The 57671-nt window shown below is 65.9% G+C and carries 48 protein-coding genes, 2 tRNA genes and 1 pseudogene (2 of these 51 only partly in view); 44 read left to right on the forward strand and 7 right to left on the reverse strand.

The window, feature by feature from the left end; translation table 11 throughout:
* Positions 1-818: the start of a dihydroxy-acid dehydratase gene (ilvD, locus tag DXV50_RS02905; protein WP_117204713.1), read on the reverse strand. The gene continues 847 nt to the left of window position 1, outside the view; 818 of the gene's 1665 nt are visible here — the first part of the coding sequence; it begins with the start codon at positions 816-818; the stop codon falls past the left edge of the window.
* A 453-nt stretch (positions 819-1271) separates the two neighbouring features.
* Complete coding sequence (ilvA, locus tag DXV50_RS02910) at positions 1272-2492, reverse strand: threonine ammonia-lyase (RefSeq protein ID WP_117204714.1); 1221 nt, start codon at positions 2490-2492, stop codon at positions 1272-1274.
* A 119-nt stretch (positions 2493-2611) separates the two neighbouring features.
* Between ilvA and DXV50_RS02915 the strand changes: the two genes are divergently transcribed.
* Both DXV50_RS02915 and DXV50_RS02920 read left to right on the forward strand, forming a co-directional pair.
* Positions 2612-3445 carry an ABC transporter ATP-binding protein gene (locus tag DXV50_RS02915; RefSeq protein ID WP_232817430.1) on the forward strand — a complete coding sequence of 278 codons (834 nt, stop codon included), beginning with the start codon at positions 2612-2614 and terminating at the stop codon, positions 3443-3445.
* Positions 3446-3501: 56 nt separating this feature from the next.
* Positions 3502-3577, forward strand: a tRNA-Ala gene (locus tag DXV50_RS02920).
* A gap of 109 nt (positions 3578-3686) precedes the next feature.
* On the opposite strand, the gene DXV50_RS02925 is transcribed toward DXV50_RS02920, so the two are convergent.
* Complete coding sequence (locus DXV50_RS02925) at positions 3687-4445, reverse strand: transposase (protein ID WP_117204715.1); 759 nt, start codon at positions 4443-4445, stop codon at positions 3687-3689.
* 523 nt (positions 4446-4968) lie between these two features.
* Here DXV50_RS02925 and DXV50_RS02930 point away from each other — a divergent pair.
* The 15 genes and pseudogenes from DXV50_RS02930 (at position 4969) to DXV50_RS09520 (ending at position 22092) form a co-directional block, all read left to right on the forward strand.
* The gene (locus tag DXV50_RS02930) at positions 4969-6168 is read left to right on the forward strand and encodes a glycosyltransferase family 4 protein (protein WP_117204716.1); all 1200 of its coding nucleotides are present in this window, start codon (positions 4969-4971) and stop codon (positions 6166-6168) included.
* Between the two features lie 80 nt (positions 6169-6248).
* Positions 6249-7187 (forward strand): radical SAM protein, encoded by a 939-nt coding sequence (locus DXV50_RS02935; protein WP_117204717.1) that lies wholly within the window; start codon positions 6249-6251, stop codon positions 7185-7187.
* A 70-nt stretch (positions 7188-7257) separates the two neighbouring features.
* Positions 7258-7581, forward strand: coding sequence for a hypothetical protein (locus tag DXV50_RS02940; protein WP_117204718.1), 324 nt, complete (start codon positions 7258-7260; stop codon positions 7579-7581).
* Positions 7582-7584: 3 nt separating this feature from the next.
* Entirely contained in the window at positions 7585-9072 is a 1488-nt protein-coding gene (locus DXV50_RS02945; protein WP_117204719.1) for a nicotinate phosphoribosyltransferase, read from the forward strand.
* Positions 9073-9119: 47 nt separating this feature from the next.
* Positions 9120-10964, forward strand: coding sequence for an arginine--tRNA ligase (locus DXV50_RS02950; RefSeq protein ID WP_117204720.1), 1845 nt, complete (start codon positions 9120-9122; stop codon positions 10962-10964).
* 145 nt (positions 10965-11109) lie between these two features.
* Positions 11110-11781 carry a MarR family transcriptional regulator gene (locus DXV50_RS02955; RefSeq protein ID WP_117204721.1) on the forward strand — a complete coding sequence of 224 codons (672 nt, stop codon included), beginning with the start codon at positions 11110-11112 and terminating at the stop codon, positions 11779-11781.
* 242 nt (positions 11782-12023) lie between these two features.
* Positions 12024-14282: a transcription termination factor Rho gene (gene rho / locus DXV50_RS02960; RefSeq protein WP_232817431.1), complete on the forward strand. Its 2259-nt coding sequence runs from the start codon at positions 12024-12026 to the stop codon at positions 14280-14282.
* 506 nt (positions 14283-14788) lie between these two features.
* Entirely contained in the window at positions 14789-16009 is a 1221-nt protein-coding gene (locus DXV50_RS02965; protein ID WP_117204722.1) for a hypothetical protein, read from the forward strand.
* Complete coding sequence (locus DXV50_RS02970) at positions 16009-16494, forward strand: VanZ family protein (protein WP_117204723.1); 486 nt, start codon at positions 16009-16011, stop codon at positions 16492-16494. Before DXV50_RS02965 ends, DXV50_RS02970 begins: the two co-directional genes overlap by 1 nt.
* 45 nt (positions 16495-16539) lie before the next feature.
* A complete protein-coding gene (locus DXV50_RS02975) occupies positions 16540-17136 on the forward strand; it encodes an ABC transporter substrate-binding protein (protein ID WP_117204724.1) in 597 nt (198 codons plus the stop codon).
* A gap of 123 nt (positions 17137-17259) precedes the next feature.
* Complete coding sequence (locus DXV50_RS02980; RefSeq protein WP_117205964.1) at positions 17260-18135, forward strand: branched-chain amino acid ABC transporter permease; 876 nt, start codon at positions 17260-17262, stop codon at positions 18133-18135.
* 10 nt (positions 18136-18145) lie between these two features.
* Entirely contained in the window at positions 18146-19123 is a 978-nt protein-coding gene (locus DXV50_RS02985) for a branched-chain amino acid ABC transporter permease (protein WP_232817433.1), read from the forward strand.
* Entirely contained in the window at positions 19116-19967 is an 852-nt protein-coding gene (locus DXV50_RS02990; protein ID WP_117204725.1) for an ABC transporter ATP-binding protein, read from the forward strand. The genes DXV50_RS02985 and DXV50_RS02990 overlap by 8 nt, the downstream gene beginning before the upstream one ends.
* 13 nt (positions 19968-19980) lie before the next feature.
* Positions 19981-20681, forward strand: a pseudogene (locus DXV50_RS02995) (ABC transporter ATP-binding protein).
* 376 nt (positions 20682-21057) lie between these two features.
* On the forward strand, positions 21058-22092 hold the full coding sequence (locus tag DXV50_RS09520) for a hypothetical protein (RefSeq protein WP_147556671.1): 1035 nt from the start codon (positions 21058-21060) through the stop codon (positions 22090-22092).
* A gap of 200 nt (positions 22093-22292) precedes the next feature.
* On the opposite strand, the gene thrB is transcribed toward DXV50_RS09520, so the two are convergent.
* Together thrB and thrC are read right to left on the reverse strand one after the other, a co-directional pair.
* Positions 22293-23201: a homoserine kinase gene (gene thrB / locus DXV50_RS03005; RefSeq protein ID WP_232817434.1), complete on the reverse strand. Its 909-nt coding sequence runs from the start codon at positions 23199-23201 to the stop codon at positions 22293-22295.
* Positions 23198-24682, reverse strand: coding sequence for a threonine synthase (gene thrC / locus DXV50_RS03010; protein ID WP_117204727.1), 1485 nt, complete (start codon positions 24680-24682; stop codon positions 23198-23200). The genes thrB and thrC overlap by 4 nt, the downstream gene beginning before the upstream one ends.
* An 89-nt stretch (positions 24683-24771) precedes the next feature.
* Here thrC and DXV50_RS03015 point away from each other — a divergent pair, with 89 nt between their 5' ends.
* The 3 genes from DXV50_RS03015 (at position 24772) to DXV50_RS03025 (ending at position 28364) form a co-directional block, all read left to right on the forward strand.
* Complete coding sequence (locus DXV50_RS03015) at positions 24772-25914, forward strand: homoserine dehydrogenase (protein WP_232817435.1); 1143 nt, start codon at positions 24772-24774, stop codon at positions 25912-25914.
* Positions 25915-25931: 17 nt separating this feature from the next.
* Positions 25932-27278 carry an aspartate kinase gene (locus DXV50_RS03020; protein WP_117204729.1) on the forward strand — a complete coding sequence of 449 codons (1347 nt, stop codon included), beginning with the start codon at positions 25932-25934 and terminating at the stop codon, positions 27276-27278.
* A gap of 75 nt (positions 27279-27353) precedes the next feature.
* On the forward strand, positions 27354-28364 hold the full coding sequence (locus DXV50_RS03025; RefSeq protein WP_117204730.1) for an aspartate-semialdehyde dehydrogenase: 1011 nt from the start codon (positions 27354-27356) through the stop codon (positions 28362-28364).
* 178 nt (positions 28365-28542) lie between these two features.
* On the opposite strand, the gene DXV50_RS03030 is transcribed toward DXV50_RS03025, so the two are convergent.
* Positions 28543-29379 (reverse strand): alpha/beta fold hydrolase, encoded by an 837-nt coding sequence (locus DXV50_RS03030; RefSeq protein ID WP_117204731.1) that lies wholly within the window; start codon positions 29377-29379, stop codon positions 28543-28545.
* A 68-nt stretch (positions 29380-29447) separates the two neighbouring features.
* Here DXV50_RS03030 and DXV50_RS03035 point away from each other — a divergent pair, with 68 nt between their 5' ends.
* The 7 genes from DXV50_RS03035 (at position 29448) to leuS (ending at position 39265) form a co-directional block, all read left to right on the forward strand.
* Positions 29448-30920 (forward strand): alpha/beta fold hydrolase, encoded by a 1473-nt coding sequence (locus tag DXV50_RS03035; RefSeq protein ID WP_117204732.1) that lies wholly within the window; start codon positions 29448-29450, stop codon positions 30918-30920.
* A 534-nt stretch (positions 30921-31454) separates the two neighbouring features.
* Positions 31455-32435, forward strand: coding sequence for an RluA family pseudouridine synthase (locus DXV50_RS03040; RefSeq protein WP_408634267.1), 981 nt, complete (start codon positions 31455-31457; stop codon positions 32433-32435).
* 43 nt (positions 32436-32478) lie between these two features.
* Positions 32479-33777 carry a glycosyltransferase family 2 protein gene (locus tag DXV50_RS03045; protein ID WP_117204734.1) on the forward strand — a complete coding sequence of 433 codons (1299 nt, stop codon included), beginning with the start codon at positions 32479-32481 and terminating at the stop codon, positions 33775-33777.
* A gap of 305 nt (positions 33778-34082) precedes the next feature.
* Positions 34083-35594, forward strand: a complete 1512-nt coding sequence (locus DXV50_RS03050; protein WP_117204735.1) for an IMP dehydrogenase — start codon at positions 34083-34085, stop codon at positions 35592-35594.
* Between the two features lie 94 nt (positions 35595-35688).
* A complete protein-coding gene (locus DXV50_RS03055) occupies positions 35689-36432 on the forward strand; it encodes a glycoside hydrolase family 3 N-terminal domain-containing protein (protein WP_117204736.1) in 744 nt (247 codons plus the stop codon).
* 21 nt (positions 36433-36453) lie between these two features.
* Positions 36454-36579 carry a hypothetical protein gene (locus DXV50_RS09945; RefSeq protein WP_269801598.1) on the forward strand — a complete coding sequence of 42 codons (126 nt, stop codon included), beginning with the start codon at positions 36454-36456 and terminating at the stop codon, positions 36577-36579.
* A gap of 124 nt (positions 36580-36703) precedes the next feature.
* Positions 36704-39265, forward strand: coding sequence for a leucine--tRNA ligase (leuS, locus tag DXV50_RS03060; RefSeq protein WP_117204737.1), 2562 nt, complete (start codon positions 36704-36706; stop codon positions 39263-39265).
* A 205-nt stretch (positions 39266-39470) separates the two neighbouring features.
* Here leuS and DXV50_RS03065 read toward each other — a convergent pair whose 3' ends face one another.
* Positions 39471-40496 carry a P1 family peptidase gene (locus DXV50_RS03065; protein ID WP_117204738.1) on the reverse strand — a complete coding sequence of 342 codons (1026 nt, stop codon included), beginning with the start codon at positions 40494-40496 and terminating at the stop codon, positions 39471-39473.
* A gap of 1043 nt (positions 40497-41539) precedes the next feature.
* On the opposite strand from DXV50_RS03065, the gene DXV50_RS09950 reads away from it, so the two are divergent.
* From DXV50_RS09950 to DXV50_RS03145, 17 genes are all read left to right on the forward strand, one after another.
* The gene (locus tag DXV50_RS09950; RefSeq protein WP_269801599.1) at positions 41540-41662 is read left to right on the forward strand and encodes a hypothetical protein; all 123 of its coding nucleotides are present in this window, start codon (positions 41540-41542) and stop codon (positions 41660-41662) included.
* A gap of 176 nt (positions 41663-41838) precedes the next feature.
* The gene (locus DXV50_RS03070) at positions 41839-42324 is read left to right on the forward strand and encodes a ribosome maturation factor RimP (RefSeq protein ID WP_117204739.1); all 486 of its coding nucleotides are present in this window, start codon (positions 41839-41841) and stop codon (positions 42322-42324) included.
* An 18-nt stretch (positions 42325-42342) separates the two neighbouring features.
* Positions 42343-43584, forward strand: coding sequence for a transcription termination factor NusA (gene nusA / locus DXV50_RS03075; RefSeq protein ID WP_117204740.1), 1242 nt, complete (start codon positions 42343-42345; stop codon positions 43582-43584).
* Between the two features lie 63 nt (positions 43585-43647).
* Positions 43648-46299 carry a translation initiation factor IF-2 gene (gene infB, locus DXV50_RS03080; protein WP_117204741.1) on the forward strand — a complete coding sequence of 884 codons (2652 nt, stop codon included), beginning with the start codon at positions 43648-43650 and terminating at the stop codon, positions 46297-46299.
* A gap of 2 nt (positions 46300-46301) precedes the next feature.
* Positions 46302-46724 carry a 30S ribosome-binding factor RbfA gene (rbfA, locus tag DXV50_RS03085; protein ID WP_117204742.1) on the forward strand — a complete coding sequence of 141 codons (423 nt, stop codon included), beginning with the start codon at positions 46302-46304 and terminating at the stop codon, positions 46722-46724.
* A 16-nt stretch (positions 46725-46740) separates the two neighbouring features.
* Positions 46741-47754, forward strand: a complete 1014-nt coding sequence (locus tag DXV50_RS03090; protein WP_117204743.1) for a DHH family phosphoesterase — start codon at positions 46741-46743, stop codon at positions 47752-47754.
* On the forward strand, positions 47751-48698 hold the full coding sequence (gene truB, locus DXV50_RS03095; protein ID WP_117204744.1) for a tRNA pseudouridine(55) synthase TruB: 948 nt from the start codon (positions 47751-47753) through the stop codon (positions 48696-48698). Before DXV50_RS03090 ends, truB begins: the two co-directional genes overlap by 4 nt.
* On the forward strand, positions 48698-49825 hold the full coding sequence (locus DXV50_RS03100; RefSeq protein WP_117204745.1) for a riboflavin kinase: 1128 nt from the start codon (positions 48698-48700) through the stop codon (positions 49823-49825). The genes truB and DXV50_RS03100 overlap by 1 nt, the downstream gene beginning before the upstream one ends.
* Positions 49822-51837, forward strand: coding sequence for a DNA primase (gene dnaG / locus DXV50_RS03105; protein WP_117204746.1), 2016 nt, complete (start codon positions 49822-49824; stop codon positions 51835-51837). The genes DXV50_RS03100 and dnaG overlap by 4 nt, the downstream gene beginning before the upstream one ends.
* A 47-nt stretch (positions 51838-51884) precedes the next feature.
* Positions 51885-53252, forward strand: a complete 1368-nt coding sequence (gene rpoD / locus DXV50_RS03110; RefSeq protein ID WP_117204747.1) for an RNA polymerase sigma factor RpoD — start codon at positions 51885-51887, stop codon at positions 53250-53252.
* A gap of 116 nt (positions 53253-53368) precedes the next feature.
* Positions 53369-53926 (forward strand): hypothetical protein, encoded by a 558-nt coding sequence (locus DXV50_RS03115; protein ID WP_117204748.1) that lies wholly within the window; start codon positions 53369-53371, stop codon positions 53924-53926.
* A 22-nt stretch (positions 53927-53948) separates the two neighbouring features.
* On the forward strand, positions 53949-54482 hold the full coding sequence (locus tag DXV50_RS03120) for a hypothetical protein (RefSeq protein WP_147556674.1): 534 nt from the start codon (positions 53949-53951) through the stop codon (positions 54480-54482).
* Positions 54483-54595: 113 nt separating this feature from the next.
* Positions 54596-54670: transfer RNA gene (locus DXV50_RS03125), tRNA-Asn, on the forward strand.
* 154 nt (positions 54671-54824) lie between these two features.
* On the forward strand, positions 54825-55652 hold the full coding sequence (locus DXV50_RS03130; RefSeq protein WP_232817436.1) for an ABC transporter permease: 828 nt from the start codon (positions 54825-54827) through the stop codon (positions 55650-55652).
* Between the two features lie 18 nt (positions 55653-55670).
* Complete coding sequence (locus DXV50_RS03135) at positions 55671-56441, forward strand: ABC transporter ATP-binding protein (RefSeq protein WP_117204750.1); 771 nt, start codon at positions 55671-55673, stop codon at positions 56439-56441.
* Positions 56442-56674: 233 nt separating this feature from the next.
* Complete coding sequence (pyrR, locus tag DXV50_RS03140) at positions 56675-57247, forward strand: bifunctional pyr operon transcriptional regulator/uracil phosphoribosyltransferase PyrR (RefSeq protein ID WP_117204751.1); 573 nt, start codon at positions 56675-56677, stop codon at positions 57245-57247.
* Positions 57248-57671: the start of an aspartate carbamoyltransferase catalytic subunit gene (locus DXV50_RS03145; RefSeq protein ID WP_117204752.1), read on the forward strand. Its footprint extends 512 nt past the window's final position; only the first 424 of its 936 coding nucleotides appear in the window; its start codon is at positions 57248-57250; its stop codon lies off the right edge, out of view.

Genomic DNA, 57671 nt, shown 5'->3' on the forward strand with positions numbered 1-57671 from the left:
GTGTTGGTGGAGCCGCCGAAGGCCATGTCGAGGGCCATGCCGTTCCTGATGCTCTTCTCGTTGATGATGTCGAGCGCGGTGGTGCCGTCGCGCAGGAGCTCCATGACCTTCATGCCGGCGTGCTTGGCCAGGCGGATGCGCTCGGAGTAGACGGCCGGGATGGTGCCGTTGCCCGGCAGCGCGATGCCCAGGGCCTCGGAGAGGCAACAGATGGAGTTGGCGGTGAACATTCCGGAGCAGCTGCCGCAGGTGGGGCAGGCCGTGCCCTCGAGCCAGTGGCACTCCTCCTCGGTCATGGTGCCGGCGGTGACCTGCCCCACGGCGTCAAAGAGGGAGTTGAGGTCGGTCTGCTCGCCGTGGCGGCCGCGGCCGGCCAGCATGGGGCCGCCGGAGACCAGCACGGTGGGGATGTTCAGGCGGCACGCGGCAATGAGCATGCCGGGGACGATCTTGTCGCAGCTGGGGATGAGGACCATGGCGTCGAACTGGTGGCCCTGGATGGCGCACTCCACGGAGTCGGCGATGACCTCGCGGCTGGTGAGGGAGTACTTCATGCCCTCGTGGTTCATGGCGATGCCGTCGCACACGCCGATGGTGTTGACCTGCAGCGGGGTGCCACCGGCCATGCGAACGCCCGCCTTGACGGCGTCGGCGATCTGCTGGAGGTGGAGGTGACCCGGGATGACCTCATTCTGGGCGGAGACCACGGCCACGAGCGGGCGGTCGAGCTCCTCGTCGGTGAGGCCATCGGCCTTCAGGAGGCTTCTGTGGGGCGCGCGGGCCAGGCCCCGCTTTATGGCATCGCTTCGCAGCTGCATGTTCTTCTTGGCCTTTCTCTTGCGTTGGCGCGGTGCGCGTGTGGCGTGAGAAATGCGAGAAGGGCGCGGGTGCGCGCTGCTCGATGCCCAAGACGGTGGGTGCCGGCCCGAGGTACTGGCTCGTGCTTGAGACGGGGGTGGCCGCTTTTACACGGGCTTTCTCGCGAGCTGCTCGAGGGCGTGTTCGGGGCCGTCCGACGCGGGTTCTCATGGTGCCCGCTTGCTGTGGGACGGGTGCGGCCCGTACTTTCCCTGTCATCGCATTTGCTCAGTGGGTTGTAGGTTAACGGCGGGACTGTTTCGAACGGGTTGCCGCGGGCAAACGGTTTTGTTGCGCGGGTGAGCGGCAGGGGAGAGGGGCGGGCATGCCATTGGGGACGGGGGCGAATGGCACACGCTCAGGGCGTGCCATTCGCCCCCGTCCCCAATGGCATGCCCTGAGGGAGGCGCGTCTTAGAGCGAGGTCTGTACGGTTTCCGGCTTGAAGCCCGCGGCGTCCAGGGCGCCCACGATCTGGGCCTTGTGGCTCTCGCCGTAGGCCTCGATGGTCACGCGAAGCTCCACCGCGGCCTGGCGGTTGGTGCTCACGAACTGGTTGTGCTCGAGCTTGATGACGTTGCCGTTCTGCTCGGCGATGACGTTTGCCACGCGCACGAGCATGCCCGGGCGGTCGGGGAGAAGCACGCTCACGGTGAAGATGCGGCCGCGCTGGATGAGGCCGTTCTGCACGACGGAGCTCATGGTGATGACGTCCATGTTGCCGCCGGAGAGGATGGAGACGACGCGCTTGCCCTCTGCCGGCAGGTGCTTGGCCGCGGCCACGGTGAGAAGGCCGGAGTTCTCCACGACCATCTTGTGGTTCTCGACCATGTCCAGGAAGCAGGCCACGAGCTCGTCGTCATCCACAGTGATGACGTCGTCGAGGTTCTGCTGCAGGTAGGGGAAGACCTTGTCGCCGGGCTCCAGGACCGCGGTGCCGTCCGCGATGGTGTTGGCGCTGGGGAGCTTGACCACATGGCCGGCGTCCAGCGAGGCGCGCAGGCAGGCCGCGCCGGAGGGCTCCACGCCGATGACGCGGATCTTGGGGTTGTGCAGCTTGGCGAAGGTTGAGACGCCGCAGGACAGGCCGCCGCCGCCCACCGGGACGAGGATGGTGTCCACCAGCGGCAGCTCCTGGACGATCTCCATGGCGATTGTGCCCTGGCCGGTTGCCACGGTGAGGTCGTTGAAGGGCGGGATGTAGGTCAGCCCCTCCTGCTCGGCAAGTTCCACGGCGCGGTTCTTGGCGTCGTCGAAGACGTCTCCGTGGAGGATGACCTCGGCGCCGTAGCCCTTGGTGCGCTCCACCTTGATGAGGGGCGTGGTGGTGGGCATGACCACCACGGAGCGGGCGCCGGCGTGGGTGGCAGCGTAGGCCACGCCCTGGGCGTGGTTGCCGGCCGATGCCGTGATGACGCCGCGGTCGAGCTCCTCTTGGCTGAGCTTTGAGATCTTGTAGTAGGCACCGCGCAGCTTGTAGGCGCCGGTGCGCTGCATGTTCTCGGGCTTGAGCCACATGCGGTTGCCGGTCTGGGCGCTGAGGTAGGGGCTCTCGATGAGCTTGGTCTCCTGGGTGACTTCCTTGACCTTGAGGGAGGCCTCCTCAAAGGCCTCGAGCGTGAGCATCTCTGCCATGGGCATCCTTTGTTTCTGCGCAGGGTCTCTGCGGGCCTGTGGTGCGTGGTTTGCCTATAGTAGAACAACGCGCGCTCCCGACTGGACGCGCTTCTCGCCTTTTTTGAGAGGAGAAACCCTTGCAGCCTGAGACTCCCGCGGGCGCGACGTCGGACGTGACGCCGGGCGCGACGCCGCTCTTCCAGATTCACGACGCCGACGTGGTGCGCGGCGACAGGACCATCCTGCACGTCGACGACTTCCGGCTTGCCGAGGGCGAGCACGTGGCGCTGCTGGGCCCCAACGGCGCCGGCAAGTCCACGTTCATCCAGCTGCTCACGCGCGAGGTGTTTCCCGTGTGGCGTCCCGAGGCGCCGGTGCGCTTCCGCGGCCAGGAGCGGCCGCTGCTCTCCGACATCAAGGGCGCACTGGGCATAGTGAGCTCCACCATGCACGACCAGGTGCGCGTTCACCTCCCGGCGGTGGAGGTCGTCATCGGTGGGCTCTACGGCACGCTGGGCCTGCCCCTGCGCACGGAGCTGAGTGAGGCGGACCGCGCCGCGGCCATGGACGCCCTGGACCGCCTGGGCATCGCGGGCATTGCCGGGCGGGACATCATGACGCTCTCCACCGGCCAGGCGCGCCGCGTGCTGGTTGCCCGCGAGCTCGTGCGCGACCCGCAGGTCCTTGTCTACGACGAGCCGTGCACCGGGCTTGACCCCGAGGGCATGTACCACGTGCGCAAGACCATGAGCGTGCTTGCCGCCGAGGGGCGCTCGGTCATCCTGGTGACGCACTACCCGGAGGACATCATCCCCGAGATCGGCCGTGTGCTGCTGATCAAGGACTCCGCCATCTTTGCCGACGGCCCCAAGGAGGAGCTACTGCGCGACGAGGTCCTCTCCGACCTCTTTGACGTGCCCCTGGCCGTCGACGAGCACGAAGGCTGGTACTCCCTCCGCGCCCGCTACTAGTTTTTGGTTGACAGCGCAGCGCGGTCTTGGCAAAATATCTTCTGCGCTGAACGCATGGGGATATAGCTCAGCTGGGAGAGCGCTGCCTTCGCAAGGCAGAGGCCGAGGGTTCGAATCCCTTTATCTCCACCATGAAATTGCAGCCCGGAGGCATTCGTCTCCGGGCTTTTTCGTGTCCTGGCATGCTATTGGGGACGGTGGTAATTTGCAGGTAAAAGGGACAGGTTGTCCCTTCCGATGGCTATCCCAGCGCACGTTCGATTGACCACCTGCCAATTCCCGTCACGCGCTCTATCTGCCTCACGCTCAGGCCGATGCTGTATAGCGCCCTAAGCGGCTCGGCCCGCTGGCTTTTGCTTAGTGTCTTAATTGAGTTGAGAACCTCTCCGCCCAGGGACTTCAGGGCAAGTTCCTGTGCCTCCTGGTCGTTCAGGCGCTGCCTGTTCCCAAACCGATAGGAGTCAGCTTTGACCGCCTCGCTGTGGAACTTGGCAAAGGCATCCGTTCCGCCCATCATCCCCAAAACCGGGCTGGTGTCTGTAACATGAATCTCGGATGACCCCAGGCTCAAGTACTCCGCGTAGCTGCTCCATGGGTAGTCTTCCGCGGCCGCAATTCCCGCCTTTTCCGGATTGCGGTGCACGTAGCGAACCGCCTGGAGAAGATATCCGTCTGTCTCGATTGGCTTGCTCTTAAATCGGTCTTGGAACACATGCCCAACGTGTGCGGTTCGCGAGTTGAAGTACATGGCATAGTGACCGGCAATTGCCTTGAGACAAGGGCTTAGGTCATCTTGCCTATCGGAGAGCACGAGATGAATGTGGTTGTCCATGAGGCACCAGGCCAGAACGGAAACTCTGTACTTCTCGGTGTTTGAGGAGAGGATCTCAAGAAACTTGATGCGATCGGCGTCATCTTCAAAAAGGCACTGCTTTCCGCAGCCTCTCAGCATCACGTGGTATATGCCAGATTCCGATTTCTGCCTTGCTGTCCGTGCCATCCTGCCCCCTCACTCCGTTGGTGAAGGTATCGGATACCCATCGCGGGGAGGGGGACATGACGCTCCATGGGGAGTGGTGGCAAATTGTCGGCGAGCGGGCTGATGGCAGAGAGGCGATTGGTTAGACCTGTCCCTTTTACCTGCAAATCACCGTCCCCAATGGCGGGGATGGTGGGAGCGGCACAAAAAAGACGCCCCCTGCGGATGCGATTATGAACCCACCTTCCAAAAGGTGGGTGTCCTCACCGCGCGTTCCGGCTTCCTCAGCAACGGAGGATCCCCGTACTGAACACGAGATGTTGGACTCCCAAGTAACGCTTGTCGGTTCACCCAGTTTGCACCGCAGGGGGACGACACCTCAAATATACGTCCCAGCCAATCCAAATCCAGTCTTGACTTATGCCGCGTGGCTCTGTGACTTGTGGACACTTGGCCCCAACAGCCGCCTTTCAGGTCAATCCTGTATCATGTCGCCCATATGTATTCGGCGAGAAGAGCGGCGAGAGGAGCGAACGTGCCTGGCATGGTCCCGGACTGGATACCCTTCGCCTGCCTGTTTGTGGCGGCGCTGGCCACCGCGCTCATAGCGACGCCCCTGGCGCGCCGCCTGGCCGTCCGCCTGGGCGCCGTCGACAAGCCCAACCCCCGCCGCATCAACAAGACGCCCGTCCCGCGCATGGGCGGCATCGCCATCTTCGCGGGCATTGCCGCCGCGTTTCTCGTCCAGTATGCCGGCACCATGTTCTTGGGCTGGCCCGTGGTGCTTGTCCCCTCGCCGCGCATGCAGGTCAACTACTGGATGCTTGTGGCCGCCTTCTGCGTGATCTTTGCCACGGGCCTGCTTGACGACAAGTTCTCGTTGAAGCCCATGCAGAAGCTCGCCGGGCAGGTCCTGGCGGCCGTCATCGCCGTCGCCGGCGGCCTGGTCATCGGCGACATCTCCAATCCGCTTGCCCCTGGCTTCATCCACCTGGGGTGGGTTGCCTACCCGCTCACTGTGGTCTACCTGGTTGCCTACGTCAACATCATCAACCTCATCGACGGCCTGGACGGCCTTGCGGCCGGCATCTCGGCCATCGCGAGCATGACCATGTTTGTGCTCTCGGTCTGGGCCGGCAGGCTCGACTCGGCCGCGCTCTCCATCGCCGTCGTGGGCTCCTCGCTGGGCTTCCTCCGCTACAACTTCCACCCGGCGTCCATCTTCATGGGAGACTCCGGCTCCCTCACGCTGGGCTTTGCGCTCGGGGTGTCCTCGCTTCTCTCTGTCACGCGCTTTGCCGGCCTCACCACCATCGCCGTGCCGCTCGTGATCTCCGCGGTGCCCATCCTGGACACGTTTTCGGCCATCGTGCGCCGCACGCGCGCCCACGTGAGCGTCGGCCACGCCGACCGCGGCCACATCCACCACCGTCTCATGGACGAGGGCTACGACCAGCGCCAGTCCGTGCTTCTCATGTATGGCTGGACGGCGCTTCTGTGCGTGGGCTCCATCCTCATGACCCAGGTGGAGACCATCCCGCGCATCCTCATCTTCTGCGGCCTCCTGGCCCTCTCCATGCTCTTCGCGCGGCGCCTGCACCTCTTTGAGCCGGTGCTGCTCCACCACTACGACCCAAAGACCGGCGAGGACGAGCTGGTGAGCCCCGCGGACTCCGCCTTCGAGGAGGAGGCCCGCGCGCAGGAGGCCCACCACCATGGCCGTCACGGGCGCAGGGCGCGCTAGGCCGCGCTGCCTCCGCACGCGCCTCCCGCCGGCAGGGCGCACCATCGCAGGACGCATCACCGAAAGGCAAGGCAACATTCATGGACGCTGACTCCTACCAGGCGTGCGAGCTCTGCCCGCGCCGCTGCAAGGCGAGAAGGGCCTCCGGTCGCGCGGGCTTCTGCGGCATGACCTCCGAGCTGCGCGTGGCCAGAAGCGCCCTGCACTTCTGGGAGGAGCCGCCCATCTCGGGCGAGGCCGGCAGCGGGGCCATCTTCTTCTCGGGCTGCCCGCTGCGCTGCGTCTTCTGCCAGAACCACGAGATCTCCGGTGAGGGCTTCGGCCTGCCGGTCACGCGCTCGCGCCTCTCCGAGATGATGCTCGAGCTTGAGGCCCTGGGCGCCCTCAACATCAACCTGGTGACGGCCCTGCACTACGCCCCCGACGTGCGCCAGGCGGTTCTGGACGCGCGTGCGGCCGGGCTCACGCTGCCCATAGTCTGCAACACCAGCGGCTACGAGAACCCCGAGGTCATCCGTGCCATGGCAGACGTCGTGGACGTCTGGCTGCCCGACTTCAAGTACGCTGATCCCGCGCTGGCCGGCAGCCTCTCCGCCGCGCCCGACTACCCGGACGTGGCCGCCGCGGCCCTCGGCGCCATGGTGGCTGACCTCAGGGAGAAGGGCGGCCGCAAGGAGGGGCCCGACGGCTGCCTTAAGCGGGGCATCGTCGTACGTCACCTGGTGCTTCCCGGCCACGCGGACGACTCCTGCCGCGTGCTGGACCGCGTCTGGCAGATCTGCGGCAACGACGCCGACCTCTCGGTCATGAACCAGTACACGCCCAACGAGGCCTGCCGGGCCGCCGGCGGCGCGCTCTCGCACGGCGTCTCGGAGGAGGAGTACGAGATCGTGCTCTGCCACGCCGACGACCTGGGCTTCGAGCGCATCTGGTGGCAGGAGGGCGGCACGGTCTCCGAGAGCTTTGTGCCCGCCTTCGACGCCACGGGCGTCGAGGGGCCCGAGCTGCCGCGTGCCTGACGCGCCGCAGGCCATAGGGGTATCATTGACCACATATGTGAAATCACCTTCCCTTCGAGACGGAGGAAGCATGGCAGACAACGACGGCCTCACCGAGGCCGAGCGAGCGGAGCTCGAGCAGCTCCGGGCCGAGAAGGCCGCCCGCGAGGAGGCAAGCCGCCAGGCCGCGGAGCGTGCCGAGCTGGAGCGCCTGCGCGCCGAGAAGTCCAAGTCCGCCCGCGAGGCGGCCGAGGACGCAAGCATCGCCGAGGCGCGCGCACGCGGCCGCAAGCTCATGGAGCCCGACGAGGACGACGAGGACCTCAAGATGCCCGCCGGCCAGAAGATGGTCCTGGGCATCATCGCCCTCGTCGTCGTGGTGATGCTGCTCATGCAGTTCCTCGACGGAAGGTAGGCCATGTCGCTCACCGACTCCACGCGTCCCACCGACGTCTGCCTCAACACGGACCTCTACGAGCTCACTATGGCCCAGGGCTTCTGGGAGTCCGGCCTCGTTGACTCCCGGGCCTGCTTCAACGCCTTCTTCCGCGAGAACCCCTTCGACGGTGGCTACGCCGTGGCCTGCGGCATGGGCCAAATCGCCGACCTCGTGGAGAACTTCGTCTTCACCGACGAGGACGTGGAGTACCTCGCGGGCCTCGAGGCCCCCGGTGGCGGCCCCATGTTCAAGCCCGCCTTCCTGGAGTACCTGCGCAACCACCGCCTCGACCTCACCATCGACGCCGTGCCGGAGGGCGAGCTCGTCTTCCCGCGCGAGCCCATGGTCCGCGTCATGGGCCCGGTCATTGACTGCCAGCTCATAGAGACCGCCCTTCTCAACCTGGTGAACTTCCAGACGCTGGTTGCCACCAAGTGCGCCCGCGTGGTCCGCGCGGCCGAGGGCCACCCGGTCTCCGACTTCGGCCTGAGGCGCGCTCAGGGCCCCGACGGCGGCCTGGCCGTAGCCCGCGCGTCCTACATCGCCGGCGCCGCCTCCACGTCAAACGTCCTTGCCGGCAAGATCTACGGCATTCCCGTCTTTGGCACCCACGCGCACTCCTGGGTCATGGCCTTCCCGTCCGAGCTCGACGCATTCCGCGCCTTTGCCAAGTCAAGCCCCAAGAACTGTGTGCTGCTCCTTGACACCTACGACGTGAGGCAGGGCATCAAGAACGCAATTACCGTGGCCAAGGAGATGGAGCAGGCCGGCGAGCGCCTGGCCGCCATCCGCATTGACTCCGGAGACCTCGCGCGCCTCTCCAAGCAGACCCGCGCGGCCTTCGACGAGGCGGGCCTTCCCTACGTCAAGATCTCCGTCTCAAACGACCTTGACGAGTACACCATCCAGTCGCTCTTTGCGCAGGGCGCGCCCATCGACTCCTTTGGCGTGGGCACCAAGCTCGCCACCTGCGACCCGCAGCCGTCCCTGGGCGGCGTCTACAAGCTCTCCGCCATCCGCGGGGGCTCGACCGAGCCCTGGACCCCCGTCATCAAGCTCTCGGAGCAGGCCTACAAGCGCACCATCCCCGGCGTGCAGCGCGTCCTTCGCTACTACGACGACGCCGGCTGCCCCACGGCCGACATGATCTGCCTCGAGGGCCAGCCCGTGGCGGACGCCTCCCGCATGACCGACATCCTCGACCCGTTTGCGTCCTATGAGCTCTCCGGCATCCCGGTGGAGCTCCTGGAGCGCGTGGTCGAGCACGGACGCCGCGCCAAGGAGCCGGACGGCATCGAGGCCGCCCGCGACCGCTGCAAGGGCGCCCTCATGCGGCTCAACCCGGCCGTGGCCCGCTTCCTCAACCCGCAGGCCTACCCCGTCGGCCTGGAGGGCGGCCTGGCGCAGCTGCGCCACGACCTCGCCCACGAGGAGCGCGCCGGCTCTTCTCGCCCCACCGTCGGCTAGGCGAGAAGCCCCATCCACCAAGAAGACCCCCCCATTAAGGAGACAACATGCCCGAGAAGCTCGAGGAACTCGTCCGCGCCGCCCTTCAGTCCGCCCAGGAGGCCGGGGAGCTTCCCTCCTTCGACGTGACGGAGTTTGGCTTCGAGCGCCCGGCGGACTCCGCCAACGGCGACTGGTCCTCCACCGTCGCCATGCGCTCCGCGCGCCTTGCCCACTGCGCCCCGGCCAAGATCGCCGGCGCCATCGTGGCCCACATGCCCGCCAGCGACGCCGTGGCCAAGGTCGAGGTGGCCGGCCCCGGCTTCATCAACTTCTACCTCAACGCCGCCTCCAGCAACGAGGTCTTCCGCACCATCCGCGAGCAGGGCGAGGACTACGGCCGCTCCGACCTCGGCCACGGCACCAAGGTCCAGGTGGAGTTTGTCTCCGCCAACCCCGTGGGGCCGCTTCACATCGGCCATGGCCGCTGGGCCGCCCTGGGCGACTCGCTTTCCCGCATCCTGGAGCACGCCGGCTACGACGTGGAGCGCGAGTACTACATCAACGACCACGGCAGTCAGATGGACGTCTTCGGCCACTCTGTCTCCAAGCGCTACCTGCAGCTCGTTGAGGTCATGGAGAAGGATGGGTGCGATCTTGCGGCCGCCCGCGAGGCCCTCCTGGCCGACCGCGAGGCCTTTGTCGCCGACGAGGCCGACGAGCATCCCGAGACCCACCCCTACACCGACGCCTTCAACGCCGATCTGGGCGGCAACGCCTACGGCGGCGACTACATCGTCGACCTGGCCGTCCGCTTCCACGAGCTCGACGGCCTCAAGTGGGTCGACTCCACCGAGGACGAGCGCATGGCCGACTTCCGCGAGCGCGGCTACCAGATGATGCTGGAGTCCATCCGCCAGACCTGCCACGAGGCCCGCTGCGACTTTGACGTCTGGTTCAGCGAGCGCAGCCTCTACGTCAAGGACGAGACCGGCTCCTCCGCCGTCGACCGCGCCCTGGCCAAGCTCGACGAGCTCGGCTACCTCTACAAGGACGAGGCCGGCGCCCTGTGGTTCCGCTCCACCGACTTCGGCGACGACAAGGACCGCGTCCTCATCAAGACCAACGGCGAGTACACCTACTTTGCCTCCGACGTCGCCTACCACTGGAACAAGTTCCAGCGCGTGGACCACGTCATCGACATCTGGGGCGCAGACCACCACGGCTACATCCAGCGCGTCAAGTCCGCCTGCACGGCCCTGGGGTATCCCACGCAGTTCGAGGTGCTTCTCGGCCAGCTGGTCAACCTGCTGCGCAACGGCCAGCCGGTGCGCATGTCCAAGCGCAAGGGCACCATGGTGACCTTCGACGAGCTCCTGGAGGAGGTCGGCGCCGACGCAACCCGCTACACGCTGGTGGCAAAGTCCAACAACCAGATGATCGACTTCGACATCGAGCTCGCCAAGAAGCAGGACAACACCAACCCGGTCTACTACGTGCAGTACGCGCATGCTCGTACCTGCTCCATCCTGCGCAAGGCCGCCGGCGTCTCCAAGGAGGAGGCGGCCGAGCTCGGCATGGACGAGGTGGCCAGCCGCGCCATCGGCGCCGAGTACGACCTCGGCCTCCTGACCGACCCGACCGAGGCAGCGCTCGCTCGCAAGCTCTCCGAGTTCGGCGGGCTCATCGAGAGCTGCGCCCGCGACCGCGCCCCGTTCCGCCTCACCCACTACGCCGAGGAGCTGGCGGCGGCCTTCCACTCGTTCTACGCGGCCTGCCAGGTGCTTCCGAGCGAGGGCCGTCCGGTGGAGGAGGGACTGTCCCGCGCCCGCCTCGCGGCCGTCGACGCAACGCGCAGGGTGCTTGCGCTCTCCCTCACCATGGTTGGCGTGGCAGCATTACAGACCATGTAGTTTGTTATCTACCAAATTTATGGCAAAAAAGTTGTGCAACAAGGCGTTGAGCGTTGCTTTTGTGTACAATCACTGAACAAGGATATACACTCTGTTTTTAGGAGAGTGAAAAGCAGCCCATCCGCTACGTCAAAGGCAGAGCAAGATGGATCTTAAAGAGTTCATGTCAGTGAGGCGCGCGTACAACGCCGTCAGGCAATCCGTTCCCTCCGAGGGCCGTCTGACCTTCGAGGAGTTTGCCATCTTGTGCCGCCTGGACTTTACCGGCGCGCCCATGAAGACCTCGGACATCGCCGAGTACCAGGGCGCCCTGCGTCCCACCATGACGCACCGCACCAACCACCTTGCCGGTCTCGGCCTCATCGACCGCTCCGAGGGCGAGAATGACCGCAGGAACGTGGTCTGCTCCATCTCGGAGGAGGGCCGCCAGTACGCGGAGGAGCTGGCCGACATGACCCGCGCCAAGATCGGCGCCGGCCGTGCCCTCTCGCGCACGTCTGCGGACCGCATCAAGAAGTACGTGGACGCCATGGGTGCCTACTTCTGCAAGGCCGGTGACCTCGTCCTGCTCGGCATCTACGCCGCCGACGAGGAGGGCCTGACCATCATGCAGATCGTCGAGGCGCTCGGGCTTCTCCAGCCCACGGTCTCCATGTCGGTCTCCGCGCTGGTAGAGGACGGCATGGTCGAGCGCGAGCGCAGGGGAGCTGGCGTCAGCGCAACCACGGTCTCCCTCACCGAGAAGGGCGAGGAGCGCGCCCGCGAGCTTGCCGGCAACATCACCAAGCTCGTCGTCAGGCGCAAGGCCAGGGGATAAACGCTTGAATTCAAGAAGGGCGCCTGCGGGCGCCCTTTTTTATGTCTGTATATCTATATATCACTGTATTATTGCACCAAAAATGCTATATTTCACTCGTTAGCGCTCGTTGCGCGCCCTTCCGGCCGGCACATACACCACAGCACATATCCTGCACCGTGCCTCGGCCGCATGAAGGCCCCCATTTGAATGCATTTCTCCGCTGGCGCTGGCGTGCCGCGGGTGAGCAAGAGAGGTAATACATGTCAGAAGAGTCCTCCGCATCTGGTGTCGAGGCGTCGGCCGTCCCCATGACGCAGGAGCCCGCCGCGCCGGCGGCCGAGTCTGCAGAGAAGCCCAAGCGTCGCCGCCGCCGCACCAAGGCCGAGATGGAGGCCGCCCGAGCCGCCGAGGCCGAGGCCAAGGCCCAGAAGGCCGCCGCGGCCGGCGCCGATCCCGCGGACGCCGCTGCCGCAGAGAAGCCCAAGCGCACGCGCGCCCGCAGGACCATGGCCAAGGCTGACGAGGCCGCCGAGGGCCAGATGGAGCTTCCGGGTGCCGTCGAGGCCGCGCCTGCGGAGACCGCCGATGCCGCTGCCGTAGAGAAGCCCAAGCGCCGCCGCGGCCGTCCGCGCAAGGTGGACGCCGAGGCTGCGGCCGCCGCTGAGGCCGCTGCCGCTGAGGCTCAGGGCTCGGCTGCCCCGTCAGACTCCGTCGCCGGCGAGGTTCCGGCCGCAGAGTCTGACGTGAGGCCGGGCCGCGGGCGCCGCACGCGCGCCCGCAAGGCCGCGGCTCCTGACGGGGGAGAGGCTGCCGCCCAGGACGTCAAGGCCATGAACGAGGTGGTCTCCGAGGCCACCAAGGCCACGTCCGAGCCTGTGGCCGGACCTGCCGCCACGCTCTCCGAGGCCGACGCCGCTGCCCTGGTGGAGAGGCTCAAGGCCGAGTCCGTCTCGCCTGACGGCTCCGCTGCCTCCGAGGCCCCCGCATCTGATGGCGAGAAGCCCGAGGGCGAGCAGGGCGAGTCTGCTGAGGGCGGGCGCGGACGGCGCCGCAACCGCCGCGGGCGCGACCGCTTTGACGGCGACGGCCAGGGTCAGGGGCGCGACCGCCGCGACGGCCATGGTGACCGCGGCGACCGTGATGACCGCCAGGGTCGCAACGACCGCTACGACCGCAACGACCGCTTTGACCGCAACAACCGCCGCCGCAACCGCAAGGGCAGCCAGCAGAACGTGCAGGCCGAGCCCTCCCTCACCCGCGAGGCCCTTCAGGAGCTCAAGGTCGCCGAGCTTCGCTCCAAGGCGGCCGAGCTCGGGGTCGAGTACGTCGGCGTGAGAAAGCCCGAGCTCATCGAGGCCGTCTACCTTGCGGCCGCCGCAGCGGAGGGCTTCCGCTCCGTCGAGGGCATCCTCGAGATCGGCAACGAGGGCTACGGCTGGATCCGCACCGGCAACTACATGGAGGGCGACGGCGACGCCTTCGTCCACCAGCAGATGATCCGCAGCCTGGGCCTGCGCCCGGGCGACCGCGTTGCCGGCACCGTCGGGCCTGGCCGCAACAACAGCAAGTACCCGCCGCTACAGAGCGTGGCCTCCGTCAACGGCCGTCCCGTCGAGGGGCTCAAGAGCCGTCCGCGCTTCCGCGACCTCACGCCCATCTTCCCCAACGAGCGCCTGGTCATGGAGCATGGCCGCGATTCCGTGACCGGTCGCGCCATCGACCTCGTGTCTCCCATCGGCAAGGGCCAGCGCGGCCTTATCGTCAGCCCTCCCAAGGCCGGCAAGACAACCGTCCTGAAGAAGATCTGCCAGTCTATTGCCGCAAACAACCCCGAGGTGCACCTCTTCTGCCTGCTGGTGGACGAGCGCCCCGAGGAGGTCACGGACATGGAGCGCTCCATCAAGGGCGAGGTCGTGGCCTCGACCTTTGACATGCCCGCCGACAACCACACCCACGTGTCCGAGCTGGTCATCGAACACGCCAAGCGCCTGGTCGAGCTTGGCGAGGACGTCGTGGTGGTTCTTGACTCCATAACGCGCCTTGCCCGCGCCTACAACCTCGCGCAGCCCGCTAGCGGCCGCATTCTCTCTGGTGGCGTCGACTCGGCGGCCCTCTATCCGCCCAAGAAGTTCCTGGGCGCGGCCCGCAACATCGAGGGTGGGGGCTCGCTCACAATCATTGCCTCCGCGCTCGTTGACACCGGCTCCAAGATGGACGAGGTCATCTTCGAGGAGTTCAAGGGCACCGGCAACATGGAGCTCAAGCTCGACCGCGACCTCGCCGACCGCCGCATCTTCCCGGCCATCGACCCCATCAGCTCCGGAACGCGCAACGAGGATCTGCTCATCGACCCCATGTACCAGCCGCTGGTCTGGGGCATTCGTCGCGTCCTCGCCAACATGAACAACACCGAGCGCGCCGCAAACGCCCTGGTCAAGGGTCTCAAGGGAACCGAGACCAACGAGGAGTTCCTCATCAGGAGCGCCAAGAAGGCCCAGCAGAGCGAGTACGTCTCGTAGACCTGGCCAGCGGCCTTCGAAGCAGCCATTTGAGCCCCGGACCCAGACGCTTGCACGTTTTGGGTTCGGGGTTCTCGCGTTTATGCCGCTACGGTTAGCTGCCAACTGGGCAAACGCTGCCTTTGTTCCCGAATGCCCTCTCGGCCCGAACCCAAATCGCATATGGAATTTGGTTCGGGCCTGAGGCGCTTTGGCGCTGTGCGATGACGTTTGCCCAGTTGAGCGGGTGTCGACAGAGTGATTCTGTTCAAAGCGCGAACCCAAAACGTGTTATGGGGCCCTGTCTGCGTTAACGATGCAAAACCTGTCGACAATCTGCCTTGAAAACGGCTGTTTCGCAGGTATAGTTGAGAAAGGAAGTTCACATAGAGCGTCTCTGCGGCACACGAAGATAAAACGAAGCCAAAAACCGCGGATTCCAGTTGGCCTGGCATGTCCAGGTCGCTAGCCGTTGCCATAGCTTCACTCTTCTTCCGCAGCTCGCCAGAGCCTGGGAGGGGTCAAGCATGCAGGTGAAGAGGAATCCGGCCGTCCTTGCCGGACTGATGGGCACGGTGGCGCTGGCTGCGCCGCAGACGGCCCACGCCCTCTCGCTGCAACAAGCCTCCGACTTCGTGCTTGCCAGCCCCGAGCGCGCCTTTGCCCTCGGCGTGGCCAGCGGCGCGCTTGCCGTGGGCGTCGCCTGCGGTGTGCTCTGCGCCGTGCGCGCCCGTTCCCGCCGCAACGAGGAGCAGGTCGCGGCTGGCTTTGCCCCCGTCACCGGCACCAGCGAGTTTCCCTCCACCGATCTTGACGAGAAGTTCGCGGCTGACGCCCCCAGGCCTCGCCACATGCGCGTCGTCCAGGCTGCCCCGGGGCCCGAGGCCGAGACCGCAGTCTCGGCCGCAGCCCAGGTTCCCGTTGTCCCCTCGCACGCCACCGACGACTACGGCCAGATCGCCGAGAACTACGTCAACCGCATCACGTTCCGCGAGCGCATGGCCCGTCGCGCCGAGGGCGTCGCCGCGGCGCTCTCCGGCCGCATCGGTTCCGGCATGATGGACGGCCTGCCCGTCATCGAGCGCGCCGACGGCTCCGTGGGCGACGTGGGAACCTCCTGGTGGACCACCGAGGTCGGCCGGGAGCGCATCGATGCCAACGCCGGCTTTGCCGCCGACGAGGTGGCGCAGATCTCCATCCCGTCGTCCTTCTCGGCTGACGCGGCGCGAACGGCTCTTGATGCCGTGCGCGAGCAGCAGTCCCGCTCCCGCATGGACATTGCCTCCCGTCTGGCCTTCATTGACGAGGGCGTCTTTCCCGAGCACCGCAGCGTGGCCGAGGCTGCCACGGACGACTGGGAGCAGGCCCTTCGCTCCATGGAGGAGAACCTCGCCGCGGACCCGGAGACGCCCAACCAAGATCCCATCGAGTTCATCGACGCCGTCGGAAACTCCGAGACGCTTGACGAGCCGGACAACATGGAGCCCGACACCTCCTTCATCCCGTTCCGCACGCCGGCGGGCCACCCGGAGGTCGTGGACACCGAGAGCTACGTCGACTACCTCATTGAAGACGAGTTCGGGCGCAACTCCTCCAAGGCCGCGCGTCGCACCTCCAGGCGCTACCTGCGCATCCTTGAGGGCGGCACCTCGGCCACCAGCACGGGCATGCGCCACCTCTCCGGCTCCACCAACGTGCGCACGCGCTCCGGCAAGCACTTCGCGCCCGCCCAGGCAGCTGAGGCCTGATGGGCCTCGCGCGCAACCTCTCTCGCCGCACCCTCGCCTGGGGCGCGGCGCTTCTGCTGTGGGTCGGCTTTGTCTGGGGCCACTCGCTGGTGGGCGGTGCGGCTTCCTCGGCCGAGAGCGGCCGCGTCGTGGCCCTGCTGCACCCGCTCTTCGAGGCGACGGGCGTGACCGACCTAGACCTCATGACCTTCGTCGTGCGCAAGTGCGCGCACTTCTCGGAGTACGCGGTGCTGGGCGGCATTGCGCGGACGTTCTGGACGCGCGTGTCCCGCGAGCTTGGCTCCCGCGCATCCTCGTCGCGCCGCCGGGCCCTTCTCGCCGGGCTCGTCCTCACCACACTGGTGCCCTGCCTTGACGAGACGATTCAGCTCTTTGTGCCCGGACGCAGCGGCTCTCCGCGCGACGTGGCCATTGACCTTGCCGGAGCGGCGATGGGCGCTCTCCTAACGTGGCTCTTCCACCGGGCAAGAACCCGCGAGCGGTAGGTATGGCGTCGTAGCCGCCTTCCTTTGTTGCGGCACCGTTATGAAATGTTGCGGGGGATTAAACCCTTCCTTCCAGGCCGATTCCTTTGGGGCGTCGGTGGCGGTTCCGGCTCTTCTAGCTCCGACTCCATCAAGGTCGGCATCATGGGCCCATTCTCCGGCGACGTCGCCCAGTACGGCATTGCCTGTCGCAACGGTGCCCAGCTCTACTTCAAGCAGCTCAACGAGAAGGTCGGCGTCAACGGCAAGCAGATCAACATGGACGTCCAGGACGAGAAGGGCGACGCCACCGAGGCCGTCTCCGTCTATAACAAGCTCGTCCAGGACGGCGTGACCGCCATCGTCGGCGACGTCACCTCCACGCCGACTATCGCCGTCGCCCAGGCCTCAGTGACCGACAACACGCCGTGCGTCACCGCCGCCGCCATCACGGCCGCCGGCCTTGAGGCTGCCGAGAAGACCGGCGAGGTCGCGGGCTCCGATGCCTACAAGCAGGCCGTCATCGACGGGATCGCCTCCGCCAAGGTCTCCGGCGTCACCGGCGAGATCTCCTACTCTGGTACCGGCGACCCGGTGAAGTCCACCCTGATCATCACCTTCAAGGATGGCAAGGAGGAGATCTTCGACACCATCGACGCCTAGTCTGATGGAGCTTTGGGTCTCATCGCGGGCACCGAGGGCCTCCTGCCCCCGGTGCCCCTCGCATAACCGCTGTGTCTGGGCAATGCGAGCCGGGCAAACCGAGTGTGAAGGGAAGTGTTTGCCGTGACGTTCATCACGCAGGTCCTAAACGGCCTCCAGCTGGGTAGCATCTACGCGCTCGTCGCGTTGGGCTACACCATGGTGTATGGCATCATCCTGCTGCTCAACTTCGCGCATGGTGACATCATCATGGTCGGCGCATACATCTCCTGGCTCGTCATGAGCAAGCTGGGGCTCAATCCGGCCATCGCCGTCGTGCTCTCCATCGTGGAATGCATGCTCCTCGGCGTCCTTATCGACAAGGTGGCCTACGCGCCGCTGCGCGACGCACCCAGGCTCTCCATTCTCATCACGGCCATCGGCGTCTCGTACTTCCTCGAGAATGGCTCCCAGCTGCTCTTTGGAGCGGACGCCAAGGTGGTGCCGGCCTACACCAGCGTGAGCAACATCCAGGTCGGGGACCTCACGCTCTCCTTCTCGGCCATCGTGACCGTCGTGGTCACGGCGGTTGCCACGGTGGTCCTGACCTTCCTGGTGCAGAAGACCAAGCTCGGCAAGGCCATGCGCGCCGTGTCCGAGGACATGGGCGCCGCGCGCCTCATGGGCATCAACGTCAACACCACCATCTCGTTCACGTTTGCCGTGGGCTCGGCACTTGCCGGCATCGGTGCCGTCCTCTACTGCATGGCCTATACGCAGGCAAGCCCCACCATGGGAATCATGCTGGGCACCAAGGCCTTCGTGGCCGCGGTCCTGGGCGGCATCGGGTCCATCCCGGGCGCCGTCATCGGCGGCCTTCTGGTCGGGTTCGCCGAGGTCTTCGTCTCTGCCATCGGTCTTTCCGTCTGGCAGGACGCTGTCGTGTTCCTGCTGCTCATCGTCGTGCTCATCGTCAAGCCGACGGGCCTTCTGGGCCGTCCGATGACGGAGAAGGTCTAGGGGTGGCAGCATGACAACCAAGAACCCCATGGGCGAGGAGAAGCCCGTCATCACCACCGGCATCGGCCGGGCCAAGGGCGCCTACCGCACCCTGCCCACGCCCGTGCGCTATGCCATCAACTTCGCGCTCGTTGCCGTCTTCATCATGCGCATGATGCCCGTCATGGGCGTCTCCGCCACCGAAATGGCCTCCGGCAGCCCCGCCGCGGTCCTTCTCTTCGTGTTTGGCCTGCTCTTCGGCGGCGTCTGCGCCGCCGTCTGCGGCCTCGTCATCGGCATCCCCGCACTGCGCCTCAAGGGCGACTACCTGGCCATCATCACCCTCGGCTTCGCCGAGATCATCCGCGTGGTCATGCTCAACATCGACAACGTCCTGGGCTTTGACCTCACCGGCGGCGCCAAGGGCCTCACGGGCATCCCCAAGTACACGAGCTTCCTTGACACCTTCGTGGTCGTGGCCATCGTGATCTTCCTCATCCACACGTTCATGAAGAGCCGCCACGGCCGCGCCGTCCTGGCCATCCGCGACAACGAGATCGCGGCCGAGGCCTCCGGCGTCAACACCACCTACTACAAGACGCTGGCCTTCGTGGTCTCCGCGTTCTTTGCCGGCATCGGCGGCGGCCTGTACGCCGGCTGCATCGGCGTCATGGCGCCGGCCAAGTTCGGCTTCGTGAAGTCCGTCGAGATCCTGGTCATGGTGGTCCTGGGCGGCATGGGCTCCATGCTTGGCTCGGTGGTCTCCGCCACGGTCCTGACCATCCTGCCCGAGGCGTTGCGTGCCTTCTCCGACTACCGCATGCTGGCCTACTCCATCGTCCTCATCCTGGTCATGATTTTCCGTCCGCAGGGCCTCTTCGGCTCCTACGACTTCTCGCTCTCCCGCGTGATCGAGCGCGTCATGAACGGGGACCTTCCCTGGAAGAAGGGCGCCCAGCCCGCATCCGAGCCCGGCGAGAACACCAAGGAGGTGGGCACCGATGAGTAGCGCAAACGCCAAGCGAGACGTGCTCGTCCAGCTCGAGACCCCCAATCTCATCCCCGAGCGCGACCTGGGGCAGATTCCGGTCCTGCAGGCCCAGCACCTGGGCATCGACTTCGGCGGCCTCACTGCCGTGGACGACTTCAACATCGCCATGGGCCGCACTGAGATCTCTGGCCTCATAGGCCCCAACGGCGCCGGCAAGACCACCATCTTCAACCTGCTGACCAACGTGTACCAGCCCACCCGCGGCACCGTCCTTCTTGACGGCTACGACACCGCCGGCAAGAGCGTCACCGAGGTTAACCACATGGGCATCGCCCGCACCTTCCAGAACATCCGCCTCTTTAGCCAGATGACGGTAGAGGAGAACGTCCTGGTGGGCTTTGGCCACTCCATGAAGTCCAACCTGCTGACCGACGTCTTCCGCCTTCCGGGCCACTGGAAGCAGGAGGCGGAGTTCCACGACAAGGCGCTCGAGCTTCTCGACATCTTTGACATGCGCAAGTACGCGGACGCCAAGGCCGGAAACCTGCCCTACGGCGCCCAGAGGCGCCTGGAGATTCTGCGCGCACTGGCCACCGGCCCCAAGGTGCTGCTGCTCGACGAACCTGCGGCCGGCATGAACCCGGCCGAGACCGAGGAGCTCATGGAGAACATCCGCCGCATCCGCGACGAGTTCAGAATCGCCATCCTGCTCATCGAGCACGACATGGGCTTGGTCATGGGCGTGTGCGAGGTCGTGGGTGTGCTCGACTACGGCCGCATCATCGCCAAGGGAACGCCCGAGGAGATTCAGAACGATCCCAAGGTCATCGAGGCCTACCTGGGCAAGCAGGGGGTGAACTAACGTGGCAGAGACCATGCTCTCCGTTCATGACCTGCACGTCAGCTACGAGGCCATCAAGGCCGTTCGCGGCATCTCCTTTGACATCAAGCAGGGAGAGATCGTCACGCTCATCGGCGCCAACGGCGCTGGCAAGTCCACGACGCTCAACACTGTGGCGGGCCTCATCAGGCCCGACTCCGGCTCCATAGAGTTCAAGGGGCAGAGCATCGTGGGCGTGAAGTCCCACAAGGTCGTGGAGCGCGGCATGGCGCTGTGCCCCGAGGGGCGCCGCGTCTTCTCGCAGATGAGCGTCTCCGAGAACCTGGACATGGGCGGCTACACCCGCTCCGAAGCCGAGAACCGCGAGACCCTACAGCGCGTCTCGAGCGCTTCCCGCGCCTTAAGGAGCGCGTGGGCCAGATGGCGGGCACGCTTTCCGGCGGCGAACAGCAGATGCTGACCATGGGCCGCGCCCTCATGAGCAAGCCTGACCTGCTCATGCTTGACGAGCCCTCCATGGGCCTGGCCCCCATCCTGGTGCAGGAGATCTTCGACATCATCAAGGAGCTCAACGCGGCCGGGACCACGATCCTGCTGGTAGAGCAGAACGCCAACATGGCGCTCTCCATTGCCGACCGCGCCTACGTGCTTGAGATCGGCACCATCAAGAAGACCGGCACCGGCGCCGACCTCCTCCAGGACGACGATGTCCGCAAGGCCTACCTCGGCGGCTAGCGAAGAAGAGCGTTGCCCTGCGTTTGTGTCTGGCCTACGTGTATTAAGAGTTTGATACACAATGCCTCCCTTGGCACATACAGCCCGTGCATGCACGGCCGTTATGTGCCAAGGGAGGCTTCCTGTATCAAATTCTAAATGCACGTTCTTTTTTTGCTCTGGTGGGCAGCGTCTGTGGGTTTTGTGACGCGTGCAAGCGTACGCTGCCAACTGGGCGTGCAGGTACATAAGGCCGTTAACTGACTGCATTGCTCTTTCAGCGGATTTCCGCCTGCGGTGCATTTGCTACCGTCTGCGGGCTCCGCCATCTGTGCGTCACGCTTCCAACTTCTTGGGTATTCTCGCCTGACTGTTGCGGTCGGAGGGAGAGAAGACCATGGGCGTTGACATCTGCCTGGGAGGTACGTCGGCTATCAGGGCGTGGCGAGAAGCGCGGGCACGCGTCTCTCTGGGCAACCAGATGGATGCGGATGACCCAAAGTTTCGGCCGCTGCTCTCACGCCTGATTCGCGGTGAGGGCCCATGCCTGAATCTAGTTGACCTTCCAGCCGAATCCTCATTGCAAGAGCTGCCTGCAATGGTGTGCTCGTCCAGCCTGGGCGTTCTCGGTCCAGACAATGAGAGGGTTGAAGTCCTGCTCGGAGCGGCCAGTGGCCGCCGCTACTTCAAAGGTCTTGCTTGCTCGGTGTTTGGGGCGCCTCTACCCAATGGGTCGCTCAGAGTTTTGCGAGAGGGGCTTCTCGTCCCGTCTCCCGAGATGCTGGTTGTCCTGGCGGCACACGTCTTTAGCCAGCTGGAATTGACCCTGCTCGTTTGCGAGCTCTGTGGCTTTTATGTCCAGGCTCCGGGTTCCGATGCGGGCTTCCTCGCTTCTCCGCCGGTGATGACTCTGAGCGGACTCTCTACGTATGTCACTGATCTTGAGCACCTGTGCAAGGAGGGAAACCATAGGGTTCCCAATGGCCTTGGAAAGGCCAGGTTCGCATGCGCCCATGCGGTCGAGCGCTCCGCCTCGCCAGCCGAGACCGTTTGCGCGCTTCTGCTTTGCCTGCAGCGTCGGTATGGCGGCTATGGTCTTCCCAAGACCTCTCTGAACGGGTTGGTGGATGCCGACAACACCTCGTTTGCCTGCGATTTGCTTTGGAAGCCCCAGGGAGTCGTGGCCGAGTACCAAGGAGCGTGTCATGACGCTGCGTCCTCTGCCTCGCAGGACCGAAGAAAGGCGGTCTTGCTTGCTGCGGAAGGGTTCAAGGTTATCCAAATCGGCAAGGAGGACGTCAGGGTGCTCTCTCGCCTTGACGCCGTTGCCAAGGCGATTTCTGCGGCTCTAGGCGTTGCCTGGCGGCCGCCTACCGAATCCTTTAGGGCGGCGCAGACCGAACTGCGCCGGGTTCTTCTCGCCGGGTGGTGAGGCTGCCTTGGAAGACGGATTTGCGTGTATTAAAACCTTGATGCACGCAATGCCCTAAAGATCTTTTGCGCCGTTCATGCACGCCTCTTTAGTGCTAAACGCCCCTTCGTGTATCAATTAGTTAATACACGAAGGGGCGTTCGATATGCGGTGCCATTATCGTCAGTCGAGAAGTGTCAGCCGAGAAGCGCCCCTCGCCGCTAGTGCACCTCGACGGTGGTGCCGAGGGTGTTGGCGGGTAGGGTGTGGAGCCAGAAGCCGGGGCGCAGCTGGCGGATTGCGGCCTCCACCTGGGCGGCAACGTCGTCGCCGTCGCAGACGGCCAGCATCGTGGAGCCGGAGCCAGAGATCATGAACGCTGCGGCTCCGGCAGCAAGGGCGCACGCGCGCAGGGGCTCGTAGTCCGGGATGAGCTTGGCGCGGTAGGGCTCGTGCAGCCTGTCGTGGCTGGCCTTTCCCAGAAGGGCGGCGTCGCCGGTCTCCAGCGCCCTCACCACGGCCACGCAGCGGCCCATCTGCCAGACGGCCGTGGACGTGGGGACCTCGGTGGGAAGCACGCGGCGGGCGTCTGCCGTCCGCACCTCATAGGGAGGAGCCACAGCAACAAAGCGCAGGTTGGGGGCTATCTCCATGCGGATGCTCGTGGTGTCGTCGCCCTCCACGAAGGAGCTCACCAGGCCGCCCATGATGGCCGGGGCCACGTTGTCGGGGTGTCCCTCGATGGCGCACGCAAGCTCAAGGCACCTCTCGCGGTCATAGCCGGAGGGCGAGAGGGCCATGGCGCAGGCGACTCCCGCGATGACGCAGACCGAGCTGGAGCCAAGGCCGCCCGAGAGCGGGATGGGGGAGAGAATCGTGATCTTGAGGGGCTGCGCCTTGCAGCCGAGCTCGCGGCAGGCGGTGAGGTAGCTCTGCCAGACGAGGTTGTCCTCGCCACGGAAGCGCTCCTCGCAGCCGTCGATCTCAAGGCACCCTGCCGGCGTCATCAAGAACGCGGCCGTGAGGTCGAGCGCCAGTCCCAGGCAGTCAAAGCCCACGCCCACGTTGGCCGAGGTGGCGGGAACGCGCACCAGGACCATGGGGCGCGCCTGTCCGTCGGCCCCGATCACAGGAAGACCCTTGCGCAGGAGCTCTCCACGAAGGCGCCCATCTTGGCGCGGTCGCAGACGTCCTCGTGAAGGACGGACAGGTCGCGAAGGCCGGAGAGCTGGGCCGGGGCCGTGGTGCCGGTGGCCTTCTCCAGCGCGTCCATGCAGGCAAAGCCGCTCATGCCGGAGGTGTCTTGGCCCAGCGCGGCCAGCACGTCGGAGCTGAACTTGTACGGGCTTGCTGTGGAGAGGCACACGCGCACGCTGCCGTCTGCCGGCACGGCGTCCAGCACGCTCTTGGCCACGGCTGTGTGCGGGTCGATGAGCGCGCCCAGCTCGCTCCAGGTGGAGGCAATCTCGGCGCGCGTTGCGTCGTCGTCGGCGCGCCCGCACGCAAAGACCTCCTGGATCTTGGCGAGAAGCCCCTCGGGCACCTGGTAGAAGCCGTTCTCGCCGAGGTCGGCCATGAGGCTGGCAACAAGCTCGCAGTCGCCGTCGCTCATGTAGTAGAGCAGGCGCTCGAGGTTGGAGGAGACCAGGATGTCCATGGAGGGGCTGATGGTCTTGGCAAAGTCGCGGCGGCGGTCGTAGGTGCCGGTGGTGATGAAGTCCGTGAGCACGTCGTTTTTGTTGGACGCAACAACAAGGCGGGCCACGGGCAGGCCCAGGAGCTTGGCGTAGTAGCCGGCCAGCACGTCGCCGAAGTTGCCGGTGGGAACGCAGAACGTGACCTTCTCCCCAAACTTGACCGCCCCGGCGCGCATGAGCTGCGCGTAGGCGTCAAAGTAGTAGGTCACCTGCGGCGCCAGGCGGCCTACGTTGATGGAGTTGGCGCTGGAGAGTGCGACGCCCGAGGCGGCCAGGCGCTGGGCGAGGGCCTCGTCGGCAAATATGGACTTGACCTCGCTTTGGGCGTCGTCAAAGTTGCCGCGGATGGCACAGACGGCCACGTTGTCGCCGGCCTGGGTGGCCATCTGGAGGTGCTGGACGTCGGAGACCTTGCCCTCGGGGTAGAAGACGGTGACGCCGGTGTGCGGCACGCCCGCAAAGCCGTCCAGGGCCGCCTTGCCGGTGTCTCCGGAGGTGGCGGTGACAATCATCACGTCCCGGCCGTCGCCTGCGCGCGCGACGCTCATGAGCTGCGGCAGCATCTGCAGGGCGACGTCCTTGAAGGCGCTCGTGGGGCCGTGGTAGAGCTCAAGCAGCCAGTCCGCGCCGAGCGGGGTCACCGGGGTCACGGCCGGGGTGTCCCACTGGCTGCCGTAGGCCGCCTCCACGCACGCCGCGAGCTCGTCCTCGGCGTAGTCGGGAAGCAGGATGCCCAGCACCTGGCGGGCCGTCTGGTGGAAGCCCTGGGCGCAGACGGCCGCAAGGTCCATCTTGGTCTGACCGAGCCAGTCCGCCACGTACAGGCCGCCGTCGGGGGCGATTCCGCGAAGGATAGCTTGCTTGCTTGTTACGGAATCGAGCTTGCTACGCGTGCTGTGGTAGAACGAGTTCACTGCGGTCTCCTTGCGTCATGTGGCAACTACGGCAGATGATGCAAGCATCATACCTGCAGGATTTTGAGTGTGGCACCATGGACACAGACTTGAAAGATTGGACGAACATGAAGATCGCCCTTCTCGGCTATGGCACCGTCGGACGCGGAGTCGACAAGATCATCGGCGAGCGCGTGGACGACGTCGAGGTCTCCCGCATCCTCGAGCTGCCCGACCGCCTGAGCGACCCCCGCATGACCTCGGAGTACGAGGACATCGTCTCTGACCCCGAGATTGGCATCGTCGTGGAGTGCATGGGCGGCATCGAGCCGGCCCACGCCTTCATCATGCGCGCCCTCGAGGCCGGAAAGCACGTGGTGACCTCCAACAAGGCCGTGGTCGCGGCCCATTTTGCAGAGTTTGCCGCCTGCGCCCTGGAGCACGGCGTGAGCCTGTTCATCGAGGCCTCCGTCGGCGGCGGCATCCCCTGGATCGCCGGCATCGAGAAGGCCCGCCGCGTCGACGAGGTCACGTCCTTCTCGGGCATCATGAACGGCACCACCAACTACATCGTCTACGCCATGCTCAAGGATGGCGCGGACTTTGGCGAGGTCCTGGCCGAGGCCCAGTCCCTGGGCTACGCCGAGCGCGACCCCTCGGCCGATGTCGACGGCATCGACGTCAAGAACAAGACCGTCATCACGGCCTCCGTGGCCTTCGACGTGGCCTGCGAGAAGGACATCCCGGTCTCCGGCATCCGCAACCTCACCAAGGCCGACCTGGACCTCTTTGGCGAGCGTGGCCTCACGGTCAAGCTCTTGGGCCGCGGCGTCCAGCAGGACGGCCGCTACGCCGTGGCCGTCGAGCCGGTCGCCGTGCCGCTGGAGTCTCTGGAGGCCAACGTCCCCGGCAACTTCAACCTTGTGACCCTCGACGCCACCACCGTGGGCGAGCTCAAATTCTACGGCCAGGGCGCGGGCAGCCTCCCCACCGGCAACGCCATCGTCCAGGACGTGCTCGACTGTGTGCGCGGCACCCGCGCCCCCGAGTACGACTTCAGCCGCGGCCTGGCCTACGACCCGGAGCTGCTGCGCGCCAGCTACGTCATCCGCGCGTCCCAGGCGCCGGCAGGCTCCGAGCCCTACGCCGAGGGCGCCTGGATCGTCCGCGACGTCACCGCAGCCGCCGCCCGCGCGCTTCTGGACGAGGCGCTTAAGACCGACCCCGCCGCCTTCATGGCCGCGCTCGCATAGGAAGGGCTTCCACGCACATGATCAAGATCGCTAAGTTCGGTGGCTCCTCCGTAGCCTCGGCCGAGCAGTTCCGCAAGGTCAAAGGCATCGTCGATTCCGACCCTGACCGCCGCTTCGTGGTGGTCTCCGCCGCCGGCAAGCGCTTCTCCGGCGACAACAAGATCACCGACCTGCTCCTGCTGGTCAACGCCCACGTGCAGTACCACGTGGACTGCACGGCGCTTCTCGCCGACATCCAGCAGCGCTTCCAGGACATTGCCGACGAGCTGGGCCTCAAGTGGCCGGTTGCCGAGAAGTTCGAGGCCTTCGCGCGCAACATCAAGAAGCACTCCCCGGAGTACGTGGTCTCCCGCGGCGAGTGGTTCACCGCCAACCTCGTGGCCGAGTACCTGGGGCTTCCCTTCGTCGACGCCGCCGACGTCATGGTCTTCCACCACGACGGCTCCGTCGACATGGAGCGCACCGCCGTCCGCCTGAAGGACGTCATGGTCCGCAACGGCTCCTTCGTGCTGCCGGGCTTCTACGGGGCCACCGTGGACGGCCAGATCAAGCTCTTCGACCGCGGCGGCGGCGACATCACCGGCGCCATCCTGGCCCGCTGCATCAACGCGGACCTCTACGAGAACTGGACCGACGTCTCGGGCTTCCTCTCCGCAGACCCCCGCATCGTGGACAACCCCCGCTCCATCAAGCGCATCACCTTCGACGAGATGCGCGAGCTCTCCTACATGGGCGCCTCCGTCCTGCAGGAGGAGGCCATCTTCCCGGTGCGCGAGGTCAACATCCCCATCCAGATCAAGAACACCAACCGTCCGCAGGACGAGGGCACCATCATCCGCGAGTCCGCCGAGGCCGGCGAGGACGAGCACCTCATCACCGGCATCGCCGGCAAGAGGGACTTCGTCTCCGTCCACATCAAGAAGGCGCACATGTCCGGCGAGGTGGGCCTCGTCCGCAAGACGCTGGCCATCTTCGAGCGCTACGGCGTCTCCGTGGAGCACATCCCCACGGGCGTCGACTCCTTCGGCGTCATCGTCAACGGCGCCGACGTGCGCGACTCCATCTACTCCATCATCTCGGACATCCGCAAGGAGATAAGCCCCGACGACGTCTCCATGGTGGACAAGCTCGCGCTTCTCTCCGTGGTCGGCCGCAACATGTCCAAGCGCTCCGGCACCTCCGGCAAGGTCTTCGGCGCCCTGGGCGACGCGGGCATCAACATCCGCATGATTACCCAGAGCTCCCAGGAGATCTCCATCATCATGGGCGTCAACAACGAGGACTTCGAGCGCGCCATCAAGGTCATCTACGACCGCTTTGTCGCGGACGAGATGGTCTGTGCCGGCGCGGCCGAGGTCCAGTAGGCAAGGCGTAAGAGGCGAGAAGCCCGTCGACCCAGATGCGGCCCGTCCCGTGCGGGCCCACCGAAAGGAAGAGACATGGCCCAGAAGACCGTAGCCATCCTCGGCGCCACCGGCGTCGTCGGCACCCAGATGCTCCAGTGCCTGGAGGAGCGAGACTTTCCCGTGGGCAAGCTCGTCCCGCTGGCGAGCGAGCGCTCCGTGGGCAAGACCGTGACCTTCCGCGGCGAGCAGGTCCCCGTGCAGCTTGCCTGCCCCGAGGCCTTCGAGGGCGTTGACATTGTCCTGGGCGCCGCCGGCGACGCACAGGCCAAGGAGCTCATGCCCGAGGCCGTCAAGCGTGGCGCCACCTGCGTGGACAACTCCCACGCCTTCCGCCTCTACGACGAGGTGCCCCTCGTCATCCCCGAGATCAACGCCGGCGACATCGCCAAGAACCAGGGCATCATTGCCAACCCCAACTGCGCCACCATCATCGGCCTGGTGCCCGTCTGGCCCCTTCACCAGGAGGCCCACGCCACGCGCCTGATCGTCTCCACCTACCAGGCCGCCTCCGGCGCCGGCATGCCGGGCCTGACCGAGCTCGAGCGCGAGATGGCCTGCGTCGCCTCCGGCGAGCCCGTGGGTCAGACCAAGCCCTTCCAGCACCAGCTCGCCGTGAACCTCATCCCGCAGATCGGCGGCTTCAACGAGGTGGGCTACACCTCCGAGGAGATGAAGATGCAGAACGAGGGGCGCAAGATCATGCACCTGCCCGAGCTGCGCGTCAACTGCACCTGCGTGCGCGCCCCCGTCATGCGCTCCCACTCCGAGAGCATCACCGTGGAGTTTAAGAAGCCGCTCAGCCCCGAACGCGCCCGGCAGATCCTTGAGGCGGCGCCTGGCGTCAAGGTCGTGGACGACCCTGCCAACAGCGTGTACCCCATGCCGCTTGACACCTCTGACCAGGACCTCGTTTACGTCGGTCGCATCCGCGAGGACCTCTCTGCGCCGGACGGCGTGAACTCCCTCACGTTCTGGTGCTGCGGCGACCAGATCAGGAAGGGCGCGGCGACAAACGCTGTGCAGATTGCGGAGTACCTGTTGTAGGAACGGTTGGGCCTCCCGCCCTTCTCCGTGCTCAAACAGTCCTGCTCGCACGAAGGCCACATTAAGTGGCCTTCGGCTCGTGCGGAACTGCGCCGGAGAAGGGCGGGAGGCCCTTCCTGTGGCAGGGTTGACTCCTTCCGCCTAATTCTGGCCGGGAGGGTGACGGCTCAAAAGCGGGTTAGCTTAGCAGGCGGGTTATCCAATCGGCGGTCAGTGAGGTGAAGAGCTCGGAGTGCTCGAACTGGAGGTTGTGGCCGGAGATGTCTAGGACGGCGTAGGTGCAGCGGGGGAGGTGCTGGATGAGCCTCAGCTGGTCCCTGTAGCCGACCATAGCGTCCTGGCGGCCGCAAAGGATGAGGGCGGGTGCCGCAAAGGGGCGTGCTGCCAGGGCCTCGTCGACGTCGGGGGAGAGGGGCAGGTGCTCGTCGACGGCGTCCATGAAGGCAGGGTTGGCAGCGGAGAAGCCCGGGGCCTCCTCGGTGGCAAAGCGCTCCCATGTCTGGCGGTCGGCTCGCACCGCGAGCTGCAGGAAGCTCTCGCGCTCGGCGTCGGAGAGCGTGGCCAGAAAGGCGTCGTCATGCCTGATGAGCTCGAGCTTCTCCACCTGGCGGGCGCCAAGGTCGGGAAGGGTGAGCGGGCAGACGAGGCCCAGGCCCATAACCCGCCCCGGGTGCTGCGTCGCCAGGCCGAGGGCCAGGTAGCCGCCGAAGGACTGGCCCGCCACGGCAAAGGGCCGTCCGGGGGCCACGTGGTCCATGAGGGCCAGAAGGCACGCCACCAGGGCATCGCTTGAGGCGAGGGTGAGGTCGGCCTTGGCGCTCCTGCCGTGGCCGGGAAGGTCGACGTACACCCTGAGCAGGCGCTCGTTTGCCTTTGCGGCAGTCACGGCGGGCTCCATGCAGCCACGCATGATCTCAAGCTGGCAGCCAAACCCGTGGACCATGAGGACGGGCAGGCCGTCTGTCGGCCCCTCGAGCTCGTAGTGGACGTCACAACCCGGATGCTGGAACCTCATGCCTGCCTCCCGACCTCGTGTGCAATACTCGCAACAGTCTATGCCATATCGCCTAAGGAGGAGCCAAGTTGCCGCTGCTTTCCAAGTACTACCTGCCCGGCCTTGCCGTCGAGGACCATTCCATTGAGGTGCCGCTTGACTGGCGCGGCACGTCCCCGGCCGCGCTTGCGGGCGTAGCTGACCCGCGCCCTTCTCGCCTGGCCTCCGAGTCCGCGGGCCTCGAGCCCGACCCGGCCTTTGCGGGGCAGAAGATCAAGCTCTTCTACCGCGTGGTCTGCTCGCCCGAGAACGTGGGCCGTGACCTGCCGCTCATTGTGTTTCTGCAGGGTGGTCCCGGCGGCGCGTGCCCGCGTCTGACCTCCCCTTCGAGCGACGGCTGGGTGGAGGAGGCCATCAGGCACTTCAGGGTGGTGCTGCCTGACCAGCGAGGCTGCGGCCGCTCCTCTCGCGTCGACGGCGCCCGCATGGAGGCTCTTGCCGCGCAGGCGCGGCGCGAGGGCGCCGACCCCGCATGCCGCCAGGCGGACTACCTCAAGCGCTTTTTGGCAGACTCCATCATCAGGGACTTCGAGTACCTGAGACTCTCGGAGTTTGGCGGAGCGAGGTGGGTGACGCTTGGCCAGAGCTATGGCGGCTTCCTCACGCTTGCCAACCTCTCGACCTTCCCCGCCGGCGTTGCGGCTGCCTTCACCTGCGGCGGCATCCCGCACGTGCCCGCGAGCGCCGACGAGGTCTACGCCCACACCTTCCCGCGCATGCTGGCAAAGACGCGCGGCTGGTACGAGCGCTACCCGGAGGACGCGAGTCGCATGTCCCTTATTGCCGACTGCGCGGCCGCGGGCGACCTGACCCTTCCGGACGGCAGCCCTCTTTCCGTCCGCAGGCTTCAGCTCTGTGGTGGCGGCCTGGGCATGAAGCCTGCCCCCGAGCGCCTTCACAACATGCTTGACATGGCCTTTGTTGACGGGGATGGCGGCTGCAAGGACGCTCTTGCGGCCGCTGGTGGCAACCCCCAGGCGGTCACGCTCTTTCGCGGCTTCCTCGAGGACGTCCAGACCCAGACCGACTCGGCGGGCAACCCGCTCTACTGGACGCTCCAGGAGTTCATCTATGCGGATGGCGAGCTTGAGCGGCCCATCCGCTGGTCCGCGGCGCGCCAGGCGGCGAGCATGCCCGAGTTCGACGAGGACGCGCGCCCGCTCATGCTCTTCGGCGAGGCCATGTTTCCGTGGATGTTCCGCGAGGATCCTGCCCTCATGCCGTTTGCCGAGGCAATGGACCTTCTCATGGAGGACACCTCCTTCGGGCGCCTCTATGACCAGGAGCAGCTTGCCGCAAACGAGGTCCCGCTCCAGGCAGCCGTCTACTTCGACGACCTCTACGTTGACTCTGGCCTGCAGCTGGACACGCTCTCCCACGTGGATCGCTCGCACGCCTGGGTGACAAACGAGTTCGAGCATGACGGCCTCCACGGCAGCGAGGTATTCCGCCACATTCTGGCGGAGGCACGAGACCGCGGAGACCTCGGGGGCATTCTGTAGGGAATACACACCGCAGGCCTGCATGACGCATTCCTGCCGAGAAGATCGTGGGGCCCGTGCCGACGGCCTCGTGACCGCCGGTCGGTGCCCCCATGCAACCCCTCTTGCGCAGGCCCATTTGGGGTATTATGGGTTGCGACAGGGGCTAAGCCCTCCTGTTAGACGGATTTGCATTGGGCAATGCCCAGGGAACAGCCGCTTTGCAGGGGCGGCTGTTCCCGTTTAGGGGCCTTGCCCAATGCGCTTATCTGCGACCAATAATCAGAAGCAGAACTGCCAGCGCCAAGAACAGCGTGGCGTTGGAGAGGACGAACGCTGTGAGCTCGGTCATACGGGGTACACCTCCAGTCTCCTGCGGGACTCGGAGGGCGCCGCCTGCCGTGACTGTAGTTTACCCTAGTTTTGTTCGAGTGGGAACTAGTGTTCTAGTTTTCATTCGTGTATCCTCTTCTCAATACCTATCTGATGACAAGCAAAGGAGGCCCTGTGGCCACGCGCATTGTGAACCTTCTGGTGGGGCCGGAGTCGGACGGCATGCGGCTCGACGCCTTCCTGGCCACGGGGCCCGACATGCCGTCTCGCTCCGCCTGCGCGCGCCTGGTGGAGGAGGGCTCCGTCACCATCAACACCTGCGAGGCCACATCCAAGAGCGAGAAGGTCCTCTTGGGAGACCGCGTCACCTGCGAGCTTAAGGTTGAGGAGAAGGGCGCCGAGGCCGGGCTTCTCGCCCCCAACCCGGAGATTGCGCTGGACATCCGCTATGAGGACGAGCACCTCATCGTGCTCTCCAAGCAGGCCGGCCTGGTGTGCCACCCCAGCCCCGGGCACGTGGACGACACGCTGGCCAACGCCCTCGTGGCCCACTGCGGGTACGGCAACCTGGGCCTTCTGCAGGGGGAGGATCGCCCGGGCATAGTGCACCGCCTTGACATGGACACCTCCGGCCTCATGGTGGCCGCAAAGTCCGACGAGGTCCAGAAGGCCCTGCAGGACCTCATCCGCCTGCGCGTGCTCGACCGTCGCTACGTGGTGCTGGTCCACGGGTATGTAGCGCACGACAAGGGAACCATCGTCACGGGTATCGCGCGCTCCACGCGCGACCGGCTGCGCATGACGGTGACCGATGACCCTGCCGCCCGCGAGTCCATCACCACCTACACCACGCTCGAGCGCTTTGAGGCGGGACGGCGCGACGAGGGCTACAGCCTCCTTGAGTGCCACCTCTACACCGGGCGCACGCACCAGATCCGCGTCCACATGCGCCACACGGGCCACCCGGTCGTGGGAGACCAGCTCTACGGCAGGGGAGACGACGGCACCAACCATGGGCTGCGCCGCCAGTTCCTCCACTCCTGGCACATCGCGTTTGACCATCCGGTGACGGGGGAGCCCATTGAGCGGGCGGACCGTCTGCCGGACGACCTTCTCGCTATACTTGAGGGACTGAAGGAAACCTCAATGGGACGCACCGAGGCGGGGGAGCGCATCTGCCCGCAGCTCGGGGCCTCTTGGTAGGTCTCCCACGCAACTGAAAGCCGCGACGGAGGGGTAAACCACCATGCCGACGCTCGGAAGGCTCGGGCTCACGCCCATCGTGATCTTCAACATAATCATCTGGCTGTTTTTCACGCTTGCCTACTTCTATCAGCTTGTCTACATCCTCCGCGTCATCAGGCGCGGCACGGTCAAGCTCCCGGTGGCCAAGAAGAACCACCGCTATGGCTTCGTCATCGCGGCGCATAACGAGGAGCCGGTCATCGGCAACCTGGTGCGCTCCATTCTGACCCAGGACTACCCGAGCGACCTCGTGGACTGCTTCGTCATCTGCGACGCCTGCACCGATGACACCCATGGCGAGGCCGAGCGCGCCGGCGCCATCGTCTGGGACCGCAATGACCTTGCCCGCAAGGGCAAGAGCTGGGTCCTCGACTACGCCTTCAACCGCATCCTCGACGACTTTGGCGACAAGTACGAGGCCTTCGTCATCATGGACGCCGACAACATCATCGCGCCCGACTACCTCAAGATCATGAACCAGGCCTTCGATGCCGGCTACCTCGTCTGCACGAGCTACCGCAACTCCAAGAACTTCGACTCCAGCTGGATCAGCTCCGCCTACGCCACGTGGTTCCTCCGCGAGGCCAAGTTCCTCAACAACGCCCGCATGATGGTGGGCACCTCCTGCGCCATCTCCGGCTCCGGCTGGATGGTCTCCGAGCGCATCATCAAGGGTATGCACGGCTGGGACTTCCACACCCTGACCGAGGACATCCAGTTCTCCACCTTCTGCTGCGCCAACAACATCCAGATCGGCTACGCGCCCGCCGAGTTCTTTGACGAGCAGCCGCTCACCTTCAAGGCCTCCTGGACGCAGCGCATGCGTTGGACCAAGGGCTTCTACCAGGTGTTCTTCTCGTATAACCGCGACCTCGTCCGCGGCATCGGCAAGGGGCAGTTTGCCTCCTACGACATGCTGATGACCATTGCCCCGGGCATGATCTTGACGCTGCTCTCGTTCTTCATCAACGCCACGTACCTCATCGTGGGCAGCCTCTCCCACGGCTTCATTGCCACGCAGGGCGAGCTCCTCATGTGCACGGGCTCGCTGGTCATGACGTTTGCCTCCATGTATGTGGTCTTCTTCATCCTGGCGGTCATCACCACCATCTCCGAGCGCGAGCACATCCACGCAAAGAAGAAGTGGCGCATCTTCACCAACCTCTTCACGTTCCCCATCTTCATGATTTCCTACGTGCCCATCACCGTGGCGGCCCTGTTCAAGAAGGTCGAGTGGGTTCCCACCAAGCACGACATCGCGGTAAACTTTGACGATGTGATGGCGGAGGGTTCTAAGTAGGGGATTGGCCCTCTCGCCCTTCTCTCGAACAATTTAAGACAGTCCTCTTCGCACGAAGGCCCCGTTTAGGGGCCTTCGGCCCCTGCGGAACTCATTTTGGGGAGATGAGCGGCGGGCGGCCTGGGTTTCTCGGACGCGCTCCGCTGCCGCCAAATTAACTAACCGGTTGTTTGGGACGCTAAATAAAATGCTGGTACGTGGCTTATTTGTGCCTGACGGTTTGTTTGGCGCGTCGATGCTACAATACCGTGCAATCTGGCGAACTTTGGGGTCCTGCGTGCGCGGGACGGAAGGAGCAAGACCGTATGGCAACGTTCTTCGAGGGAGAGTCCCACACCTTCTCTGAGTACCTGCTCGTTCCCGGCTACTCATCGGCGGAGAACATTCCCGCCAACGTTTCCCTCAAGACCCCGCTCGTGCGCTTCAAGCGTGGCGAGGAGTCTCCCATCACCCTCAACATCCCGATGGTCTCCGCCATCATGCAGTCCGTCTCCGGCCCCAGGCTCGCCATCGCTCTCGCGCAGGAGGGCGGCATCTCCTTCATCTACGGCTCCCAGCCCGCCGCCGCTGAGGCGGCCATGGTCCGCGAGGTCAAGAGCTACAAGGCAGGCTTCGTGGTCTCCGACTCCACCCTCACCCCCGACATGACCCTCGAGGACGTCCTCGACATGGTCGACCGCACCGGTCACTCCACCATGCCCGTCACCGAGGACGGCACCCCCACCGGCAAGTTCTGTGGCATCGTCACCTCCCGCGACTACCGCGTCTCCCGTGACCCGCGCGACAAGAAGGTCCGCGAGTTCATGACCCCCGCCGAGAAGACCATCGTCGCCGAGGACGGCACCTCCCTCAAGGTCGCCAACGACCTCATCTGGGAGCACAAGCTCAACGCCCTGCCCATCGTGGACAAGGACGGCAACCTGGTCTCCCTGGTCTTCCGCAAGGACTATGACTCCCACAAGTCCCGCCCCAACGAGCTTCTTGACCAGCACAAGCGCTACATGGTGGGCGCGGGCATCAACACCCGCGACTACGCCGAGCGCGTGCCGCTGCTCGTCGAGGCCGGCGCCGACGTCCTGTGCATCGACTCCTCCGAGGGCTTCTCCGAGTGGCAGAAGCGCACCCTCGAGTGGATCCACCAGAACTACGGCGACAAGGTCAAGGTCGGCGCCGGCAACGTCGTGGACGCCGAGGGCTTCCGCTTTCTGGCCGACTGCGGCGCGGACTTCGTCAAGGTGGGCATCGGCGGCGGCTCCATCTGCATCACCCGCGAGACCAAGGGCATCGGCCGCGGCCAGGCCACGGCCCTCATCGACGTCTGCCGCGCCCGTGACGAGTACTTCGAGGAGACCGGCGTCTACGTGCCCGTCTGCTCCGACGGCGGCATCGTCTACGACTACCACATGACCCTGGCTTTGGCCATGGGCGCCGACTTCATGATGCTAGGCCGCTACTTTGCCCGCTTCGACGAGAGCCCCACGTCCCGCGTGAACGTCAACGGCCAGTACATGAAGGAGTACTGGGGCGAGGGCTCCGCTCGCGCCCGCAACTGGCAGCGCTACGACCTGGGCGGCGCGGCCAAGCTCTCCTTCGTCGAGGGCGTCGACTCCTACGTTCCCTACGCCGGCTCCCTCAAGGACGGCGTCGACGGCACCCTCTACAAGGTGAAGTCCACCATGTGCAACTGCGGCGCCAACTCCATCCCCGAGCTCCAGCAGAAGGCGCGCCTGACGCTCGTCAGCTCCACCTCCATCGTCGAGGGCGGCGCCCATGACGTCGTGGTCAAGGACTCCCAGCAGAGCGTGACCTACCGCTAGCCGCAAGTCAGACGGCAGACATCTCCAGATAGCCAAGAGAGGGGCCTCGGCGTTTGCCGGGGCCCTTTCTTAGGAGCGCTGCCTTGCAATCGGAATGACTGCCATCAGGGTCGCCACGTCCGCCTCGGAGAAGGCCTGGACGGTGCCTCCGCTCTTCTCGGCAAGAAGCGTCAGCCTTCGAAGGCCGAGCTCGTCGTCCCAGACCTTCGCCCCCTCGATGAACATCCACCGCACGCCCTTCTCGGGCCGCAACTTTGAGTACTACTCCGAGGACGGCTTCCTGAGCGGCCGCTTTGGCGCGGCCACGGTCCGCGGTGCGCGCTCCAAGGGCGTCATCACCTTCGTGAAGCACTTTGCCCTCAACGACCAGGAGACCATGCGCACCAAGGTGGCCACGCTCTCCAACGAGCAGGCAATCCGCGAGGTGTACCTGGCCGCCTTCGAGCCCAGCGTCTCGGGCGGCGACGAGGGCACCCTGGGCATCATGCTCAGCATGAACCGCGTGGGCCTGGTCTGGTCCGGCGACCACAGGGGCCTTGTCACCAACGTGGTGCGCGGCGAGTGGGGCTTTGACGGCGTGGTCATCACCGACCAGGCCTCCTATCCGCAGGCCTTCCCGCTGCTGGCCATCCGAGCGGGACTTGGGGCGGGCACCGACCTGTGGCTCAACTCCGGCACCGACAACTGGCAGATCGATGGCTACGCCTCCAACCCCACTGTCATGTGCCAGCTGCGCGAGGCCTCCCGCCACATCCTCTATGCCGTTTCCCGCAGTCTTGCCATGAACGGCATCTCCTCCACTGCGGAGGTGGTCCCCGCAATGGCAACCTGGCAGTAGGCCCTGACAGGCGTCGATGTGGTGGCAGGCGTCGCTGCGGTCGCAGGCGCATGGGCAATCGTCCGCAACATGCGCAGGGCCAAGGCAAAGGTCTCTGACGAGGCGCAGGACGAGGCTGACGAGAAGAATGAGGGGGTCGAGGCGTAGCCCCCGGCCGCCAGGGACCTCAGCCTGCTCTTCCAAGGGCCCCGGCTCATGTCGGGGGCCCTTCTCGCTTGATTACTGGTAAACTCTGGAAGTTACCCGTTTTGCGGCCAAAAGGAGCGCATACATGTGCGACACCGATAAGAGCGCGTTCGAGATCCCGGCCTACGATGCCGAGGCAATCGAGACCAAATGGCAGAAGACCTGGGCCGACGAGGAGCTCTACAAGACCGACGAGGACCCCTCCAAGCCCAAGAAGTACGTGCTGGAGATGTTCCCGTACCCCTCGGGTGACCTCCACATGGGCCACGCCCGCAACTACACCATCGGCGACGCCATGGCTCGTCAGGCCCGCATGCGCGGCTACGACGTCCTGCACCCCATGGGCTTCGACGCCTTCGGCCTGCCCGCCGAGAACGCCGCCATCAAGCACAACACCCAGGCGAGCGTCTGGACGCACAAGAACATCGCCCAGGCCGTCAAGACCATGAAGCGCATGGGCTTCTCGTATGACTACGACCGCACCTTCAACACCTGCGACCCCGAGTACTACAAGTGGGGCCAGTGGATGTTCCTCAAGATGTGGGAGAAGGGCCTGGCCTACCGCAGCACGTCCCCGGTCAACTGGTGCCCGTCCTGCAACACGGTCCTTGCCAACGAGCAGGTCGTCGAGGGCCGCTGCTGGCGCTGCGGCTCTGTGCCCGAGAAGCGTGAGCTCTCCCAGTGGTACCTCAAGATCACCGACTACGCCCAGGAGCTCCTGGACGACCTCGACAAGCTGACCGGCTGGCCCGAGAACGTCAAGGCCCAGCAGCGCAACTGGATCGGCCGCTCCGAGGGCGCAGAGATTGACTTCGCGCTTGCCGCCGAGGACGGCGTCACGCCTACCGACCGCAAGATCACCGTCTTCACCACCCGCGCCGACACCCTGTTTGGCGTGAGCTTCCTCCTGCTGCCGCCCGAGAGCCCGCTTGCCGCCGAGCTCGTCGCCGGCACCGAGCACGAGCAGGCCTTCATGGAGCTCAAGGCAGCCGCCGAGAAGGTCTCCTCCGTCGACCGCCAGGGCTCCGACCGCGAGAAGCACGGCGTCTTCACCGGCCGCTACGTCATCAACCCCATCAACGGCCGTCCGGCCCCCATCTGGGTGGCAGACTACGTCCTCATGGACTACGGCACCGGCGCCGTCATGGGCGTTCCCTGCGGCGACCAGCGCGACTTCGACTTCGCCAAGAAGTACGGCCTTGAGATTGCCCCGATCATCTGCGAGAAGGCCGACCCCCTCTACGAGCAGCTCAAGGACGAGAAGGAGCTCAAGGTCACGTCCGTGGACTGGGACCGCGCCATGGAGGCCGAGGGCTACCTCGTGCAGTCCGGCGAGTTCACCGGCCTCAAGGGCGGCAAGCACTCCGAGGCCGTCAAGGCCATCATCGGCTGGCTCGGCGAGCGCGGCCTTGGTCGCGAGAAGGTCCAGTTCCGCCTGCGCGACTGGCTGATCTCCCGCCAGCGCTACTGGGGCAACCCCATCCCGATGATCCACTGCGACTGCTGCGGCGACGTGCCGGTGCCCTATGACCAGCTGCCCGTGACGCTTCCCGACAACCTGGACCTCGGTGCCGGCGAGACCCTCGCCGAGTATGCGCCCTTCTACGAGACCACCTGCCCCAAGTGCGGCAAGCCGGCCAAGCGCATCACCGACACCATGGACACCTTCACGTGCTCCAGCTGGTACTACCTGCGCTACTGCGACCCCCACAACGACGAGGCCCCCTTCTCCAAGGAGGCCGTGGACCGCTGGATGCCGGTGGACAACTACATCGGCGGCATCGAGCACGCCATCCTGCACCTGCTCTACAGCCGCTTCTGGACCAAGGTCCTGCGCGACCTCGGGATGATCGACGAGGACGAGCCCTTCACCAACCTGCTCTGCCAGGGCATGGTCAAGGACGAGCATGGCGACGTCATGTCCAAGTCCAAGGGCAACGTCGTTCCGCCCTCCAGCGTCATCGGGCCCTACGGCGCGGACACCATGCGCCTCGCCATCCTGTTCATCGCCCCTCCCGAGAAGGACTTCGACTGGGACCCCAAGGCCGTCGCGGGCGCCAATCGCTTCATCAAGCGCGCCTGGAACATCGTCTGGCAGCTCTCTGACGGTGCCGTCCCCGGCGATGTCGACCCCAAGTCCCTGAAGGGCCTTGGCGCCGAGCTCTTCCGCACCCTGCACGGCATGGGCGTCAAGGCCACGAGCGACTTCGACCGCGGCCAGTTCAACACCGCCATCTCTGCCGCCATGGAGATCGTGAACGCCGCGAGCAAGTACCTGAACGAGACGCCTGCCGTCGAGCGCAACCACGAGCTCGACTTCCGCGTCGCCCACGACGTCGTGGCCATGCTTGCCCCCATCTGCCCGCACTGGGCCGAGGAGCTCTTCCACGAGGCCCTGCACCTCACGGGCTCCGTCTACAACGAGCCCTGGCCCGCGTTTGACGCCGAGCTCGCCAAGAGCGACGAGGTCGAGATCGCCGTCCAGATCAAGGGCAAGGTCCGCGGCCGCATCACGGTTGCCGCCGACGCCTCCGACGACGCGATGGCCGAGGCCGCAAAGGCCGCCGTCGCCGATCAGCTCGAGGGCAAGACCGTCAAGAAGGTCATCGTGGTCAAGGGTCGCCTGGTGAACATCGTCGCCATCTAGGGTTTTGACCTGACATTCTGATTTGGCTGGGGCCGCGCTTCTGCGCGGCCCCTTTTGTCTTGGCGCGGCGTCGGTCTGCATTTGCCTGCGTCAAAAATGCGAGGTTTAGAAGGGCTGGATGTCCGTTGAGGACGTGTGGGAGCACAAACCTCCAAATTCTGACGCAGCCCAGCGCTCGAAATTTTCAAACCTCGATTATTTGACGCTAGAGGAACTCAGACAGGCTGTGATAGAAGGTGCCATCAAGGCCTCGCATGGGCTCGGCGGCAAGCAGCGAGTCAAGCACAGCCTCCTCAGTTGCCTCCGCACACGCGCGGAAGAGCCCATCTAATGCCGCCTCAGGCAGAACCTGCAGTCCAAGTGGCATCCCATTGGCGGAGTCCGACATGTAGTTTGCCGTCGTGAACCCAATGAAGACGTCCCCGCTGCCGTGTCCCATATATGAGCCGCAGCGCACGAGCCCCACGGTCGCCCGCCTGATGACGCGCCCGAGCTGGCGAGAAGAGAGCGGCGCATCGGTGGCGACCACCACCATGACCGACCCTCGCTCGGGCTCCTCGGTCACGGCGAACTTGCCGGCAATGCGCCTGCCGATGGGCTCACCGCAGACCGCGAGGTCTGGCATGCGCCCGAAGTTGCTCTGTACGAGCACGCCCAGCGTGTACGTCGCCCCACCTATCTCTATCAGACGAGAAGAGCTTCCGATTCCGCCCTTGAGCCCAAAGCAGACCGTGCCGCGGCCGGCTCCGACTGCTCCGTGGGCGAAATCGGTGCCAGCGGCATCGATGGCATCCAACACGTCCCTCCCGCCTACGGAGCGAGCACGGATATTGTTGATCCGCCCGTCGTTTGTCTCGCCTACGACGGGGTTTATGGTGCCAGGCAGGTCAAGGCCATCCCGTTCGGCCTCGCGCAGCGCATGGGTGACCAGCGCATCTGCGACACGCCCCACGCAGAGGGTGTTGGTGAGCGCGATGGGCGTCTCCAGGCAGCCGAGCTCCTCCAGCTGCACGAGCCCACATGTCTTTCCGAAGCCGTTGAGCAGGTGCGCGGCTGCCACGGGCTTGCGTGCGTAGACGTTGCCCTCGCAAGGCACGATGACGGTCACGCCCGTGTGCGCGTCTCCATGATCAACGGTTGCGTGGCCCACACGCACGCCGGCCACGTCCGTGATGGCGTTTCGCGTGCCGCGCGGCAGCTTTCCTACGCCAATTATGAAGTCCTTCGTCATGGTTGTGCCGCTAATCGCATTGCTTTTTAGAATGGGATTGTGTACCCAAAAGACTGGAGTCGTCATGTCTGACCCTGCTTCCGTACCTCGGGGACCCAAGCCGTTTGAAGATTTGCTTAAAAGTGTAGGCCTCTCTGAGCGTGAGGCCGACGCTGTTCGCACGGTTGTCCTAGATTTGACTGCCGCTGAAGCGGCCCCCCTTATCGGTGTTGGCGGATCAACCGTTGGCAGCTATCGACAACGCGCCTACCAGAAGCTTGGCGTTGCCACTAAGTCTGAATTCCTTAGACTTCCTGCGTGCGCTGCTTGGCGGGAGAGTCTGAGACGAGAGAGGGCTTACGGCAAGGGTGCGGGGCCTGCGAATGACACTTTGAACTCTGGGACAAGATGTGAGACTCAAGTTTCTGATGCATCTGAGTCAAAGTGCCAAAGTGGAGGAGTTGAGCACGCAAGTGAAAAACTTCCTTGCGAGCGCACTCACGGTTTGGCTTTCCTCTTTTTGAAGTGTCTTGCTGTCAGCTTTGCCATGGTCTCCGCCTTTGTCACTCTTTTTGTCCTTCTCCAGCCCAGGTACAGTTATCTCGAATCTCCAAACGGCTGCATCTCTTCTGCCTATGGCGATGTTCCAAATGTGACGGGGATGCGCGCCGATAATGCAGCCCTCGCATTGGCAAGCGAGGGCTATTATCCAGAATTCTCGACTTGTGCCTCATCTGATGCCCCCGGCACAGCTCTCTGCGTTGCAGAGGTGGGCGATATGACGGAGGCTGAGCAGGAACGGTCAAACGTGGCCTGGAAGGGGGCAGCGTGTCTGGCTATAACGTGTCTGGTGATTGGAGGGCTTTTGTCTTGATCGAGGTCGCCGTTTAGCGACGCGTTCACGGGTCTATTGCCTCCGCTGAGGTGTGGCAAATGTGGCAAGTCTCGTTTTGCTACATATGTTGTCGTTGCTGCCGCATTACCTTTGCAAACAAGCCGGGGCGGCAAAAGAAGCTCTGGCTTAGCAACGTTGGTAGCTTTAAGTAGCTTTCGGAGGTGTATCAATGGTTCAGGGCCTGAGCGCGTGGGAGATTATCGGCATTTTTCTTGCCGTGGTTCTTGTTGTGGCGCTGGTCATCTTTGGGATTGTCCTTCTTTCCAGACGAATCCTCGGAAAGCGCGATTAATCTCTGCTGCGTTGTGGTCATCTGGTGGAGAAGGGCATGCCTCTGGCTGGCGCAAAGTTTGACGTTAGCTGGGCAAATGCGTATATTGTTCACGTAATCGAAGTAGTTAACCGTAGGAAGTGGGGCTGCGTCACTGGCCCCGCTTCCTTTCTGTATGTAGGTGAGAGGGAGGTCACATGCCCAAGGAGGGTGCCGAGAAGGGCATCATCGCCGCGCTCGAGGCCAAGGGGGCAGAGCACGGCATTGACATCGTCAACGTCGAGGTGGTGGGTGCCACCAAGAACCCCTGCGTCCGAGTGCGCATCGACCACGCGGACGAGCAGGCCCCGACCATCACGCTCGACGAGGTCACCGCGGAGACCGGCTGGATCTCCGACGCCATCGACGAGCTGGACCCCTTCCCGGCCGCGTTCACCCTCGAGGTGAGCTCCCCGGGCCTGGACCGCCCGCTGCGCCGCGAGCGCGACTTCGTCCGCTTCGCCGGCTCCGACGTCAGCCTCTCCACCACGGCCACCGAGGGGCGCCGCAAGTTCTCCGGGCGCCTGGAGGGCGTGGAGGACGGCCGCGTGGTCCTCACCTGTGACGCAGAGCGCGTCGAGGTCCCCCTCGACGAGGTCAAGAAGTGCAAGGTCAGGCCCGACTTCTCCAACTCGGGCAAGTAGGAAGGAAGGATTCAACCCATGGCATCTGAGATGATGGAAGCCCTCGAGCTTCTCTGCCAGGAGAAGCACATCGACCAGCTCTACCTGCTGGACCGCCTCGAGCAGTCCCTGGCCAAGAGCTACGCCGACGTGCTGCACCTGCCGTTTGGCGCCCGCGTCACCATCGACCGCGCCTCTGGTCGCGTCTACGTCTACGAGCTCGTCCCCAAGGGCGAGGAGGACCCGGAGACCGGCGAGTACTCCGAGTTCGACGAGGTCGACGTGACCCCTCCCGGAACCTCCCGCATCGCCGCGCAGCATGCCAAGGCCGAGATCCGCGCCATCGTGCGCAACGCCGCTCGCGTCCAGATCTACGAGGAGTTCTCCCAGCGCGTCGGTGACATCGTGACCGGCACCGTGCTCCAGACCACGCCCGACTTCACGATCATCAAGATCCGCGAGGGCGTGGAGGCCGAGCTGCCCCACTTCGACCAGCGTCGCTTCCCCGACGAGCGCAACGAGCGCCCGCAGGGCGAGCGCTACACCCACAACCAGCGCATCAAGGCCCTCATCATCGAGGTCCGCGACCCCAACAACGCCCAGCCCGTCGTCCGCGGCGAGCGCCAGCGTCCGCCCATCGTGGTTTCCCGCACCCACCCGGACCTGCTCCGTCGCCTCTTTGAGGTCGAGGTGCCCGAGGTCTACGACGGCATCGTCGAGATCCGCTCCGTGGCCCGCGAGGCCGGCGTCCGCTCCAAGGTGGCCGTCTCCTCCAACGACGACCACCTCGATCCGGTGGGCGCCTGCGTCGGCCCCAAGGGCAGCCGCGTCCGCACCGTCGTCTCCGAGCTGCGCGGCGAGCGCGTCGACGTCGTCCTGTGGCACGACGACCCCGCCAAGTGCGTGGCCAGCGCCCTCTCCCCGGCGCGCGTCTCTCGCGTGCTCATCGACGAGGACAAGAACTACGCCACGGTCATCGTTCCCGACGACCAGCTTTCCCTGGCCATTGGCAAGGAGGGCCAGAACGCCCGCCTCGCCGCCCGCCTCACCGGCATGCACATCGACATCAAGAACGAGTCGCTTGCCGCCGGCGTCCTGCGCGACCTGCCCCTCACCGTCGCCGAGTCCGACGACGAGGACGAGGAGGCCCACCGCTGCGAGTACGTGGGCGAGAACGGCGTCCAGTGCCGCAACATGGCGCGTCCGGGCTCCCGCTTCTGCGGCCTGCACGAGCGCATGGACGACGTCGAGGTCTCCGACGACCCCGACTCCCTCATCTAAGGGCAATGCCCGACCCAAGATCTGTCCCCGGGCACGCGCCCGATGCTTTGGAAGGTAGGTTACATGGCCAAGACACGCGTACATGACCTGGCTAAGGAATACGGCATGACCAGCAAGGAGATGCTGGGTCACCTCGCCGACATGAAGATCCCCGCCAAGAGCGCCTCCTCCACCCTGGAGGACGCCTACGTCTCCATGGTCCGCAAGCAGCTCAAGCCCATCCTCGATGCCCGCGCCGCAGAGATCGAGGCCGAGAAGCGCGCCGAGGCCGAGGCCAAGGCCGAGGAGGAGCGCATCGAGGCCGAGCGCGCCGAGAAGCAGCGCATCGAGGCCGAGAAGCGCCGCGAGGCCGAGCGCGCCGAGGAGGAGCGCCGCCGCAAGGCCGAGGAGGAGCGCCGCCGCCGTGCGGAGGAGGAGCGCCTCGCCGCCGAGAAGAAGGCCAAGGAGGAGGCCGAGAAGAACCGCGTGCGCGACACCGCGCCCAAGTCCGTCCCGTCCTTCTCCAGCCTGCTCGACCAGATCGCGCAGCAGGAGCAGGTCCTGAAGCACCAGGCCGAGGAGGCCGCGCAGAAGAAGGCCGAGTCCAAGGGCTCTCGCGGCGGCAAGCGCGGCTCCGGCCGCGGCGGCGAGAGCCGCCAGTCCGCCGCCCCTGCGGCCTCCGGCAACGCCCCGGCCGCCAACGCCGGCGCTGCCAACGACTCCGAGCGCTCCGACGGCCGCCGTCGCGGCAAGAAGGGCCGTCGCGGCGAGGAGGGCGGCGAGGACCGCTACAGCCGCATGGCCCGCGAGGCGGAGGCCTACAACCGCAACAAGGTCCTCGACGAGGCCCGCGAGGCCGTCGAGGAGGCCTCTCGCGAGTCCACCGGCCGCCGAAAGCGCCGCAAGGAGCGTCGCCAGAAGCAGCAGGCCGAGGCCGAGCAGGAGAAGCGCATCGAGGAGGCCATAGCCAACGATCAGGACCTGTCGCAGCTCGACACGGTCAAGGTCCCGCAGGGCTCCACGGTCAGCGACCTCGCCGAGCTTCTCGGCGTGCCAGCCAACGACATCATCAAGCGCCTCTTCCTGCTGGGCACCCCGCTCACGCTCACCGAGTCCATGTCCGACGACCTCATCGAGCTCGTTGCCGACGACCTCGGCCGTGACGTCAAGGTCATGACCAAGGAGGAGGAGAACTCCTTCAGCTTCTACGACAACCCCGAGGACCTGAAGCCGCGCTCCCCCGTGGTCACCGTCATGGGCCACGTCGACCACGGCAAGACGTCCCTGCTGGACGCCATCCGCCACACCGGCGTGGCGGCGGGCGAGGCTGGCGGCATCACGCAGGCCATCGGCGCCTCCCAGGTCCAGATCAACGGCCGCACCATCACCTTCATCGACACCCCGGGCCACGAGACCTTCACGGCCATGCGTGCCCGCGGCGCCAAGGTGACCGACATCGTCATCCTGATCGTCGCCGCCGACGACGGCGTCATGCCGCAGACCGTCGAGTCCATCAACCACGCGAAGGCCGCCGGCGTGCCCATCATCGTCGCCGTCAACAAGATCGACAAGCCGGGCGCCAACCCCGACAAAGTGCGCCAGGAGCTCACCGAGTACGGCGTCATCCCCGAGGAGTGGGGCGGACAGAACATGTTCGTCAACATCTCCGCCAAGAAGAAGCAGGGCATCGACGAGCTGCTGGAGAGCGTCCTTCTGGAGGCCGACGTCCTTGAGCTCAAGGCCAACCCCGACACGTTTGCCTCCGGCTACGTGCTCGAGGGCAAGCTCGACCGCGGCCGCGGCTCCGTGGCCACGGTCCTGGTCAGCCGCGGCACCCTGCACGTGGGCGACGCCCTGGTGGCGGGCCTGTCCTACGGCCGCGTCCGCGCCATGATCGACCCCAAGGGCAACCCCGTCACCGAGGCCGGCCCCTCCGACCCGGTCGAGATCCTGGGCCTTTCCTCCGTGCCCAACGCCGGCGACGAGTTCCGCGTCTTCCAGGACGACCGCGAGGCCCGCGACCTGGCCGACCAGCGCGCCCTCAAGGCCCGCATCGAGGAGCAGAACCGCGTGAAGCACGTCACGCTGGAGAACCTCTTCGACACCATGGCCGACGCCGACGTCAAGGAGCTCAACCTCATCATCAAGGCCGACGTCCAGGGCTCCATCGAGGCGCTCCAGGACTCGCTGGACAAGATGGACCAGTCCGAGGTCCGCATCAACACCATCCACTCCGCCGTGGGTGCCATCAACGAGACCGACGTGGTCCTGGCCGACGCCTCCAACGCCATCATCATCGGCTTCGGCGTGCGTCCCGACGCCAAGGCCCGCGGCGCCGCCGAGCGCGCCGGCGTCGAGATCCGCTGCTACGACGTCATCTACAAGGCCCTCGAGGACCTCGACGCCGCTCGCATCGGCATGCTCAAGCCCACCGAGGTGGAGGTCTCCACGGGCCTGGCCGTCGTCCTCGACACCTTCAAGGTGCCCAAGGTCGGCATCGCCGCCGGCGTCCGCGTGGAGGAGGGCGAGATCGCCAACTCCGACTCCGTGCGCCTGGTGCGTGACGGCATCGTGGTCTACAACGGCAAGATCGCTTCCATGCGCCACTACAAGGACGAGGCCAAGAGCCTACGCGGTGGCATGGAGGGCGGCATCGGCCTCGAGAACTTCCAGGACATCAAGCCTGGCGACCAGATTGAGGCCTACCGCATCGACCAGGTCGCTCGCACGGAGTAGCCATGAAGCAGAACCAGAACTCCCGCAGGAACAACCAGATCGCCCGCGAGAAGCTCGCGAGCATCCTGCTCTTCGAGATCTCTGACCCCGACCTCGCGCTCGTCACCCTGACGGGCGTGGAGGTCTCGGTCGACAAGTCGTTCCTTCGCGCCTACGTGAGCTGCGAGGCCTCCCGCTACGAGGAGGTCTCCGCGGCTCTTGGGCGCGCCAAGGGACGCATCCGGAGCCTTCTCGGCCACGCCCTCGGCTGGCGCGTGACCCCCGAGATCGCCTTCGAGATCGACACCACCACCGACGAGGCCGAGCGCATCACCCGCGCGCTCGAGAACGTCCCGCCCACCATCGGCGTCGAGAAGGACGAGTTCGGCTACCCGGTCGAGCCTGCCGACGAGGACGCCGTGGGCGAGGACGAGGACCCCGAATAGAGGACAGCCCAGAACAATGACGGTTTCCGACTTCGAGTGGCAGGCCGGCCTCTTCGACGAGATCTCCAAGCTCGTCGAAGAGGCCTCGTCCGTCGCCATCTGCGCCCACACGTCCCCCGACGGGGACGCCATAGGCTCCGCGCTCGCCCTGGCCGAGCTCATCGAGACGGCCTGGCCCGCCTGTGACGTGACCTGCCTTCTGGCCGACCGAGACGTCGTGCCCAGGACCTACAAGTTCCTGCCGGGCACCGAGCGCTTCGTCCACGTGGACGACTACGCCACAGACCCGGACCTCTTCTTCTGCGTCGACCTCTCCGCGCCGGGCCGCCTGAACGAGGCACGCCAGGTGCTGGAGCGCTCCCGCAAGGTGGCGGTCATCGACCACCACCCCTCTGGCGAGCGCTTCTGGGACGCCGGCGTGGTCAGGCCCGACGCCGCGGCCGCGGGCGTCATCGTCGCCGAGTACGCCCAGCACGTCCTGGGCCACCTCACCCAGACGATGGCCCAGAACCTGCTGTGCGCCGTCATCACCGACACCGGGCGCTTCCAGTACCAGAACGCCAACGGCGAGGCCTTCGAGGTGGCAAGCATGCTCGTCGACGCTGGCGCCCGCCCCGACGAGGTGGCCGTCAACGTCTACCAGAGCGACCGCCTGGCCTACCTGCACCTCTGCGCCAAGGTAATGAGCCGCATCGCCACCTTCGAGTCCGGGAAGATCGCCTACAGCTACGTCACGGACGCAGATTTCCGCGCCTGCGGCGTCCCCGTGAGCGAGTGCGATGGCCTCGTGGACCTCGTCCGCTGCGTCGAGGGCTCCGAGGTGGCGCTCTTCCTCAAGGAGGTGCCCGGCAACCAGGTCCGCGGCAACCTCCGCTCCAAGTCCGACAAGGACATCTCCGGCATCGCCCGCAGGATGGGCGGGGGCGGCCACCGCGCCGCCGCGGGCTTCACCGTGGACGGGGACATCGACCAGGCGCTCTCCGCCGTCCTGCCCATGCTGCGCGAGCTCTACGCCCAGGAGGTCCGTTGAGCCGCGGCCCGAGCGCGCTGAACGCGCTCGTCGCCGTCAACAAGCCCCTCGGCCTCTCCAGCCACGACGCGGTCAACCGCGTCCGTCGCGCGGTGGGCGAGAAGCGCGTCGGGCACGCCGGTACGCTCGACCCGGCGGCCTCCGGCGTGCTAGTCATAGGCATCGGCCAGGCCACCAAGCTCCTCGGCATGCTCACGCTGGACCGCAAGGCCTACGTCGCGCAGGTGGAGTTTGGCTCTGCCACGGACACCGACGACGCCGAGGGCGAGGTCGTCCGGACGGCCCCGGTGCCGCACGAGCTCTCCGACCCCGCGTTTGCCGCCGAGGCCCTGCACGGGCTTCTCGGCGAGCAGGACCAGGTGCCGCCGGCTTACTCCGCCATCTCCGTCAACGGCAGGCGCGCCTACGCCCTGGCCCGCGACGGCAAGCAGGTCGAGCTTGCGGCCCGCCACGTGACCGTCCACGCTGCCGGCCTCGTCTCCGTCGAGTCCGGCGAGAAGTGCGTCTGGACCTGCGCCTTCGATGTGTCAAAGGGCACCTACGTGCGCAGCCTCGCTCGAGACCTCGGCGAGCGCCTGGGCACCTGCGCCCACCTGTGCGGCCTGGTGCGCACGCAGGCGGGCGGCGTCTGCCTGGGAGACTGCGTCGACCTGGACGAGCTTGCCGAGGGCGGCAAGTCGCTCGTCGTGGAGCGCTGCCTTGACCCGGTGGCCCTCCTGGGGCTGCCGAGGCGCGACCTTGCCCTGGGGGAGCTTGCCGACGTCTCCTGCGGGCGCAAGATCGAGGTGGGGGAGGTCTTCGCGAGGGGGGAGCGGAGGGAGCCGCGCCCCGAGGAGCGCGTAGCCCTCGTGTTTGACGGGGCGCTTGCCGGCATCTGGGAGCGCCGGGGGACGAGCCTTGCCTGTCAGACCAACTTCCCGCAGGCCATCGAGGGGGTCAAGTGATGCTCGACTGCGAGCTCATGGACATAGCGCCCGAGGCGCCGCTCTCACGGGGCGGCGCCTGGCGTCTTGCGCAGGGGTCGCTGCCTGCGACGCGGGGTGCCTCTGGACGCCCCGTGCCCTTCTGCGTGGCCGGGGGCCGCGCCACGGGCTCCATCGCGCCTGCGGCGGGCCAGGACGACCTGGCCGGGCATTGGGTCTGCGCCATCGGGGCCTTCGACGGCCTCCACCGCGGCCACCAGGAGCTGCTGCGCCGCGCCCGCGGGGAGGCCCGCTGCCGGGGCTGCCGCCTTGCCGCCGTCACCTTCAGCCCCGACCCGGCAGACGTCCTGGGCGAGCCGCAGGGCCGCTCCAGGCTCCTCACCTGCGAGGAGCGCTCTCGCGGGCTTCTTGCGCTGGGCGTTGACGCCGTGGTGGCCTTCGACTTCACCGCGGCCCTCGCCGCCCTGGACCACCTCTCCTTCATGGGGGACGCCCTCCTGGCCGTCCTGGACGTGGACGCAGTCGTGGTGGGGTCCGACTTCCGGCTGGGCGCCGCGGGCGCCGGCACGGTCGAGGCCCTCGCGGCCGATGGCAGGGCGCTGGGCTTTGACGTCTGTGGGCTCGACCTTCTGGACGCCGGCGGCGAGGCCATAACGGCGACGCGCGCCCGGTGCCTCGTGCGCGCCGGGCGCGTGGAGGCCGCGGCGGGCCTTCTCGGCCGCTGCCTTTGCGCCACGGGCGTGGTCGAGCACGGGCGCGGCGAGGGGACCTCCTTTGGGTTTCCCACCGCAAACGTCATGGTGGACGCGCTCTCCTGCGTGCCCGACCAGGGCGTCTACGCGTGCCTGGTCACCCTCGAGGGCGAGGGCGGGCTTCTTGGCTGCTGGCCTGCCGCCGTCAACGTGGGGGTCCCGCCCACGTTTGCCGGCCAGTCCTCGCCGGACGCGAGGACGCTGCTCGAGGCCAACCTCATAGGCTTTGCGGGCGACGCCTACGGGCGCGTGGCGCACGTCACCTTCGTGCGGTGGCTTCGCGACTCCAGGTCCTTCTCGTCCCTGGAGGAGCTCGAGCGGACGGTTCGGGGCAACATCGGCTGGACGGCCCGGTCTCTGGGCGAGGGCAACGTCATGGGAGGGGGTGCCGCGTGATCACCGACGAGGACAAGGAGCGCGTCCGCCAGGCAACGGACCTCGTCGCCCTGGTGTCCGAGACCGTGGAGCTCCGCCAGCGCGGCCAGGAGTTCTGGGGCTGCTGCCCCTTCCACGGCGAGAAGAACCCCTCCTTCAAGGTCAACCCCAACACGGGCCTGTGGCACTGCTTTGGCTGCGGCGAGGGCGGCGACGTCTTTAGCTACGTGCAGAAGCGCGAGAACCTTGAGTTTCCCGATGCCATCCGCTACCTGGCGGACCGCGCGGGCATAGAGCTCGCCGAGGAGCGCGGCGGCCAGCGCGGGCCGCGCAGGAACCGCCTCATCGAGTGCCTGACCGAGGCCGAGTCCTTCTACTCGACCATGCTCATGCGCAGCCGCTCGGAGGGCGCCGCCCAGGCGCGAGCCTACTTTGCCGGGCGCGGCTTTGGCAGCGACGTCTGCCGCCGCTGGGGCCTGGGCTACGCCCCCGGCCGTGGCGCCCTGGTGGCGCACCTGCGGCAGAAGGGCTTCTCGGCGAGAGAGATCGTGGCGGCCGACCTTGCCGTGGACCGCAGCGGCCGCCCCTCCGACCGCTTCTACGAGCGCGTGATGTTTCCCATCCACGACGAGCTGGGGCGCACCATCGCCTTCGGCGGGCGCATCATGGGCAAGAAGAAGGACGTGGCCAAGTACGTCAACACGCGCGACACGGCCGTCTTCAACAAGGGCAAGCACCTCTTTGCCTACGACCGCGCCAAGCAGACCATGGCCGCCACGGGCCAGGCAATAGTCTGCGAGGGCTACACCGACGTCATAGCCATGCACGAGGCGGGCTTCACCAACGCGGTGGCCGCGCTGGGCACGGCGTTCAGGCTGGACCACGTCAAGCTGATGGAGCGCCAGCGCGTGAATCGCATCACGTGCATGTTCGACGGCGACGCCGCGGGCCAGCGCGCCGCGGAGCGCGCCGTGCGCTACATAGACAAGACCACGGCGGAGTTCCGCTGCGTGGTGCTGCCGGACGACATGGACCCCATGGAGTTTTTGGCCGCCCGCGGCGCCGACGAGCTGCGGCCCATCCTCGAGGCGGCCGAGCCGCTCATGGACTTCGTCTTTGCGAAGCGCCTGGAGGGCCTGGACCTCTCCGTTCCGGGCCGACGCGTGGCGGCCCTCAAGGACATGGCGTCGCTCCTGGCGCCGCTCAAGCACTCCGTCCTCCTGGACGAGTACGCGACGCGGCTGGCCGACACCTTGGGCCTTGAGGTCGAGGACGCCAAGCGCGCCATCCGCGAGGCCCCCGTCCAGGACGCCGACGACGAGAGGCCCAGAAGGGGCGGCGGCTCCCAGGGCGCCGCGGGGGGCTCCGGCGCGCGCCGCCAGGCTGCGGCCCCCGCCCGCAAGCCGCGAGCCCAGGCGGGCTCCTCCTGGGACGACGGGGTGCCCATGGACGCCTACGACGCCGTCCCCGTGACGGAGGACGGCGGTTGGGACGTGCCGCCCGAGTACGGCGCCCCCCTCGAGGCCGCGTCTGCGGCGCCGGCGTCCCCGCGCCTGGAGTCCCTCTCCGCCGACGAGCGCCTGCAGGTCTTCTCGGAGCGGGAGCTCCTCTGCGCGCTCGCGGCCAGGCCGGACGAGGTCAGGCCGTACGCGGACCGCATCGCGTCCTTCTCGTGGACGGACTCGCGCCACGAGGCCATGGCCTGGGCCATGCTCTCCGCCCCGGAGGGGTCAAGCCCCGCCGAGGTGGTGGCAGCCGCCGCCGGCGTGGTGCCCGAGGCGCCTTCCATCCTCTCCGGCGGACGCGCCCTGGAGGGTCGGGAGATGCCCGACGAGCGGAAGCTCTCGGTGGTCATGGACACGGTGGAGCTCGGCAGCTGCCGCCGTCGCATCAGACAGATCCGCGTGCGGCTGCGCAGCCTCTCCAAGGGGGCGCCCGACGGAGAGTCCGAGGGCCTCTTCGAGGAGGCCACCTCCCTTCAGCTCAGGGTGAACGAGCTTGTGAGGAAGCTGTCTTCCTCTTCTAACGACTGACGGTTTTGGGTATAGTGTTGAGAAGTTTGTGCGTCGAAGGGACATACGTGGCTGCAAAGAAGAGCAAGGACGACATCAAGCTTTCCGATGAGCTCACCGGTGTGGTTGAGAGCCTGGTTGCCTGCACGGGCAAGGGCGGTTCGGTGAGCGAGGACGACATCCAGGTCGCCCTCAAGGACATCGACGTCGACGGCGACGAGCTCTCGGACCTCTACGACAGCCTCCGCTCGCGTGGCGTCGAGGTCATGAGCAACGAGGCGAGCGCCCCCTCCACGGACTTCTCGTCCGAGGACGCCGACGACTTTGACGACGATTCCGGCTCCGACTCCGACGAGGACTCCCTGGACGATGACGACGAGGAGGACTCCGAGGCCGTCAGCGAGGCCAAGGCCATCAAGGAGGCCCTGCGCTCCGTGCCCAAGGCCAAGGCATCCAAGCCCAAGCGCTCCAGCCGCGCCCGTGCGCGCCGCGTCGACACCTCCACCGTCATGCTCACCGGCGACCCGGTCCGCATGTACCTCAAGGAGATCGGCAAGGTCGACCTGCTGACCGCCTCTGAGGAGGTCAACCTGGCCATGAAGATCGAGGCTGGCACCGAGGCCACCGAGAAGCTCGAGGCCGCCGAGAACGGCGAGATTGAGCTCACCCGCTCCGAGCAGCGCCGTCTCATGCGCGTGGAGGCCGTCGGCCTTGACGCCAAGCAGCAGCTCATCAGCGCCAACCTGCGCCTCGTCGTCTCCATCGCCAAGCGCTACGTCGGCCGCGGCATGCTGTTCCTCGACCTCATCCAGGAGGGCAACCTCGGCCTCATCCGCGCCGTGGAGAAGTTCGACTACACCAAGGGCTTCAAGTTCTCCACCTATGCCACGTGGTGGATCCGCCAGGCCATCACCCGCGCCATTGCCGACCAGGCGCGCACCATCCGCATCCCGGTGCACATGGTCGAGACCATCAACAAGCTTATCCGCGTCCAGAGGCAGCTGCTCCAGGACCTCGGCCGCGACCCCACCCCGGAAGAAATCGGCGCCGAGATGGGCATGAGCCCGGACCGCGTGCGCGAGATCCAGAAGATCAGCCAGGAGCCCGTCTCCCTGGAGACCCCCATCGGCGAGGAGGAGGACTCCTCCCTGGGAGACTTCATCGAGGACTCCACCGCCGTGGCCCCGCCCGAGGCGGCCTCCGACTCCATGCTTCGCGAGCAGCTCGACCAGGTGCTTGACAGCTTGGCAGACCGCGAGCGCAAGGTCATCAAGTTCCGCTTTGGCCTTGAGGACGGTCACCCCCGCACCCTCGAGGAGGTGGGCCGCGAGTTCGGCGTCACGCGCGAGCGCATCCGCCAGATCGAGTCCAAGACGCTGGCCAAGCTCCGCCACCCCTCTCGCAGCAGTCGCCTCAAGGACTACGTCGAGGACTAGCCTCAAGTTGCCTCTGAGCGCCTCGGGCCAACCGCCCGGGGCGCTCCGCGTATGACGGCTCGCCTTTCAGGTATGCTTGTCATCTTTAAAGGCGCGCTAGGGGAGAGGAACCAACCATGCGCAAGAAGTTCGCACCCGCGGCCGTGGCCGCAGCACTGCTGGCCCTCGCGATCGCACTCGTGGGCTGCTCGTCCGGGCCGTCCGACGAGGAGGTCATCAGGCAGGGCGTGAGCGAGGAGCTCGCCGCCATCAAGGCCGGCGACGACGAGCTCATCAGCTCCGTCGAGGAGGGCGCCGGAGAGGACCTCAAGACCCTTGGCATCGACGCCCGCGACTTCATGAGCGCGTACCTGGACGGCTTCGACTACTCGGTGGGAGACGTCAAGGTCGACGGCGACTCCGCCACGGTCCACCTGTCCATCACCTGCCGCTCCATGGGAGAGGCCACGGAGGCCTTCATGGGCGCCTATGGCGACGCCCTTGCCGACGCGGAGGACCTCACGGACACCGACGCCCTCTACGAGCTCGCTGGTAAGACGCTGCTGGAGAGCCTCTCGGCAACCCAGCCCAAGACCGTCGAGTGCGACGTCCAGTGCCAGAAGGACTCCGACGGCAACTGGTCCTACGCCGACGGGGTCTCCGAGCAGATGAGCGAGCTCTTCCTCAGCCAGTAACCGACTATCACCGGAGTTGCCCATGACCAGAAGATTCCACACGCCCGCGCTTCTCGCCCTGTTGACCGCGCTTGTCCTTGCGCTTGTCGGCTGCGGCGGGACCACGACCGGCGCCGACGCTGAGGCGGCCCGTGCCTGCGTCCAGACGGCCATGGAGGACGTGAGGACGCAGGCCCCCGACGCCCGCCAGGCCGTCCTCGACGAGCTGGAATCCCATGCGGAAAAGCCCCTCGCCAAGATGGGAGTCTCGGCGGAGGACCTGGTGGACGACTACTTCCGGGACTTCTCCTTCGAGGTCGGGGAGGCCACGGTCACCGGCAACAGCGCCCAGGTGAGCGTCAGCGTCACCTGCAGGCCCGTGCGCGACATCGTGACCCAGCTCGTCGAGAAGTGCGCAGGCAAGTGGGAGGCCGCCGCCCCCACGCTGTGGGAGCTCCTGGATGGGTCCGAGCCGCAGCAGGTCCAGACCTCGGTCAGCTGCACCAAGGAGTCTGACGGGACGTGGTCCTGCGACGATGGCCTGAAGCGAGCGCTCACTGATCTTTGCCTCAAATAATCCGCAGGTAGGAGACCTCGTCCGCAGTCTTTCTCAAAATAGTTGAGATTGAGGGTTGCATCGTCTGCGAAATCCTGTATATTACTTTCTTGTGCGAACGAGCACCCACCAATTCCCCGGTGGCGCAGTGGTAGCGCAGCTGACTGTTAATCAGCGTGTCGCAGGTTCGAATCCTGCCCGGGGAGCCAGTAATTTCATAGACCGTCGGGAAACCGGCGGTCTTTTTTGTTGCCTCCTACAACTGCGGCAATTCTATGGCCGCCATGGCGCTGTGATAGCATCAATGAGTTATTGCAACCACTAGACCTGTCTCGCGCGGCGTGTCCGCGTTAGGGGGAAATCTTGGATCAGAACACCCAGGGAGCCACCGCTCCCACCAAGGTGCACGTGGGCGGCCGCCTCTCCAAGGACCGCTACATCCTTCAGCAACTCGTCACCAAGGACTTCAAGCTCCGCTACCGCAGGAGCGTCCTGGGCGTCGTCTGGAGCGTCCTCAACCCGCTGCTCATGATGATCATCATGAGCTTCGTCTTCCAGTACTTCCTGCGCTCCAACCTGGAGCACTACTCGCTCTACCTCATCGTGGGTAACATCACCTTCGCCCTCATGAACGACGCCACCAACGGCGGCCTGCGCTCCATCATCGACGCCTCGTCGCTCCTGAAGAAGGTCAAGGTGGACCGTTGGGTCTTCCCGGTCCAGAAGGTCTTCTCGGCGGCCGTCAACTTTGCCTTCAGCCTCATCGCCGTTGCCATCGTCATGGTCTTCGACGGCGTGATGCCCACCATCCACGTTCTGTGGTTTGTCGTGGGCCTCGTGCTGGTCATGCTCTTCTCCATTGGCATCGGCCTCTTCATCGGCGCCCTGGCCGTCTTCTTCCGCGACATGATCCACCTCTGGAGCGTCGTGCTGACCGCGTGGACCTACCTCACGCCCATCTTCTGGGATCTGTCGCTTCTTACCAACTCAAACGCCCCGCGCATCGTGGTCTGGATCGTCAAGGCCAACCCCATGTACAACTACCTGGAGATCATGCGCTCGGCCTTCGTCTACCAGAACAACCCGTCTGTCACGGTGCTCGCGCTTGCCGCCATCTGGGCCGTCATCGCCCTGGTCATCGGCATCACGGTCTTCAAGAAGACCGAGCACAAGTTCATCCTCTACATCTAGGGAAGGCACGGCCCAGTCATGGCTTACAACTCTCTGCCCGCCTCCTCGCAGGAGAAGTACTCCATCGAGGTCGAGGACGTCTCCATGATCTTCAACATCGCCTCCGAGGTGCTCACCAACCTCAAGGAGTACTTCATCAAGGCCATGAAGCACGAGCTGTTCTTCAAGGAGTTCCGCGCCCTCAACCACGTCTCGTTTAAGGTCAGCCGAGGCGAGGTCGTGGGCCTGGTGGGCACCAACGGCTCCGGCAAATCCACCATGCTCAAGTGCATCGCCGGCGTGCTCGAGCCCAGCGAGGGCTCCATCACCGTCCGCGGCAACATCGCCCCGCTGATCGAGCTGGGCGCCGGCTTTGACCCTGAGCTCACCGCGCGCGAGAACATCTACCTCAACGGAGCGCTGCTGGGCTACACCAAGGAGTTCATCGACGGCCACCTGCAGGACATCATCGACTTCGCCGAGCTGCAGGACTTCATGGACATGCCGCTCAAGAACTACTCAAGCGGCATGGTGGCCCGCATCGCCTTCGCCATCGCCACGGTGACCGAGCCCGACGTCCTCATCGTCGACGAGACCCTCTCCGTGGGCGACGTCTTCTTCCAGGAGAAGTGCGAGGCCCGCATCAAGTCCTTCATCGACAGCGGCCACGTGACGGTGCTCTTCGTCAGCCACTCCATCGAGCAGGTCGAGCGCATCTGCACCCGCGCCGTCTGGATCGAGAAGGGCCAGCAGCGCATGGACGGCCCCGTCGAGGAGGTCTGCCGCGCCTACAGGGCCCAGTTCGACTAGCGTCGGCGGGGGAGAGGGGCGCTTCTCCTTGCGCCGCCCGCCGTCATTTCCGTGCCGCTCGATTTTTGCCTTGCCCGCCGCCCGACTCAGGCGTACAGTATGCAAGAACCTTTAAGCGGTACTGTGAGACCAGCAAGGTGAGACAACCCCTTCCGGGGTCACTTATAGCCTTCCTACTGGGTGTCCTGTGCCGCCTGACGGTCAGGGCATCTTTTTTGTAAGGAAGGAGTCCCATGGAACAGGCCAAGCTCAAGGCCCAGATCATGGACGAGCAGGCGATGGCGCGCGCCCTCACCCGCATTGCCCATGAGATCATCGAGCGCAACGAGGGGGCCGAGAAGATCGGCATCGTCGGCATCGAGAGCAGGGGAGCCGTTCTGGCCCCGCTGCTGGCAGACGAGATCGAGAAGATCGAGGGCGTTCGTCCGCCGGTGGGGTCGCTCGACATCAGCTTCTACCGCGACGACGTCACCCGCATGATCGCCCCGGTGCTGCACGGGACCAACATCCCGTTCTCCATCGACAGCCGCGACGTCATCCTCGTCGACGACGTCCTCTACACGGGCCGCACCGTCCGCTCCGCGCTCGACGCCCTCATCGACTACGGCCGCCCCAAGACCGTCCAGCTTGCCGTCATGGTCGACCGCGGCCACAGGGAGCTTCCCATCCGCGCCGACTACGTGGGCAAGAACGTGCCCTCCTCCCACGAGGAGGACGTGCGCGTCAACATCCGTCCCAACGACGACACCACCTCGGTCGAGATCTGGACCAAGCCGACCGTAGGCGTTGATGGAGGTGCCAACTAAATGCTTTCCGTCAAGCACTTGATCGACACGACGAGCCTCACCGAGGATGACATCTACCAGATCCTCGACACGGCCCGCGCGTTCGAGGACGTCAACAGCCGCGCCATCAAGAAGGTTCCCGCCCTGCGCGGCCGCACCATCGTGAACCTCTTCCTGGAGCCCTCCACCCGCACCAAGAGCTCCTTCGAGCTCGCCGAGAAGCGCCTGTCCGCGGACAGCCTCTCCATGGGCGGCTCCACCTCCTCGGTGGTCAAGGGCGAGTCCTTGGCCGACACCATCCAGACCATCGACGCCATGAACGTCGACATGTTCATCTGCCGCGCCAAGCTCGCCGGCACGCCGCAGAAGATTACCGAGCACACCGACGCCATCGTCATCAACGCCGGCGACGGCAAGCACCAGCACCCCACCCAGGCCATGCTGG

The organism is Paratractidigestivibacter faecalis, from assembly GCF_003416765.1.
GTDB lineage: Bacteria > Actinomycetota > Coriobacteriia > Coriobacteriales > Atopobiaceae > Paratractidigestivibacter > Paratractidigestivibacter faecalis.

Excerpts from the sequence above, each read along its gene's own strand:
- DXV50_RS09950 (WP_269801599.1), top strand. The coding sequence starts at position 41,540 with ATGGTTCAGGGCCTGAGCGCGTGGGAGATTATCGGCATTTTTCTTGCC.
- DXV50_RS02955 (WP_117204721.1), top strand. The coding sequence starts at position 11,110 with ATGGATCTTAAAGAGTTCATGTCAGTGAGGCGCGCGTACAACGCCGTC.
- DXV50_RS03040 (WP_408634267.1), top strand. The coding sequence starts at position 31,455 with ATGCGGCTCGACGCCTTCCTGGCCACGGGGCCCGACATGCCGTCTCGC.
- DXV50_RS03100 (WP_117204745.1), top strand. The coding sequence starts at position 48,698 with ATGCTCGACTGCGAGCTCATGGACATAGCGCCCGAGGCGCCGCTCTCA.
- ilvA (WP_117204714.1), bottom strand. The coding sequence starts at position 2,492 with ATGGCAGAGATGCTCACGCTCGAGGCCTTTGAGGAGGCCTCCCTCAAG.
- DXV50_RS03135 (WP_117204750.1), top strand. The coding sequence starts at position 55,671 with ATGGCTTACAACTCTCTGCCCGCCTCCTCGCAGGAGAAGTACTCCATC.
- leuS (WP_117204737.1), top strand. The coding sequence starts at position 36,704 with ATGTGCGACACCGATAAGAGCGCGTTCGAGATCCCGGCCTACGATGCC.
- DXV50_RS03090 (WP_117204743.1), top strand. The coding sequence starts at position 46,741 with ATGACGGTTTCCGACTTCGAGTGGCAGGCCGGCCTCTTCGACGAGATC.
- DXV50_RS02985 (WP_232817433.1), top strand. The coding sequence starts at position 18,146 with ATGACAACCAAGAACCCCATGGGCGAGGAGAAGCCCGTCATCACCACC.
- DXV50_RS02950 (WP_117204720.1), top strand. The coding sequence starts at position 9,120 with ATGCCCGAGAAGCTCGAGGAACTCGTCCGCGCCGCCCTTCAGTCCGCC.
- DXV50_RS03115 (WP_117204748.1), top strand. The coding sequence starts at position 53,369 with ATGCGCAAGAAGTTCGCACCCGCGGCCGTGGCCGCAGCACTGCTGGCC.
- infB (WP_117204741.1), top strand. The coding sequence starts at position 43,648 with ATGGCCAAGACACGCGTACATGACCTGGCTAAGGAATACGGCATGACC.
- DXV50_RS03025 (WP_117204730.1), top strand. The coding sequence starts at position 27,354 with ATGGCCCAGAAGACCGTAGCCATCCTCGGCGCCACCGGCGTCGTCGGC.
- rbfA (WP_117204742.1), top strand. The coding sequence starts at position 46,302 with ATGAAGCAGAACCAGAACTCCCGCAGGAACAACCAGATCGCCCGCGAG.
- DXV50_RS02930 (WP_117204716.1), top strand. The coding sequence starts at position 4,969 with ATGGTCCCGGACTGGATACCCTTCGCCTGCCTGTTTGTGGCGGCGCTG.
- DXV50_RS03055 (WP_117204736.1), top strand. The coding sequence starts at position 35,689 with ATGACTGCCATCAGGGTCGCCACGTCCGCCTCGGAGAAGGCCTGGACG.
- DXV50_RS02990 (WP_117204725.1), top strand. The coding sequence starts at position 19,116 with ATGAGTAGCGCAAACGCCAAGCGAGACGTGCTCGTCCAGCTCGAGACC.
- nusA (WP_117204740.1), top strand. The coding sequence starts at position 42,343 with ATGGCATCTGAGATGATGGAAGCCCTCGAGCTTCTCTGCCAGGAGAAG.
- DXV50_RS03045 (WP_117204734.1), top strand. The coding sequence starts at position 32,479 with ATGCCGACGCTCGGAAGGCTCGGGCTCACGCCCATCGTGATCTTCAAC.
- DXV50_RS03030 (WP_117204731.1), bottom strand. The coding sequence starts at position 29,379 with ATGAGGTTCCAGCATCCGGGTTGTGACGTCCACTACGAGCTCGAGGGG.
- DXV50_RS02935 (WP_117204717.1), top strand. The coding sequence starts at position 6,249 with ATGGACGCTGACTCCTACCAGGCGTGCGAGCTCTGCCCGCGCCGCTGC.
- DXV50_RS02970 (WP_117204723.1), top strand. The coding sequence starts at position 16,009 with ATGGGCCTCGCGCGCAACCTCTCTCGCCGCACCCTCGCCTGGGGCGCG.
- rho (WP_232817431.1), top strand. The coding sequence starts at position 12,024 with ATGTCAGAAGAGTCCTCCGCATCTGGTGTCGAGGCGTCGGCCGTCCCC.
- DXV50_RS02945 (WP_117204719.1), top strand. The coding sequence starts at position 7,585 with ATGTCGCTCACCGACTCCACGCGTCCCACCGACGTCTGCCTCAACACG.
- DXV50_RS02965 (WP_117204722.1), top strand. The coding sequence starts at position 14,789 with ATGCAGGTGAAGAGGAATCCGGCCGTCCTTGCCGGACTGATGGGCACG.
- DXV50_RS03070 (WP_117204739.1), top strand. The coding sequence starts at position 41,839 with ATGCCCAAGGAGGGTGCCGAGAAGGGCATCATCGCCGCGCTCGAGGCC.
- DXV50_RS03120 (WP_147556674.1), top strand. The coding sequence starts at position 53,949 with ATGACCAGAAGATTCCACACGCCCGCGCTTCTCGCCCTGTTGACCGCG.
- DXV50_RS03050 (WP_117204735.1), top strand. The coding sequence starts at position 34,083 with ATGGCAACGTTCTTCGAGGGAGAGTCCCACACCTTCTCTGAGTACCTG.
- DXV50_RS02975 (WP_117204724.1), top strand. The coding sequence starts at position 16,540 with ATGTTGCGGGGGATTAAACCCTTCCTTCCAGGCCGATTCCTTTGGGGC.
- DXV50_RS02940 (WP_117204718.1), top strand. The coding sequence starts at position 7,258 with ATGGCAGACAACGACGGCCTCACCGAGGCCGAGCGAGCGGAGCTCGAG.
- DXV50_RS03065 (WP_117204738.1), bottom strand. The coding sequence starts at position 40,496 with ATGACGAAGGACTTCATAATTGGCGTAGGAAAGCTGCCGCGCGGCACG.
- pyrR (WP_117204751.1), top strand. The coding sequence starts at position 56,675 with ATGGAACAGGCCAAGCTCAAGGCCCAGATCATGGACGAGCAGGCGATG.
- DXV50_RS09520 (WP_147556671.1), top strand. The coding sequence starts at position 21,058 with ATGGGCGTTGACATCTGCCTGGGAGGTACGTCGGCTATCAGGGCGTGG.
- DXV50_RS03020 (WP_117204729.1), top strand. The coding sequence starts at position 25,932 with ATGATCAAGATCGCTAAGTTCGGTGGCTCCTCCGTAGCCTCGGCCGAG.
- DXV50_RS02925 (WP_117204715.1), bottom strand. The coding sequence starts at position 4,445 with ATGGCACGGACAGCAAGGCAGAAATCGGAATCTGGCATATACCACGTG.